We start from the raw sequence: 57671 nt of genomic DNA on the forward strand, positions 1-57671 counted from the left end.
GGCGGCGTCGAGATGGCGCCGGGCGATGCCCTGGTGGTCGCCGCCGACGTCGCGGAAGCTGACGTAGCCGGAGCCGATGGAGATCAGCAGGGTCACGCTGTCGGCGCCGCGGACCTGCAGCGTGCCGCCCGAGCTGGTGACGCTGCCGCCCTCGGCGACGGCCCTGGCCAGGGCGCGGAACTTGACCGAGCCCGGCACGCCCTCCATGTCGCCGGAGACGCCGTCGAGCGCCACGGTGGTCCCGTCCGGGCTGGTGCGCGTCGTCCGCTGCGGGCTGTCGAAGGTCGCGGAGAACGTGATCGAGCCCGGCCGGTCGGCGGTCAGGCGGAGGACGATCACCTGGTCGGGGGCGCTGGCGAACGCCTCGCGCGCGTACCGTACGCCGTTGCGCACGTAAGAGACGGCGGTGGTGGCCGTGGTGAGGTCGAGGTGGCGCTGGTACTCCGAGACGCCGCCGCTGCCGACGCTGAGGCGCAGGTCGCCCACGGTCTGGTACGCGAGCTGGCCGGCCGGGGAGCCGAGCATGGTCTGGTCGATCAGGGCCTGGGCCTGGCCCCACTGGTTCTGGAAGACCAGCTGCCTGATCTGCCCCAGCGCCGCCGCCCCTCGGGGGTTGCTCTGGTCGTAGGGACCGCCGGCCCAGACGGTGTCCTCGTTGAGCTGCAGCCGCTCGGTGTCGGTGTTGCCGAACACCATGGCGCCCAGGCGGCCGTTGCCGATCGGCAGGGCGCGCAGCCAGTCGGTGCCGGCGCTCTCGTCGTACCACAGGGCCAGGTCGTTCGCGGCGCGCACCTCCGGAGGGGGCGCCGAGGCGGCTCGGGCGGTGGCCGTCCAGGACAGCGGCAGCATCGCGGCTCCGGCACCGGCCGCGCCGAATCTCAAGACTTGCCTTCGCGATAGGTCGGACATCTCGCTTCTCGTTCCCTTGCGGGTCGCGGGCGTGCGGGAGCGTGGACCGGCCATCCGGGCGCTGCCTGCGGGCATGCTCGCGCCGGCGTCCGGCGCGGGGAGCGCTGCCGCCCTGGTACGGCTCAGGTCCGGTCGTCTGGGACGGGGAAGTAATGGTGATCGGTGGTTCTGGAGGAACGTAAAGGCCCCTGACACGGCTCGTCAACCGTCGGCGGAGAGAAACTTGATCCGGCGGCACCGCCCCCATGGCCTGCTGCGCCCGCTCACCTGCCGCGCTGACGGAGCGATTTCGCGCGGCAACTTAACATCGGATCTCTGTCACGTTACTGCTTGCCAAGCGGGTGCATCTGTGAAACTTTCACAGGCACGGGCACCGCGCCGTGATCTCGCCCAGAGGCGAAACTCCAGGCGAGATGGCGTTCCCGCGGCGGCGCCCGGGTCGGCAGGGGGCTCCCCCTCGTTGACGCCAGGTCCGACCGTCGGATGTACTCCGCGACAACGCCCCCACCGAAGGAGACCCGCACCCTCCCCTAATTGTTAGCGCTAACAGCCAGTCGAGCTGTTAACGCTAACATCCGAAGCCGAGGAGTCCCGTATGTCCTTGAGCCGTCGCCAGCTCCTCCAGGCCGCGGGCGCGACCGCCGCGCTCTCGGTCGCCGGCCAGGTGGCCGGCGCCTCCCCCGCCCAGGCGGCAGTCCCCTGGGCCAGGCCCGACATCGGCGTGTCGGCCTACGCCTTCGACCTAGGCGAGGTCCGGCTGACCTCGGGCCGCTGGCTGGACAACCAGAACCGCACGCTCAGCTACCTGCGCTTCGTCGACGTCGACCGGCTGCTGTACGTCTTCCGTGCCAACCACCGGCTGTCCACCGGCGGCGCGGCGGCCAACGGCGGCTGGGACGCGCCCAGCTTCCCGTTCCGCTCCCACATGCAGGGCCACTTCCTGACCTCGTGGGCGCACGCCTACGCCGTGCTCGGCGACACCGTCTGCCGGGACAAGGCCGCGTACATGGTGGCCGAGCTGGCCCGCTGCCAGGCCAACAACGCCGCGGCCGGCTTCACCTCCGGCTACCTGTCCGGTTTCCCCGAGTCCGACATCACGGCCGTGGAGAATCGCACACTCAGCAACGGCAACGTCCCGTACTACTGCATCCACAAGACCATGGCCGGGCTGCTCGACGTCTGGCGGCTGACCGGGAACACCCAGGCCAGGACCGTGCTGCTGGCCCTGGCCGGGTGGGTGGACGCGCGGACGTCGCGGCTGTCGTACGCCCAGATGCAGGCCATGCTCGGCACCGAGTTCGGCGGCATGAACGCCGTGCTGACGGACCTGTACCAGCTCACCGGCGAGGCCCGCTGGCTGGCCACGGCCCAGCGCTTCGACCACGCGGCCGTCTTCGACCCGCTGGCCGCCGGCCAGGACCGGCTCAACGGGCTGCACGCCAACACCCAGGTGCCCAAGTGGGTCGGGGCGGCCCGCGCGTACAAGGCGACGGGCACGACCCGCTACCGCGACATCGCCGCCAACGCCTGGGCCTTCACGGTCGGCGCGCACACGTACGTGAACGGCTCCAACAGCCAGGCCGAGCACTTCCGCGCGCCCAACGCGATCGCCGCCCACCTGACCAGGGACACCGGCGAGGCGTGCAACACCTACAACATGCTCAAGCTCACGCGGGAGCTGTGGCTGCTGTCGCCGTCCCGGGCCGACTACTTCGACTACTACGAGAACGCCCTGCTCAACCACCTGATCGGGCAGCAGAACCCGGCCGACGCGCACGGGCACGTCACCTACTTCACCCCGCTCAACCCCGGCGGGCGGCGCGGGGTCGGCCCGGCCTGGGGCGGCGGCACCTGGAGCACGGACTACGCCTCGTTCTGGTGCTGCCAGGGCACCGGGATCGAGACCAACACCAAGCTGATGGACTCGATCTACTTCCACGACGGCAGCACCCTGTACGTGAACCTGTTCGTCCCCTCCACGCTCGACTGGACCCGGCGCGGCATCACGGTCACCCAGACGACCTCGTACCCGGCGGGCGACACCACGTCGTTACGGGTCACCGGCGAGGTGGCGGGAACGTGGACGATGCGCATCCGCATCCCGGGCTGGACGCAGGGCGCGACGATCAGCGTCAACGGAGCTTCGCAGGACGTCACCACCACCCCGGGCACCTACGCCGACCTCACCCGGTCGTGGGCGTCCGGCGACACCGTGACCGTGCGGCTGCCCATGCGGGTGGTCATGAAGGCCGCCAACGACGACCCCGGCCTGCAGGCCGTCACCTACGGCCCGGTCGTGCTGTCGGGCGACTACGGCAGCACGAGCCTGTCGGCCGCGCCGGTCCTTGACCCCTCCTCGATCACCCGGACCAGCACCTCCGCCCTGGCGTTCACCGCCTCGGCCGGCGGGGCGGCGGTGCGGCTGGGGCCGTTCCACGACGCCCACGGCCACAACTACGTCGTGTACTGGAACACCGGCGGCGGCGCAGGCGGCGGCGGCGCGAGTTTCCGGCTGGTCAACGCGGCCAGCGGGCTGGTGCTCGGCATCCAGGACATGTCCACCGCCGACGGCGGCCTGGCGCTGCAGTGGACCGACAGCGGCACCGCCGACCACGACTGGGTCCCGATCGTCGACGGCGCCGCCCTGCGCTTCCGCAACGTGCACAGCGGCAAGGTGCTCGGCGTCGAGAACATGTCCACCGCCGACGACGCCCGGGTGCTGCAGTGGAGCGACAACAGCACCGCCGACCACCGCTGGACGATCACCGACGCCGGCGACGGGTCCGTCACGGTCCGCAACGTGCACAGCGGCAAGCTGCTCGGGATCAGGAACGGCTCGACGGCCAACGGCGCGCAAGCCGTCCAGGACTCCGACAACGGCAGCCGGGACAACCAGTGGCGGTTCGTGCCGAACGGGGCGCGGCGCATCCAGAACGTGAGCACCGGGATGGTGCTCGGCGTCACCGGCATGTCCACCGCCGACGGCGCGCTCGTCCTGCAGTGGGGCGACACGGGCACCGCCGACCACCTGTGGACGGCGATCACCGACAGCGGCGGCTGGCTGCGGCTGCGCAACTCCCACAGCCAGAAGGTGCTGGGCGTGGAGAACATGGGCACCGCCGCCGGGTCGCGGGTCGTGCAGTGGGCCGACAACGGCACCGCCGACCACCGCTGGCGGTTGCGTCACGGGTCGGGCGCCACCTTCCGCATCCAGTGCGCCAACGGCGGACGCGTCCTGGGCCTCGCCGGCACCGCGCAGGGCGCGCAGGTCGTGCTCGCCGACGACGGCGCGTCCGGCACCCTCTGGAGATTCCTGTGAACCGCGTTCCCCGAAGGAGACCTCTGGTGAGATCCGTCCTGCGTACCGTCTTATGCGTCGTGAGCCTGCTGCTCGCGGCCGTGGTGGTCCCGTCGGCGGCCCGCGCCGACAACCCGATCGTCCAGACCGTCTACACGGCCGACCCGGCGCCGCTCGTCCACAACGGCCGCCTCTACCTCTACACCGGCCACGACGAGGACGGCTCCACGTACTTCACCATGCGCGACTGGCGCGTCTACTCCACCACGGACATGGCCAACTGGACCGACCACGGCTCCCCCATGAGCCTGGCCACGTTCGCCTGGGCCGACGCCAACGCCTGGGCCGGGCACGTCGCGTACCGCAACGGCCGCTTCTACTGGTACGTCCCGGTCCGCCACCGCGCCACCGGCTCGATGGCCATCGGCGTCGCGGTCGCCGACAGCCCGACCGGGCCCTTCCGTGACGCGCTCGGCCGCCCGCTGGTCAACAACAACGAGATCGACCCGAACGTGTTCATCGACGACGACGGCCAGGCCTACCTGTACTGGGGCAACCCCCGTCTCTGGTACGTCCGGCTGAACCAGGACATGATCTCCTACTCCGGCAGCCCGACCCAGATCCCGCTCACCACCGCGGGCTTCGGCACCCGGACGGGCAATGCCAGCCGCCCGACCCTGTACGAGGAAGGCCCGTGGGTCTTCAAGCGCAACGGCCTGTACTACAACGTCTTCGCCGCGGAGTGCTGCTCGGAGTTCATCGGCTATTCGACGGCTCCCGGCCCCACCGGGCCGTGGACGTACCGGGGGACGATCATGCCGCGCCAGGGCGGCAGCTTCACCAACCACGCCGGGGTCATCGACTACAAGGGCGGCTCGTACTTCTTCTACCACAACGGCGCTCTGCCGGGCGGGGGCGGTTTCACCAGGTCGGTGGCCGTGGAGAAGTTCACCTACAACGGCGACGGCACGATCCCCACGATCAACATGACCGCCGCGGGGCCGCCCCAGGTCGGCACGCTCGACCCGTACGTCCGCCAGGAGGCCGAGACGGTCGCCTGGGCCTCCGGCGTCGAGACCGAGCCGTCCAGTGCGGGCGGCATGAACGTCGGCTACATCGAGAACGGCGACCACCTCAAGGTCAAGGGCGTCGCCTTCGGCGGCGGCGCCTCCTCCTTCACCGCCCGGGTGGCATCGGCGACCAGCGGCGGCCGCATCGAGCTGCGGCTCGGCAGCGCCACCGGCACCCTCGTCGGCACCTGCACCGTCGGCGGCACCGGCGGCTGGCAGACCTGGACCTCGGTCACCTGCCCGGTCTCCGGCGCGACCGGCACCCGCGACCTCTATCTCCGCTTCGCCGGCGGCGGCGGCTACCTGCTCAACGTCGACTGGTGGCGGTTCACGTGACCCGTTTCGTGAGGAGTGACATGCGAAGAACGTCCTTATCCCTCGTCCTGACCCTGCTGCTGGCCCTGACGGCGGGGGCCGTCGCGTCCGCGCCCGCGCAGGCGCTGGACAACGGCGTCGGCCGCACGCCGCCGATGGGCTGGAACACCTGGAACACCTTCGGCTGCAACATCAACGAGACGCTGATCAAGCAGACGGCCGACGCGATGGTCAGCAACGGCATGCGCGACCTCGGCTACGAGTACGTCGTGGTCGACGACTGCTGGTTCGACCCCAACCGCGACTCCGCGGGCAACCTGCAGGCGAACCTGTCCCGCTTCCCCAGCGGCATGAAGGCGCTCGGCGACTACCTGCACGCCAGGAACCTGAAGTTCGGGCTCTACCAGGCGCCGCTGGACAAGACCTGCGCCCAGTACTTCAACAGCTACCCGGGCGCGACCGGCAGCCTCGGCCATGAGGAGCAGGACGCCCGGCAGTTCGCCGCCTGGGGCGTCGACTACCTCAAGTACGACTGGTGCTCCCCCACCGGCAGCATCGACGACCAGGTGCGCACGTTCGCGAAGATGCGCGACGCGCTGGCCGCCACCGGCCGGCCGATCCTCTACAGCATCAACCCCAACAGCATCCACGAGAAGACCGGCCCGCAGCGCAACTGGGGCGATGTCGCCAACATCTGGCGCACCACCGAGGACATCACCAACGCCTGGAACACGGGGCAGACCAACGGCTACCCGATGGGCATCCAGAACATCGTCAACGTGAACGTGCCGCTCGCCGGCTACGCCCGGCCGGGCCAGTTCAACGACCCGGACATGATGGTCGTCGGCCGGGGCGGCATGAACGACACCGAGATGCGCAGCCACTTCGCCCTGTGGGCGATCATGGCCGCCCCGCTGATCGCCGGGAACGACGTCAGGAACATGAACGCGGCGACCTCCACGATCCTCAAGAACGCGAACCTCATCGCCATCAACCAGGACCCGCTCGGCCTCCAGGCCACCCAGGTGAGCAACGACGGCACGCGCCGCGTCCTGGCCAAGCGGCTGAGCAACGGCGACGTCGCGGTCGCGCTGTTCAACCAGGGCGGCGGCACCACCACGGTCAGCACCACCGCCGCCGCCATCGGCCTGACCGGCGGCCCGTTCACCCTGCGCGACGCCTGGACGAACGCCGTCACCACGACGACCGGCACCATCTCGGCGAGCGTCCCCGCCCACGGCACCGCCGTCTTCCGCGTCAGCGGCGGCACGGCCCTGCCCGCCAACCGCCTCCAGGGCGTGGGCTCCGGCCGCTGCCTGGACGTGAACGGCGCCTCCCAGACGAGCGGCACCGCAGTGATCATCTGGGACTGCCACCAGCAGCCCAACCAGCAGTGGACCGCCACGCCCAGCGGTGAGCTGCGCGTCTACGGCAGCAAGTGCCTGGACGTCGACAACGCCGGCACCGCCGACGGCACCGGCGTCATCATCTGGGACTGCAACGGCCAGAGCAACCAGCAGTGGCGCTTCAACGCCGACGGCAGCATCACCGCCGTCGGCGCGAACAAGTGCCTGGACGTCGCCGGCAACGCCACGGCGAACGGCAGCCGGCTGCAGATCTGGTCCTGCACGGGCGGCGCCAACCAGCGCTGGTCCCGCATCTAGGGGCGGCATCCAGGGCGGCGCGCGGGCCGGTCATCCGGTGGCGACCGGACGGCCGGCCCGCGCGCCGGTGCGTGACAGCATCCTGGCCGGGATGGTCAGCCACCGCGACACCCGGTAGATCGTGGCCGGGCTCGACGTCACCGCCTCCTTGTACGCCACCGCCGCCCGTCCCGTGAGGTACCACCGGCCCGGCGTGTCGTCGGGCCTGGTGAACTGGATGACCGCGTCGCGGCGGCCCAGGCTGACAGGCTGATGCAGGTACCCGAACCGGAACGGCCTGGGCTTCCTGCCGCGCAGCCGGCGGGCGATGGCGTCGGCGGCGTGCACGCCGGTCGGGATGCCGCTCTGGCACGTGCCGTGGATCTCGCCCCAGGGCTGCCGGACGGCCGCGGCGTCGCCCACGGCGTACACCGCCGGGTGCGAGACCGACGCGAGGCTCGCGTCCACCACGACCCGGCCGGCGCCGTCCACCTCCAGGCCCGCCTCCCGCGCCAGCGGGTTGCCCACCACCCCGGCGGTCCACAGCAGCACGTCCACCGGCATCGGCTCGTCTCCGTCCAGCTCCACCGCGTCCGCCAGCACCTTGGTCACCCGGAGCCCGGCGCGCACGTGCACGCCGAGCCGGTCCAGCGCGCGGCGCAGATGGCGGCGCGCCTCAGGCCCCATCATGGAGCCGGGCTCGTCGCGGCCGAGCAGCACCACCCGCAGGTCAGGGTGGCTTTCTGCGATCTCGGCCGCCGCCTCGACACCGGTGAGCCCGGACCCGGCCACCGCGACCGTGCCGCCGCCCTGGCGGCTCAGCTCGGCCAGCCGCGCGGCGAGCCGGGTCGCGGTGGCCGCGCTGTCCAGCGTGCAGGCGTGCGCCTCCACTCCCGGGACGGTGGTGGCGGTGACGCCGCCGAGGGCGTACACCAGATAGTCGTAGCGCAGCTGCCGCTCACCACCCGTGCCCGCGACACGGACCGTACGCCGTTCCAGATCGAGTCGGACGGCCCGTCCGCGAACGAACTCGACGCCGCTGCCCTTCACCAGCTCCGGAATCTGAAAATCCACCGGCTCCTGCCCGGCCGCCTGCTGATGCAGCCGCAGCCGCTCGGTGAAGCGTTCGGTCGGATTGACGAGTATCACCTTGGCGACGGTCCTGCGTGCCAGCCGGACCGCGCTCATGACGCCGGTGTAGCCGCCACCGACCACGACAATGGTCGGGATTTCGCGTGTCACTCTCATGCACCTCCGCCACACGGACGTGCCGAGCAGCTCTCCGCGTGACACCGTCCCGCTGTGAGACCGGTCACCCTCCTCCGGGGACGTGGACGGCGAGCGCGGCGGCTGCTGGGGTGGTTCGGCCGCTATGCGCAGCTACTGGCTCCGCCGCGCCCGAAGAACCATGAAAGTGGCCGCTACGCCGATGACCACGCCACTTGCCACTCCTGCCAGAACGGGCAGCCACTCCACCAACCGCTCTGCGAAGGTGAGCTCGTTGAAATGGTCAACAGACGGCGGCAGGGGGAAGAGCTCTTCCGGGACGGCCGCTCCGAATGAGTCGCCGTCCTGTAACGCGCCGGGGGTCGGAGTCACGGCCCCATGATGGCGTAACCTCGGGCGGCCGGCCAGCGTCCCCTAGCCCGGAAGCAGTGTGGTCTTCAGGTCAGGAAGCTTGTGCCACCAGCGTTCGTAGCGGCGGTAGGGGTGTGGGTCGCGGCCGGCCAGCCAGGTGACCAGGGTCTTCGCCTCGGCGGCTAGTGCGTCCCATGTCTCGTCCGGCAGCGGGTGGAAGGGCGCCGCCTCGATTCCGCCGTCCGCCGGCCGCCACACACCGGCGACGTGGCCGTCCACGAGCAGTGTGGGGAGGACGTCGCCGTTGGCGCGGATGACGAGCTTGCGGTAGGCGGGTGGGAGGAGGCGGTCGCGGGCGGCGTGGGCGAGCAGGGTGTTGTCCCACATGGCCATCAGGCGCGGCGGCGCCGGGGTGTCCTCGGGCGGGCGGGACGCGTCCCTCAGGTCCCACAGCGGCTGGCCGTCCGGGCCCTCGAACTGCTCGACCTCGCCGTCCATGGCGCGCAGCACCTCCTTGACGCGCGCCTGCTGCACCAGCGCGAACTGCGCGACGTCCGCCACCGTGGCCGGGCCGAACGCCTGCAGACAGCGTCGCGTCAGCACCCCCAGAGCCTCGGCCGAGGCGTCCAGGTCGAGCGTGGGCCTGGGTGAGGAGGCGACGCAGGACACGCGACTGGTGAACGACCACGGCCCGCCCGTCGGCACCCGCACCATCGGCGTGTACGAGCGGAGGACCGCCCACACCCCCGCCGCAGGCAGCCCGCCGAGGCGTGGCTCCAGCCAGTCCTTCATCTCCTGCACCGTCCGCGGCTCACCCGTGAACGCCAGCAGCCCCTCGACCAGCGCCCGCCCCGCCTCGACGGTGAGGCCCGGCGGGGTGAAGCGGCCGTTCAGCTGCGTGGCGTACATGGTCGGCTCGATGGCGTCGCGGAAGGCCGGGTAGTCGTCGGCGTGCACGGCGTGCAGCGTCATCCGCATCGTCGTCCCCCGTACGACCCGACGGTCGGCGAAAGCGGTGTCGAGGTCGGCGGCGTCCAGGTCCGCGACGCGGTTCCAGAGCGCGATGTACGGCGAGGCCGCCTCCTGGGCCTGTAACGCCATCACCCGCCGCACCGCCTCCGCCACGTCCAGCGGCTCCCTGCGCAGCAGCAGCTGCCGATCCAGCGTGGCCCGGTTGAGCGCCCGCGCGGTGAGCTTCATGCCGGGAGTCTCGCAGCCGGGTCCGACAGATCCGGGCGGCGGACGGCGAGGACGCTCAGCCAGGTGCGGTGGGTGGAGGTCACGGCGTGTTCGCGTACCTCGAAGCCGATCTCCGTGAGGGTGGCGAGCAGGGGCTGCGGGTCGCGGTGGACGAACCAGCGGACGAGCCCCTCATGGTGCGGCACCGGCTCCCAGTCCGCGCCGTCGCCGGCCGAGGTGCTCAGCCCGAGCACGCCTCCTGGGCGCAGCGCCGCGTGCCAGGCGCGCAGCGTGGGGACGGTCTCGTCGGCCGGTACATGGAGGAGTGCCGCCGCCGACCACAGCCCGGTCAGCGAGCCGGCTGCCAGCGGCGGGTGACGCAGGTCGCCCAGGGCCACCGGGACACCCCGGGCGGCGACCAGCGCGGCCATGGCGGCCGACCGGTCCACGCCGATCGGGCGGAACCCCTGCTCGCGGAACCAGGCGGCGTCTCTGCCCGGGCCGCAGCCGAGGTCGGCGACGCGGCCACCGGCGGGCAGGGCGGCGGCGAAGCGGGCGCGGAAGGTGAGGAACGTGGCGTCGGGGTTCTCGGAGCGGACGGCGAAATCGGAGGCTATGCGGTCGTACGTGGCGGTGGTCCGGGCGGTGGGATCGTCCATGACGCGGATCATGCCATGTCCTGGATGTCAGGTCGGGTCGTCGATGGCGAGGGCGGCGGCCAGGTCGCGCAGGCACTCCTCGTAGAGGGGCGCGGCGTCGGTGAAGGCGAAGTCGAGCTGGTGCAGGACCTCCATGCAGAGCAGCCCGTACAGCCTGATCCAGCAGGACAGGAAGACGTGGGCGGCCTCCGGCGGCAGGCGTCCTTCGATGGCGGCCGCGTACGCGGAGAGCTGCTCGCGCAGGGAGGCGGGCAGGCTGCCGGGGTCGGGCACCGGGAACGGGCGGGTCTGCCACAGCTCGACGACCAGGTCAAGGAAGACCTGCTCGAAGCGTACGGCGGCCTCGTACCGCACTGAGTCGGGCCGCCGGTTCGGCGGGGCTATGGGGCTGGCGAAGATCCAGCCGAACTCGGCGGGATGGGCGATGGCCCAGGCGCGCATGGCGCGGCAGGCGGCCAGCAGGCGCTCACCGACAGGCGCATCAGGGTGGGCGTCGCGGGCCTGCTCCATGATGGCGGCCAGCTCGCGGTAGAAGTCGGCGGTCACCGCGCCTACCAGCTCGTCGTGCCCGGCGTAGTAGTGGTACAGCGCCGGACCGCTCATGCCGACCTGCCGGGCGACGGCGTTGACGGTCACCGCGGCCGATCCCTGCTCGACCAGCAGCTTGCGCGCCGCCGCGTGAATCTCCTCCAGCGTGGCCCGGCGCAACCGTTCGCGCCTGCCGGTCTGTGCGGACATCAGCACCTCTCCCGTCGTCTGCCGTTGACATCTTAGGCCATCTATGTTTCCTTAATGCCTCTAAACAAACTTAGAACCACTAAGGATTAGCTCATGGGGTGGATTCTTCTCGCGGTACTGGGACTGGTCACGGCCGTGTGGTGGCGGATATCGAGGTCCGCGCACCTGCGGCGGCGGAAGGAGTCCTGACGTGGCTCGCACGGTGCGTGACCGGCTGTTCGGCAAGTACGCCATGGACGCGACGATCACCGTCGCCGAGCAGGTCAACCCGGCCATGCGGCGCATCAGGCTGGAGACCGACCAGCCCGTCGCCTTCTCCTACACCCCCGGCCAGCACATCAGGGTCCAGCTCAAGGACCCCCTGTCGGTGTCGGGCATCCTGCGCCCCGGCGAGACGCTGCGCACGTACACGATCTGGGAGCTCGCCCCCGGCAGGAGGGCGATCGAGCTGCGCGTCCACCTGTACGAAGGCGACGGCATCGGCCTCGCGTGGGCCAGGGAGACCAGGCCGGGCGACCGGGTGACGTTCTGGTGGCCGCAGGGCGACTTCTTCACCCGCGAGGCCGACTTCCACGTGTTCATCGGCGAGGAGACCGCCGGTGCCGCCTTCGGACCGATGATCAGGGCGCTGGGAGACGCGGCCGAGGTGCACGGCGTCGTGGAGAGCGAGGCCCCCGAGCACGACCTGCCCCTGCCGGGGAGACCCCTGCGGCGCGTCCACCGCCACGGCTCCCCGGCCGTGGCCTCGCGGGTGCTGCTCGACGCCGTCGCCGGGCTGGACCTGCCGGGCAACGCCGGCGCCGCCTACGTGGCCGGCGAGGCGCGGACGTGCCAGCTCGTCCGCGACTTCCTCGTCCGCGAACGCAACTGGCCACGGACGTCCATCAAGGTCAAACCCTTCTGGGCCCCGGGCAAGCGCGGCCTGCACTGACCGACCCTGGAGATGGAATGCGACTCCCCCGGATTCTGATCATCGCTGTCGCGGTGATCACCATGGCCGGCGCCATGCTGGCCGACCTGGTCATCCCCGAGCTGGCGGCGCAGCACGCCTTCAACCCGGCCTGGCCGCCGCACGCCAAGTTCCACGACGCCCAGTACATGGTGATGACCGTGCTCCTCGGTCTCATCGGGCTGGTCCTCGCGCTGCGGCCAGGCGGTTCTGAGGTCTGCCGCGTGACGGTGCAGGCGGCGCTGAGCCCTCGGCGCGAGGGCTCAGCGGTGCGCGTGTCCGCCGGTGGTCAGGCGCAGGCGTAGGCGGAGGGCAGGGCGGTGTCGCCGTTCGGCCGGCTCGCCTGGAAGCCGAAGCTCCCGGTGCTCGCTCCCGGCGCGAGCGTGCCGTTGTGTCCGACGTTCCGTACGGTGACGGTCCTGCCGCTGGTGGAGACGGTGCCGTTCCACGAGCCGGTCAGGGTGTGGCCGGCCGGCAGGGTGAACGTGACGGTCCAGCCGGCCATCGTGGAGGTGCCGGTGTTCGTGACGGTCAGGGGCTGGATGACGTACCCGTTGCCCCACTGGGACTGCACGGACGGGACGGCCGTGCACCCGCCGCTCGTGCCGCCTTCGGAGGTGGTGATCTCGACGGTGTTCGAGACCTCGGAGACGTTGCCGGCCGCGTCGTACGCGCGGACCTGGTAGCGGTACGTGGTGCTCGCGGTCAGGCCCGTGTCGGTGAACGAGGTGGTGGCCGAGGTGCCGACCTGGGTGAACGTGCCGCCGGTCGCGCGCAGGATCCGGTAGCCGGTCACGCCGGTGTCGTCGGTGGCGGCCGTCCAGGTCAGGGTGGTGCCGGTCGCGGTCGTGCCCGACGCGGCCAGGCCGGACGGGGCGGTCGGCGGCGTGGTGTCGCCTCCCGTGGAGGTCGTGGTGAAGGTGACCGTCGCCGAGTTGCCCGACAGGTTGCCCGCGCCGTCACGCGCCCGTACGTACACCTGATACTGGGTGCCGGCGCTCAGCCCGGTGAGGGTGATCGAGTTCGTGGTGGACTGGCCGAGCTGCTGGTCGGTGGCGCCCTGCTCGCGGTAGACGGTGTAACCGGCCAGGCCGGAGCCGCCCTGGTCGGTGGAGGCGGTCCAGGTCAGCGTGGCGCCGGTGGCGGTCACGCCGGACGCGACGGGGGTGCCCGGCGTGGTCGGCGGCGTGGTGTCGGCCGTGCTGGTCAGGCCGAAGAACTCGACGGCGTAGCGGGCCATGCCGCTCTGGGGCAGCGCGTGGCCGACGCCCTGGATGCTGTACGCCTCCACCTGCACGGTGCCGGAGGAGTCGGCGTAGCGGCTGCGGTTCCAGCCGGCCTGCGGGGTGTCGGTGCTGGTCGGGGTCTGGCTCAGCCCGAACACGTTCGTCCACTGCTCGACCGACTCGCGCAGCAGCGAGTACGGCACGAGGGTGTCGGCGGTGCCGTGCCAGAGCTGCATGCGCGGCCGGACGCCGGAGAAGCCGGGATACGCCTGGCGTACCGCGTCGCCCCACTGCTGCGGCGTGCGGTCCATGCTGCCGCCGGTGCACCTGCTGCTGCCCGGCGGGTAGTCGGCGGCGCCGGCGAAGCAGTTGAACGGCACGCCCATGAAGGAGGCGCCGGCCTTGAACACGTCCGGGTGGACGGCGAGCATGTGCTGGGTCATCATGCCGCCGGACGAGCTGCCGGTGGCGTAGACGCGGTTGCGGTCTCCGCCGTAGGTCCGCTCGACGTAGCCGATCATCGACAGGATCGAGTCGGGGTCGCTGCCGCCGCCGCGCCGTTTGGCCGCGTCGGACCAGGTGTCGAAGCAGTTGCCGAACCCCGCCGACTGGGTGGCGGTCGGGTAGATGACGACGAAGCCGTAACGGTCGGCCAGCGAGGCGAACTCGCTGCTCTGGTGGAAGCCGGGGCCTGAGCCGCCGCAGCCGTGCATGGCGACCACGATGGCCGGCGCGGCGGGGCGTGCGTCCGGTACGTAGACGTGCATGCGCATGTTGCCCGGGTTACTGCCGAAGCCGGTCACCTCGACCAGGCTGGCGGCGGCGGCCGGCGAGCCGAGCACCACGGACATGGCGGCGAAGAGCGCCGCCGCGCAGGCACCGGCCAGCATCTTCGTTAATCGTGTCATGCGCGATCCCTCCTGCCGATGGTGTCGTTCGCAGGACCGTAAAAGGGCCGTGGTGCAGCGTCAATGCGGGCCCGATCAACATCATCTGGCTGCGGGCCGTTTCCGCTGGTTATCAAGTGGCTTGTTATCAAGGACCTTGATAATGGCGTGAAACTTACATGCCGGACAGAGCGCGATATCGTCGCCTGGTGACCGATCCGGGTACCCCCTCGGCCGCCGTGCCGGACCCGCCGCCGCCCCACGTGAGCTATCTGGTGTTCCGCTTGGAGCGCCTCGTCCGCGCCTGCCTGGACGAGGCGCTGGCCCGGCACGGCGTGACGACGACCGCGTACATGGCGCTCAGCGAACTGCGCCTGCGCGACGCCCCGTCCTCGGCCGACCTGGCCCGCATCGCCTTCGTCACGCCGCAGGCGATGAACCTGGTCATCCGCGACCTCGAGCAACGCGGGCTGATCCGCCGCGACCCGCACCCTGGTGGGGGCCGCGCGTTGCGCACCCGCCTCACCCCCGAGGGCCTGCGCGTGCTGCGCCGCTGCGACCGTTCGCTGGACGCCATCGAGGCGGTCATGCTGGCCGACATCGACGACAAGGACCGGGCGACGCTCGCGGAGACCCTCACGTCGTGCGCCCGCGCCCTCCGGGTCAGGGACGGAGCACGGTGAGCCGGAAGGGGGCGGCCCTGTCGGCGGCGTGGGCCACCGCCTCCACGGCGTCGTCGAGCGGGAACTCGGTGACCTCCCACTGACGCAGGTCGAGCAGGCCGGAGCGGGCCAGCGCGACCAGCCGCAGCGGGGCGTCGCGCCGGTACATCCACTGCCCGCGCACGGTCACGTTGTTGCGCATCAGCCACCGGTACGGCAGTGCCAGCTCCGCGCCGTCCAGCATGCCGACGCCGCCCATGAGCACGATCCTGCCGCCCTCGCGCACGGCCATGGCGGCGGCCCGTACGGGAGCCGGCCCCGCCGCGGGCGGCAGGATGTCGAGCACCAGGTCCATGGGGCCGCCCGCCGCCGTCATCATGCGCTCGGTGTCGTCCTCCCCGGTGAGCCGTACGGGGGTGACGCGGTCGCCGAAGCGGCGCACCAGCTCGGCCAGCGCGCCCTCGTCGCGTCCCGGCGCGACGACGCGGGCGGCCCCCATGGCCAGCGCGACGGCGACCGCGGCGCCGCCGAAGTTGCCGGTCGCCCCGCTGACGAGCACCGTCTCCCCCGGCTCCAGCCCGCCCGCGAGGAACCCGCCGTACGGGACGAGAGCCAGCGTCAGCGCGCTCCACACCCCGGCGTCGGCGGGCTCGACGGGGCCGAGCGGCACCGCGTTCTCCGTGGGGATCAGCACGCGCTCGGCGAACGAGCCCTGACCGAAGTGCCGCTGCAGGAACAACCCGCCCTCGCCGCGCGCACTCAGCCCCTGCAACGTGATGTCGGGGGTCAGCACGTCGTCGCGGGAGCGGATGGCCGGATCGCACAGCACCCAGTCGCCCGGGGCGAGCCGGGTGGCGTCGGGGCCGCACGCGCGTACCCGGCCGATCGCTCCCGCGCCGGGCGTCACCGGCAGCGTCAGCGCGTACTGCCGCTCGCCGCTGAACACCTCCGTCGCGTACGGCAGCACCGGCGCCGCCACGACGTCCACCACCACCTCGCCGGTGCCCAGCACCGGGTCCGGCACCTGCTCCACCGCCAGCGGTGAGCCGAACTCCTTCAGCACGGCAGCCTTCATGATCGTGCTCCTTTCCGCAGAACCGACCACATCCTGGCCGCCCGGCCAGGGTCGTAACCAGGACCGGTATCGTCCTGGGATGGCGCGATACCACCCTGCGGAAAGGCGGCGATCATGCCCGAGCCCACCGGCCGCGCGCTCGGCGACTTCCTGCGTTCGCGGCGGGAGCGCCTGACCCCTGAGGCGGTCGGGCTGCCGCCGCGCCGCCGCCGTCGCGCACCCGGCCTGCGCCGCGAGGACGTCGCCGAGCGCGCGGGCATCGGCATCGACTGGTACGTACGCCTCGAACAGGGCCGTGCCGTCAGCCCCTCCCCCGCCACCGTTGACGCCCTGGCCGGCGCGCTCTGCCTCGACGAGACCGAGCACGCCCACCTGCGCACGCTGGCCCACCGGCCCGCGCTGCCGGCGTTCACCAGGGAGCGTGCCCCTGAGGGCTCGGTCCGCCTGCTGCACAGCCTCGACCGGCCCGCCTACCTGACCGGCCGCCGCTGGGACGTCCTGGCCGCCAACGACGCCGCCGAGGAGCTGTTCACCGGCCTCGACCGGCTGCCGCCCGGCGACCGCAACGTGCTGGTCTACCTGCTGCTCACGCCGATGGCCCGCGACGTGTTCGGCGCCGGCTGGGCCGCGCAAGCGCGGCACGCCACGGCCCAGTTCCGGGCCGCCTACGATCTGTGGGCGCCCGACGCCGCCTTCACCGCCCTGGCCGATCGCCTGCGGCGCGGCTGCCCGGAGTTCGGCCGCTGGTGGACGCGGCACGACGTCGCGCGGGGCGGCGCGGGCGGCAAGGTGCTGCACGGCCGCGCCTTCGACTACGCGACCTTCCAGGCCAATGAGGACCCCGGCCTCCGCCTGACCGTCTACACACCCCGCTGACGCAGGGGTCAGGCGCGGAGGGCGCCGATCAGGGCGTCGGCGGCGGCGAGTGCGGCGGCCTGGTCGATCCCCGCGCGGGAGACCAGGGAGAGGCCCTGCACGGTGAAGAGCAGGAGCTGCGCCTGGGCTTCCGGGGTGGCGGCCGTGGTGACCTCGCCCTCGGCCTGCGCGCGCCGCAGGGCGCCGGCGACGATCTCGATGAACCGCGCGTGCGCGCGGGCCACGACCTCGCGGGCCTCGTCGTCCTGCGGGACGAGCTCGGCGGTGGTGTTGCCGATCATGCATCCATGCGGGGCGTCGGGGGTGTCCTCCGGCGCGCGGGCCGGGGTCACGAGCACCTCGCGCAGCGCCGGCAGGACCGGGCCCTCCTGCAGCGCCGCGGTCAGCCTTCGCTCGTAGGTGTCCCAGTAGAGCCGGACCGCGGCCAGGTAGAAGCTCCGCTTGTCGCCGAAGGCGCCGTACAGGCTGCCCCGTTCGAGGGAGAGGGCCTCGACGAGGTCCTGTACGGAGGTCGCGCCGTAGCCGCGGGACCAGAAGAGCATGAGCGCGCGCTCCAGGGCCTGGCTCTCGTCGAATGCGCGGGGGCGCCCGGTACGTGCCATGAACTCAGGTTATGACTTTTTGACCGCTTGCACAAAATGCCGTACGGTGGCGCCTGCCCGAATTTTTGAACGAATGCACAGAAGTGTTGAGGAGAGTGATCTTCATGGGTCGCCTTGCCGGGAAGTACGCACTGATCACGGGAGGGACGAGCGGCATCGGGCTGGAGACGGCCCGCCAGTTCCTCGCCGAAGGAGCGGCCGTCGCGATCACCGGCCGATCACGGGAACGCCTGGACGAGGCCGCCCGGCACCTGGACGGCCCGCTGCTGACCGCCGTCAGCGACGCCGGCGACGTGCCCGCCCAGGCGGCGCTCGCGGCGCGGCTGCGCGAGGAGTGGCCGCGGCTCGACATCGTGATGAGCAACGCCGCCGACGTCACCCATCTGCCGATCGAGGAATGGACGGAAGACGCCTTCGACAGGCTCGTCGCCACCGACCTCAAGGGGCCGTTCTTCCTGATCAAGGCCCTGCTGCCGCTCCTGTCGCGGCAGGCGTCGATCATCCTGGTCGGCTCGGTCTCCGCCTTCGTCGGCCACGAGAACGCGGCCGTCTACGGCGCCGCGAAGGCGGGCCTGCTGTCCTTCGCGCGCGGGCTGACGTACGAGCTGAAGGAACGCGGCGTCCGGGTCAACGGCCTGAGCCCCGGCCCCACCCTCACGGACACCTTCGCCTCGCTCGGGCCGGAACGGCAGGCCGCCATCTACGACGAGTTCCGCCGCACCGTTCCCCTCCACCGCATCGGCACCACCACCGAGCTGGCCAAGGCCGCCGTCTACCTCGCCTCCGACGAGTCCGCCTACACCGCCGGCACCGTCCTCCGCGTCGACGGCGGCATCGGCGAGCTCGCCTACTGACCTCGCGGCGGTCAGGGCTGGGAGATGAGCTGGATGCGGACGCCGCCGTCGTACGGGAGCACGATCGTCTGGTCGCGGCCCAGCTTCCACCGCGAGTTGACCAGGAACAGCCGTCCGCCGGAGGCGAGGAGGAGGCGGAAGCCGCGGTAGCGGTGCTCGTAGCCGGGGTCCTTATCGGTGGTGCGGAGCCGGGTGTGGGTGATGCCTGGAGGCACGTCGTGCAGCTCCTGCTTCACGTCGATGACCACCTCGGCGCGCTGGGGCAGCTCGGCGGCGTCCTGCTCGCCGAGGCCGATGCCGTACGCCCAGGCGACCGTGGTGGAGGCCCAGAACAGGCCGGCGACGGCCAGGCCCGCCACGCTCAGCACCCCGTTCCTGGCCAGCCGTGGTGACAGGAGCGGGCGGCCGCGGTTCTTGCCATGGACGTGGATCCCGTACGCCACCGCGGCCGGGCCGGACGCGAGGGCCAGCGGTGTCGTGCCGATGACCACGCTGGTCTGGGCGTCCTGGAGGAACATGCCGATCAGCGCGCGGGCGACCAGCAGCACCCCGATCAGCGCGATGACGGCGGCCATGAACGTATTGAGCGGGTCGCCCGGGCGGCGTGCCAGTTGTCTGGACACGGCGGCGTGGACGGCGATGACCAGGAGCGCGCCGAGGCACATCAGGGCCGCCGGGACGTACACGACCTCGAGGCCGTAGAGGAGCAGGCTCTGGTTGGACAGGTCCGCCATCTCCAGGGAGACGCCGAAGTAGTCGAAGCGGGCGCGGGTCGCCACATAGCCGAAGTAGATGAGCACCGCGGTGGCCAGCGTCGTGGGGCCCACGGCCTCGGCGAACTGCCGCATCCGCGCCGAAATCGGCTCCTGCCCACCGTCCGCCGGATGTTCGGACGCGGTCTGCGCGGCCGGCCGCTGAGGCGTGGTCTCCTCGACCGGCTGCTCGGGCGCGGGCTCCGTCGCCCGCGCGGTTCGGCGGGAGGCAGGCTCTTCGCCTGTCGGCTGCGGCTTCGGCGCGTCCGCCTGTTCGACGTCGCTCGTCATTCTCCCTCCGGCGTCGTGGCCGTGCCATCGCCGGGTGTGGTCTCACTCGCCGCGCCGGGGCCGTCCTCCGAGGTGGGCGGGGCGTCGGTGACCTCCGGGGACGGTTCGGGGGAGGCGGTGGTGTCGTCCTCTTCGTCGCCGGAGGTGTCCGTGCCGCCGATGTAGTACTCGAACTGCGGGACGTTGTTGGCGGTCGCGCCCCTGATCTCCACCGGCCGCTGCTCGGTCGGCGCCGGGCCGGCCCAGTTCTGGACCTCGTCGCAGGGCGCGTCCTCGACGTTGACGCACCTGTACCGGAAGTGGACCACAGCCTGGATGACGTACGGGCTGTCGGACGGCTCGCCCGTGATGAGCGCGCCGGCCAGGCACTGGGAGCCTGCCCGCAGCGTGACGCCCTGGCACAGCGGGTCGCCGGTGGGTTCACAGTGGCCGGGAGCCGAGCGGGCGGTGGCGCGGCCGGGGCCCGACCGCACCTCGAAGGAGACCGACTCGATCGTCGCGACGGTCGAGGTCTTGTTGATGATGGTGACGCAGCCGTCGTCACCGGTGGAGCCGTCCAGGCGTACGCCGTTCCAGCGGACGCTCCTGCGGTGGTTGCCCTGTGACGTCTCCTGGGACTTCGGCTCGCCGGCGGGTGACCGCACCTCGTCAGGTGCGCCCTCGTCAGGTACGCCCTCATCAGGTACGTCCCCGTCAGGTACCTCCTCGTCAGGCACCTCCTCGTCGTCCACCGGCATGCTCACCCCGGCGCCGGCCGACGACCCTCCCGGGCCGCCGGTGGCGACGCCGACCAGCCACACGACCCCGCCCACCGCCACGAGGCCGAGCACGCCGACCATGATGAGCACACGCACTCGCGATGACGCCATGGCTCCCCCTGTGAACGCCGCTCACTTCTCCTGATCACTCAGGATCGGCCGCCCGCGCCGGGGAACGCATGAGTACCCTCTACTCAATTGGCGGCAAGAGCGCGCGGGCGGCCTGCTCGGCGAGCCAGTCCGCCGCCTCCTTCCAGCTCCAGCCGAAGTCGCGTACGGTCCGCCACGCCTCGAAGCCGAAGTAGAACCACAATGTCTGCTCGATCTGCGTGCCGGTGAGCCCCTCTCGCAGGCCGCCGATGGCGATCAGGCGGGCGGTCACGGCCTTGAACCTGTCGCGCACGGCCCGGGTCGCCACGTCGGCGGCCGCGGCGACGTCGGGATCGGCGTACTTGTTGTTCAGCAGGATCGCCAGCACGTCGTGGCGGCGCCTGCGCACCTGCCCGGTGCCGTCGGCCAGGATGCGCAGGATCTCGCGCGGGTCGGAGCACTCCTCGATCCTCCGCAGGGTCTCGACCGCCGCATCGTCGCCCGCGCCGTCCTCGGACAGCGCCATGATCAGGGCGGGCTTGTTGCCGACGCTGGTGTAGACGGTGTTGACGGCGACGCCGGCCGCTGCGGCGACGGCGGCGACACTCGTCCTGGGGTAACCCCGCTCGGCGAACAGGGTGGCCGCCGCCTCGATGATGGACCGCCGCGTGTCCTCGGCGTGCCTGGCCCGCACCGGTGACCGATAGCCGCGCTCAACCATGCCCTTGATTATAGCCACTCAACTCAATGTAGAGTCACTACTATGAATAGCAGCGCCATCCAATCAATCGAGGACGTCGTCGTGGTCGGCGCGGGTCCCGTCGGGCTGTGGGTCGCGGCGGAGCTGGCGCTGGCCGGGGTGCCAGTCGTGGTCCTGGAACGGGCGGCGGAGCGCAGCCCGCACTCGAAGGCGCTGGGTGTCCATCCGCGCACGATCGAGGTGCTGGCCATGCGCGGCCTGGCCGGGCTGTTCCTCGACGAGGGGACACCGGTGCCGCGGTGGCACTTCGGGATGCTGGAGAGCCGGCTCGACTTCAGCGTGCTCGACACGCCGTACCCGTTCATGCTGGCCATTCCCCAGGTCCGCACCGAGGAGTTGATCGAGGAGCACGCGCGCGCGAAGGGCGCGGTGATCCTGCGCGGTCACACCGTCACCGGCCTCGACCAGGACGGCGAGCGGGTGACCCTGCACGTGGACGGCCCTGACGGCGCGTACACCCGCACGGCCGGTTACGTCGTGGGCGCCGACGGCGCGGGCAGCACCGTGCGCAAGGCGGCGGGCATCGCGTTCCCCGGGACCGACACGACGTCCTACGGCTACGTCGCCGAGGTGCGGCTCAGCGAACCTGCCGTCGTCAGCGCACACAACGAGCACGGGGCCCTCATCAGCGTCCCCGTGCGCGACGGAAGGCACCGGATCGCCGGCGTGGACGCGCACCACAACGGCGCGGCGGACCCGTTCACGCTGGAGGCACTGCGGGAGACCACGATCCGGGTGGCGGGCAGCGACTTCGGGATGCACGACCCGGGCTGGTTGTCCCGGTTCGGCAACGCGACGAGGGTCGCCCAGACGTACCGCAAGGGGCGGGTCCTGCTCGCGGGCGACGCGGCGCACATGCACCTGCCGGCGGGCGGAGTCGGCCTGAACGTCGGCGTGCAGGACGCGATGAACCTCGGCTGGCGGCTCGCCGCCGTGGCGCGCGGCGAGGCGGACCCCGCACTGCTGGACGGCTACCACGACGAACGCCACCCGATCGGCGAGCAGCTCGCGGAGCACACGCTGGCCCAGTCGTCGCTGATCACCGCGACCTCACCGGACGGCGCCGCGTTGCGGTCGCTGCTGAACGGCCTGCTCGCGACGGTGCCCGAGCTCTCTCTGACGCTGGCCCGCAAGCTGTCGGCGCTGGACGTGGCGTACCCGTCGGACGGGCATCCCCTCACCGGCGCCCGGGTGCCCGGCCGCTTCGAGCTGCTGGAGTCCGGCCGGCCCGTCCTGCTGCACCGGCCCGGCGCGCTGGGCACTGAAGCGGCCGCGCTCGCGATGGCGATGGGGATCGACGTGGTCGCCGGAGAGCCGGCGTGGACCACCGCCGCGGGAGTGGTCGTGCGTCCTGACGGGCACGTGTGGTGGGCCTCCGACACCGCGGACGACGCGGAGGTCATGACGGCGCTGAGGGGACTCGGCGCGACCTTCAGCCGGGCCATTCGTGAAGGGACCAGCAGGTCCTAGACCTCGGCTCAATGCGATTTGGCTGATCTGAAACGGGACTATATAGTCCAAATCCTATGCCGAGACGGCGCCCACGGCACTCCAGTCCTGGGCCGCCGTCGGCGAAGGAGCGACATCGTCATGAGCCATGCCACCGTTGGAGCCGTCCCCGGGCGGTCGGCGAAGAGTCCCCGGCGGCTGCTCACCCGCCCGGAGGGTGTGCCGTGCCGACCCGTGTGCTCCGTCCGCGCCTGGTGCACCGTCATCGCGGCGCTGCTCACGACCAGCGCCTTCGTGGTGCTCGGCGTGACCCTGGATCTGGCGATCCGCTCCCACGTCGAGTCCACCTCCTTCCGCCTGTCCGAACGGGTGGCGAGCAAGTGGAGCCCGGTCGCCCGGCGCGGCGCGCTGCCCAATCCGATACCCGCCGACCCGCACCTCGGCCTCATCCAGCTCGTGGACACCCAGGGCCGGGTGATGAACGCCAGCAGGGCGGCCTCGTCGAGCGTGCCGCTGAGCCGGCACCGGCCGCCGCCGGACGCGCGCTTCCAGCCGTACCGTGAGTGCCGGCCGGACGGCGGGTGCGTCCTGCTGGAGGCCATCCGCCTGACGCCGGCGCGGGACGCGAAGGTCCTGTACGCCGGTATCCCCGAGCCCGACCTGCTGGCCACCCACAAGCTCGAGTACGCCATCGCGGCCGGGATCGTCGCGGTCACCGGCGCCGCGGCCTGGACCGCATGGGTGCTGGTGGGGCGCGCGCTGCGTCCCGTCGAAGCGATCAGGGCGCGGATCGCCCAGATCACGGTCAGCGACCTCAGCCTGCGCGTCCCCGAGCCGCGGGGCAAGGACGAGATCCACCGGCTCGCCACCACCGCCAACCAGACCCTCGACCGGCTGGAGGACGCGGTGGAGCAGCTGCGCCGCTTCGCCTCCACGACGAGCCACGAGCTGCGCACCCCGATCTCCGGGCTGCGCACACAGCTGGAGGAGGCGCTGCTCTACCCGGACGACGTCAGCGCCAAGGACGCGCTGCGCAGCGCGTTGACCACGGTCGACCGGCTGGAGGCGATCGTCGACGACCTGCTGCTGCTCGCCCGGCTCAGGTCGGCCGACCCGCTGCCTCCCGCGACCCTCGATCTCGGCCGGCTCGTGGCCGAGGAGGTGAGCGCGCATTCCTCGTCCGTGCCGATCAGCGTCGACGCGCCGGCCGGGCTGGAGGTCTCCGGCTCCCGGATGCAGCTGATCCGCGTACTGGACAACCTCCTGGCCAACGCGCTGCGGCACACCGCGTCCCGGGTGGAGGTCGGCGTCGCGCGGGCCGGCGACGGGGTCGCGCTCACCGTGGCCGACGACGGGCCCGGCATTCCGCCTCACCAGCGCGAACGCGTCTTCGACCGGTTCGTCCGCCTGGACGACGGCCGGCGGCGCGACCCCGGCGGCAGCGGTCTGGGCCTGGCCATCTCGCGCGACATCGCGCACGCCCACCACGGCACGCTCACGGTCGAGGACTCACGGCGCGGGGCCAGGTTCGTCATGTGGCTGCCGCTCGCGGGCAGCGGGAATAGAACCGGCGTGCCCGCTCGCTGCATGGGGACGACCGGGCCGGCCGATCAGGGACCCTGTTCTCCGGCGACACCGACGACACATAGGGAGACGACATGACCACCGAAAAGGCGATTCTCGCCGGCGGCTGCTTCTGGGGCATGGAGGAGTTGTTCCGCCACCAGCCCGGCGTCGTGTCGACGCGCGTCGGCTACAGCGGCGGCGACGTCCCCAACGCCACCTACCGCAACCACGGCACCCACGCGGAGTCCATCGAGGTCGTCTACGACACCGACAAGACCGACTTCCGCACGGTGCTCGAGTTCTTCTTCCAGATCCACGACCCGACGACGAAGAACCGCCAGGGCAACGACATCGGCCTCAGCTACCGTTCTGCGATCTTCTACACCAACGACGAGCAGAAGCGGATCGCCGAGGACACGATCGCCGACGTCGACGCCTCGGGCCTGTGGCCGGGCAAGGTCGTCACCGAGGTCACCCCTGCGGGCGACTTCTGGGAGGCCGAGCCGGAGCACCAGGACTACCTGCAGAAATACCCCAACGGCTACACCTGCCACTTCCCCCGTCCCGGGTGGAAGCTGCCGAAGCGGGCGTCGGCCTGACCTCATCGGTGCGCGGACCTCGCTCCGCGCACCGGAGCCCTGCCCTCGCCGTCACCCGGCGAGGAACGACTTCACGTGGTCGAGCGCCATGTCGAGGGCGACCTCCATGGGCTTGATGTCGTGCGCGGTCTCGGCCAGCAGGTAGCCGCCCTGGAGGGCGGCCAGCAGACCCGTGGCGAGCCTTTCCGGGTCGGCCTCCGGCCTGAGCACGCCGTTCTCGCGCATCCGCCGCAGGCCGGCGGCCAGCAGCCCTTCCCACTCCGCGAACGAGGCGGCGAGCGTGGTGCGGGCCTGGTCGTCCTGGTCTGCCAGCTCGCTCGCCAGCGAGCCGAGCGCGCAGCCGTAGGCGCCGTTCTGCAGCGCGTTGCGCTGCACCAGCGCGTTACGCCAGCGGACCAGGCCGTTGAACGACTTCAGCCGCTCCAGATTCCCGCGCTCCCGCTCCAGGACCTGCGCGGCGCGCGCCTCGACGACGGCGCGGACCAGCGCCTCCTTGTCAGGGAAGTGGTTGTAGAGCTGCGACTTGCTGGTGTTGCTCGCGGCCCGGACGTCGTCGAGCGTGGTCGCGTTGACGCCCTTCATGTACATCAGCTCGAGAGCGGCCGCCACGATGCGCGCGCGGGTCGTGGCGCCACGGGAGGTCAGCCTGCGTCCCGTCGGTGCGTTCTCCGGCTTGCCCACCCGTCCAGCCTACCCCGGCTGATCACTTCTCCATGGACCGGAGAGTCTGCCCCAGCACACCCCCATCTCTGCGGAACGACCCCGCAAAGGACCGCCGTACGCCCTGGCAGCCATCGCTCGGGTGGTATCGTTGTGGACGAAATAGTCCATATATGCGGCTCGCGGCCACAGCGGCGAGCACCCGGACGCAGGGAGGCGTCGCATGAAGGCGATCGTGGCGACGGACGAGGCCGCAGGAACGGCCGGAATGACTCTGACCGAGCGGCCCAAGCCCGAGCCGGGGCTGAACGACGTGCTGGTGGAGGTGCGCGCGGCGGGGTTCACCTCGGGAGAGTTGACGTGGCCATCGACGTGGGTCGACCGGTCCGGCCATGACAGGACGCCGTTGATCCCCGGCCACGATCTGGCCGGCGTGGTCGTCGCGCTCGGCTACGGCACGACGGGGCTGTCGGTGGGCCAGCGGGTGTTCGGCATCACCGACTGGTACCGCGACGGCGCGCTCGCCGAGTACGCGGCCGTCGAAGCGCGCAACCTCGCCCCGCTGCCGGGCGACATCGACTTCACGCTGGGCGCGAGCCTGCCGATCTCGGGCCTGACCGCGTGGCAGGGGCTGTTCGATCACGGGCGCGTCCGGGCGGGGCAGAGCGTCCTCGTCCACGGCGCGGCGGGCGCGGTCGGCTCCATGGCGGCGCAGCTCGCCCGCGAGGCCGGCGCCCACGTCATCGGCACCGGGCGCGCCGGCTCCCGGCAGACGGCGCTCGGCTTCGGCGCGCACGAGTTCGTCGACCTGGAGAACGACACCCTGGAGGACGTCGGACAGGTCGACCTGGTCTTCGACGTCCTCGGCGGCGACATCGGACGCCGCTCCGCCGCCCTGGTGCGCCCCGGCGGCACCCTGGTGTCCGTCACCGGCCCCGTGGAGGCACGCCCCGCCGACGGCCTGGCGATCGACTTCGTCGTCCTGTCCGACCCTGCCCAGCTGCGCGAACTCGCCCAGCGCGTGCGCGACGGACGGTTGCGCATGGCCATCGGCAACGTCGCCACCCTGGACGACGCCGTCGCCGCCCTCAACCCGACCGAGCACGTCAAGGGCAAGACCATCATCAGCGTCCACCCGTGAAAGCCCGGCACCGCGATCACCTCGCCCGCGGCCGGGCCACGGGAGGGCCGGTCTTCATGGACTTCTTCGGGCGCGGGGGATGAGGGGCAGGGTCGCTGCCATGAGGACGGCGGTGAGCAGCAGCGCCGGCGGGTAGCCGGTGAGCGGCGCCAGGAGGCCGACGGCGAACGCGCCCGCGGCCATGCCGCTGTCGTAGGCGGCGTTCCACAGGGCGCTGACGGTGCTGAACATCTCGGGGCGCACGCGGGCGTACATGACGGTCATGGTGGCGTTCTGCAGGACGCCGAATCCGGCGCCGAACACCGCCGCTCCGGCCACGACGCTCACGCTCGACGAGGTCAGCGACACGGCGGCCAGCCCGGAGGCGGACATCAGCAGTCCTGGCAGCAGCAGCCGTTCGTGCCCGCGGCGGTCGCCGGCGCGGCCCGCCACCCAGCGGGCGAGCGCGGCGGTGGCCGACTGGGCCAGCAGCGCGGCGGGCGCGAGCCAGACGGGCCCGCCGCGCACCGCGAGCGGCACGAACGTGGCCAGGACGCCGGTCCCCGCCGCCGACGCGGCGAAGATCGCCGCCGGCCACATCAGGGCCGGCGTGCGCAGCCCGGCCACCACGCGCGCGGCCCGCCCAGCCGCCGCGGGACGTCCGGGCAGGAACGGGACGGCCAGCACCGACACGGTCGGGACGACGGCGGTGGCGGCGAAGACGGCCTCATAGCCGGCGACCTGCGCGAGCCAGCTCCCCGCGGGCAGCGCCACGAGCGCGCTGACCCCGCTGACCAGGCCCACCAGCGCCAGCCCTTCGCCGCGCCGCTCGGCGGGGACCAGTTCCGCGGTGAGCGCGCCGCCCGCCACGACGGTGATCGCGAAGCCCACGCCGCGCAGGGCGCTGACGGCGATGACGACCGCGGCGTCGGAGGAGGCGAGGAGGACGAGGGTGGGCGCGCCCAGGGCGAGCAGGCCGAGGCCGAGCGCCCAGCGGTAGCCGATCCTGGCGACCAGCGCGGGTGCGGCGAGTTCGACGGCGACGGTGGTGACCAGCAGGGCGGCGTTCGCGGCGCCGGCCACGGCAGGGCCGGCGGAGCGCTCGGCGTACTCGGGGACGACGGAGAACGGCAGGAAGAACCCGATCGACGAGGCCACCACGGTGACCATCCGCACCAGCAAGGCCCCGGTGACGATCGGCGGGCGGGCGACGACGCTCATCGGTGCCCCGCCTTCAGGGGCGTCGACTCGCCGCGTTCGATCATGGGGACCCTCCAGTGCCGGGGGGGAAGGGTGACCGGGACATCCGTAGAGACCGTCCGGCCGCCGCGAACTCACCGCGGATCCGCCACCGGCTTTCCGGCCGGCCACGCTGCTCACAGCAGATCTGCCGCAGGCAGATCCAGGCGACTCCGCTCCGAAGGGCCGCACATGATGGACGCATGAGCGAAGAAGAGAAAGTTCCGCTGTTCGACCGGCGAATGCGACGTGAGCTTTACGAGCGGCGCATTCTCGTTCTCGACGGCCCGCTCGACGACGACAACGGCACTTTGCTGGCGACGCAGCTGATGGCACTCGCCACTCAGGAGCCGTCGGCCGACATCGCCTTGTGGATTCATTCGCCGGGCGGCTCGGTGCCCGCGATGCTGGCCATTCGCGACGTCATGCGTCTCATTCCCTGTGACGTTTCGACGCTCGTGCTGGGCATCGCCTACAGCGCCGGTCAGTTCCTGCTGTCGTCGGGGACCAAGGGCAAGCGCCGCGCCCTGCCGCATTCCCGCGTCCTGATGCACCAGGGCTCGGCGGGCATCGGCGGCACCGCCGTCGACATCGAACTGCAGGCCAACGACCTGCGGCACACCCGCGACACGGTGCTCGGCCTCATCGCCGAGGACACCGGCCAGCCCGTCGAGCGCATCTTCGAGGATTCGCTGCACGACCGTTGGTACACCGCGCAGGAGGCGCGCGAATACGGGTTCATCGACGCGATCGTGCAGTCCTTTGACGAAATAGCCCCGCACGCTCGTCCGCGACCCGGGTTCGGCGTGGCAGAAGGAGACGCCAAGTGAGTTCCTACACGATTCCGAACGTCATCGCGCAGAATCCCCGTGGCGAGCGGATCATGGATGTCTATTCGCATCTGCTCACCGAGCGCATTGTCTATCTCGGCACCGCGATCGACGCGGGCGTCGCCAATGCCCTCATCGCGCAGCTGATTTTCCTGGAGTCGGACAACCCCGACGGGGAGATCCAGTTCTACATCAACTGCGAGGGCGGGGATCCGAGCGCGATGCTCGCGATCTACGACACCATGCGCCACATCCGGCCGCGGGTCTCGACGACCTGCGTCGGGCAGGCCGTCGCGGTCGGCGCCGTCCTCCTCGCCGCGGGGGCCGAGGGGAAGCGAGCCGCTCTCCCCCACGCCCGCGTGATCCTGCACCAGCCGGCCGCTCAGGGCCGCGGCACGATCCCCGACCTCATCCTGCAGGCCGACGAGGTCGTACGGGTGCGGGCCGACATCGAGCGCATCCTGTCACGGCACACCGGCCAGAGCATCGAGACCCTGCGCGCCGACACCGACCACGACCGCGTGTTCACCGCGGCCGCGGCCATGGAATATGGGCTCATCGACCAGATCATCGAGGAGCACCGCTAGGCCCGCGCTACGCGGCCAGGCAGACGGCGCCCTGCGACGTGCTCGGCTGAGCGGACCGCACGCGGTCGGCGACGGCGAGCGTCAGATCGACCAGGGTCACATCGAGCGCGCCGGCGACCGCCGCGATCATCTCACTCGACGGCTCCTTGACGCCTCGTTCCATCTCGGAGAGATATTGCGGCGAGACCCCGGCGCGCCCCGCCGTGTCGCTCAGCTTCTCGCCCCGCTCCTGCCGCATGCTCCGCAGGCACTCGCCGAGCGCCTCCCGCCACAGCGGCTCGCGAGCAGCCGGGGCGGGCTTGAGCGCGGTGCGCTCGGCGGCGGGACGCAGCGGCGTGACGGAGGCTGACTGCCGGAAAGAGGAGGCCATACCCCCCACGATAGGGAGACGACGGGCCGGCGTCCCGCCTGCTTCGCGCACAGCGGAACCAGCGGGTCACCGTGGAGCACGTGGCGCGGCTTCAAGCGTTCGAGGAGTTCGTGCGCCGGCTCGACGGCTCCGGCTCGACGGCTCCGGCTCGCGCGCGGTCGCCGGCGAGGTGCTCATCGTGTACGCGGCAGGGGCGCGGTTCCTTCGTAAGGGTCCATGAGTTTCCGCTCGGCGTGGTCGAGCGCCGTGCGTACGGCGCCGTACGCGATGCTCTCCTCGCCGAACGTGGACGGCGCGACCTCGGGCGCGTTGAGGCACATCTCCCCCAGGTGCGCCCGCATCCGTTCCAGCAGGACCTCGCCGCCGCGGGCGAGTGCGCCGCCCACCACGACCAGCTCGGGGTCCACCGCGACCACGAGCACGGACGCGCCCCGCGCGAGCCCGCGGGCGAGCCTGTCCACCAGCGCGAGCGCCTGCGTCTCGCCCGCCCGCGCCGCCTGGAAGAGCTCGTCCGCGTCCCGTCCCGACTCGGCGAGCACGGCGGACGCGTCCTCCCAGCCGGTGAGCGGCAGCCTGCCCAGCTCGCCGGCGCTGCCGGTGCGGCCCGTGCGCAGGCGGCCGTCGAGCAGCAGCCCGTGGCCGGACCGGTAGCCGGTGAGCACGTAGACGACGTCGTCGACGTGGCGGGCGCTGCCCCGCCAGTGCTCGGCGACGGCGGCGAGGTTGGCGTCGTTCGCCGCGAAGCCGGGGCAGCCGAACCATCGGCCGACCTGCCCGGCGAGGTCGAGCCCCGTCCAGCCGGGGATGAGGGTCGAGACCGACACCCGGCCGGAGCGGTCCACGACGCCTGAGGTGCCCGCCGTGGCCGCCCACACGTCCCCGCGCGCCGGCCCGGCGGCCTCGACGCAGGCGGTGGCGGCGCGCTCGGCCAGCGCGAGGCGTTCGGCGGCGGGCAAGTGCTCGTCGGTGTCGAGCCGGTGTTCGCCGATCACGTCGCCGTTGAGGTCGGCCAGCATGGCGAGGATGCGGCGCGGCCCCACGTCGAGGCCGACGACGTGACCCGCCTCCGCCCTGAACGCGAAGCGCCGGGCCGGACGTCCCGTGCCGCCCTCGGCCGGCGCGACCTCCCGCGCGAGCCCGCGCGCGGCCAGGTCGGCGAGCGCCACCTCGACGGTCTGCCGCGACAGCCCGGCGGCGCGCGCGAGCCGGCTCAGTGTCTGCGGCCCGCCCCTGCGCAGGGCGTGCAGGGTGGCGCGGGTGTTGAGGCGGCGCAGCAGCGCGGTGTCATGAGTCGTCATAAAGCCCCTTGACCATAGGACTGGGGCAACTCTAGCTTTATGTCGCGTCTTGACATAACTGGAGCTGAGAGCATGCCGCACATCGAGCTGGCCCTGGTCGGGGCGGGCGACCGGGGGACGAAGTACACGAGGTACGCGACGATGGACGGTCGTGCCAGGCTCACCGCCGTGGCGGAGCCCGATCCGCGGCGCAGGGACGCGCTGCTCACCGAGCACCCGGACGCCCTGTCGTTCGGCGACTGGCGGGAGCTCGCCGGGCGGCCCAGGCTCGCCGACGCCGTGGTGATCGCGACGCTGGACGCCGACCACGTGGAGCCGGCGGTGCGCTTCGCCGAGCTGGGCTACCACGTGCTGCTGGAGAAGCCGATGGCCATCGACCTGGAGGACTGCCGGCGGATCGTCGCGGCGGCCGAGCGTTCCGGCGTGGTGTTCGCGGTCTGTCACGTGCTGCGCTACACCACCTACACGCGGCGGGTGAAGGACGTGCTCGGCAGCGGACGGCTCGGGGAGATCGTCACCATCGAGCATCTGGAACCCGTCGGCTGGTGGCATCACGCCCACTCCTACGTGCGGGGCAACTGGCGCCGTACGGACGAGGCCACGTTCATGCTGCTCGCCAAGTCGTGCCACGACCTCGACTGGCTGACGTACGTGATGGGCCGCCGGGTCACGCGGGTGTCGTCGTTCGGCGGCCTGAAGCACTTCACGGCCGAGAACCGGCCCGCGGGCGCCGCCGACCGCTGCCTCGACTGCGCCGTCGCGGCCGGCTGCCCCTACGACGCCAGGCGCATCTACCAGCCCTACGTGGGCGAGGAGAAGCGCTGGCCCCTGGCCGTCCTGACCGACGACCCGTCGGAGGCGGGCCTGCTGCGGGCGCTGCGCGAGGGCCCGTACGGCAGGTGCGTGTACGCGTGCGACAACGACGTGGTGGACCACCAGGTGGTGAATCTCGACTTCGACGGCGGCGCGACGGCCTCGTTCACCATGACCGCCTTCTCACCGGCGGCCCTGCGCAAGACCCGCATCTTCGGCACGCACGGCTACCTGGAGGGCGACGGCGCCCGGCTCACCGTGACCGACTTCGTGACCGGCGAGACCGAGGTCATCGACACGAACCCGCCCGCGGACGGCCACGGCGGCGGCGACCAGGGCCTGGTCACCGCCTTCCTGGACGCCCTCGACCGCAACGACCCGGCCGCGATCCTCTCGGCCCCCCGGGAGAGCCTGCACAGTCACGAGATCGCCTGGGCGGCGGAGGAGTCCCGCCTGACCGGCACCGTCGTCACCCTGTAGGCGGTCGCCGTCAGGCGGTCCACGATCACGACTCCGGGGTGAGGCGGAGGCTGTGGGGGGAGAGGTCGGCCTGGAGGCGGATGCCGCCGATGATCGTGCCGCGGTCGCCGGCGGCGTTCTTCGTGGCCCAGGCCATCGCTCGCTTGCGCAACTCCGGCTGCGGGACCAGCGCGGCGTCGGCCATGGTGGCGAACAGTGTCGTGCAGGCTTCCGCGCGGACTCCCAGGCGGCAGGTGGCTTTCAGGACTCTGATCTTGCGGGCGGCGTCGTATTCGATGTCGACGTACCTGTTCTCCTGGCCGTCCGGTGGGAGGCAGCGCATCCGCTGCTTGGCCTTGCTCCACGTGTCTGGGTCGCCGGGCTGGTTGGTGCAGGTGTACGAGTTGGCCTTCTTCATCCACTCATCGACGATCAAGGTGAGGGTGACGCCGGGCAGGTACTGGTCGTCCACGTCCGGGAAGTCGTCGCCGAAGGTGAGTGCGGCGGCGCCCGCCCTGGGCTCGGTGGTCAGCCAGCCGGCGCCGCCGCCCAGGACGATGCCCAGCACCAGGGCCCCGGCCGTCATGGCAGCCAGTGGGAGGGCGAGGCTTTTCCTCGCCGAAGGCGGGGGCGGCGGGGCGGTCTGGACGGGCCGCCAGGCGGAGCCGTCCCACCAGAAGCGGCCGTCGGGAGAGCGCTGGCCCACGGTCATGTCGGAATCCTGATGTCGAGCTGCACGGCGTCGCCCTTGGACGTCACCAGCACGTACGTGTAGTCGAGGATCGTGGCCTGGGTGTCCTTGTCGACCTCGATCATCTTGGTCAGCCAGTCGCGGATCTGGGCGGTGGCCGCCGGGTCGTCGCGGTACGGCAGAACGGCGAACCAGGTCAGGTACGCCAGCCCCGCCTCGGTCAGCGGGTCGCCGTCGGCGTGGAAGACGGTGCCGGTCAGCCGGTGCACGCCGCCGTCGGAGACGTTCACCCGCGCCTGGAGGCCGATCGAGCCGACCACCATCTCGCACAGCCAGGCGCCGCCCGAGGCGTCCTCGCACTCGTGGCCGCGGCCCTTGAGCGCGTCGAGCAGCGCGGACGCCTTGAGCCCGGGGATGCAGGCGCGTGCGCCGCACGACTGCGTCACCTGGCCGGCGCGCAGGTCGTGGGCGTACAGGTACGAGCCCGTGCCCGCCGCGAGGAAGGCGGCCAGGCCGGCCGCGAGGATCACGAGCCAGCGGGAGCGTCCGGTCACCTCATGCACCGTTCCGTACGTACTGGTTCCACCGGCTGCGGAACGCGGCGGCGGACAGGCCGAGCACGTCCCGCGCCATCCTGTCGAAGATCGGCAGCTCGAAGAAGGAGGCGCCGGCGCTGACGCGCTCGATCACCCGCGCGTACAGCTCGACCGCCGCGTCCCGGCCCTTGAGCCGCTCGGCCAGGCTGAACACGGTCGAGCCGAGGGCGTAGTTGAAGTGGATGCCGTCGTCGCCGTAGAAGTCCTCGTTGGACGGCGGCGTGCCGCGGAACAGGTCACCCCTGACCCCGGCGGCCACCTGTGACCGGATCGCGGCGGCCCGCGCCGCGTCGCCCACCGTCTCGGTGTAGCGGGCGAAGCCCTCGATCGCCCAGGTGGGCGGGCCCAGCTCGCCCACGTTGGCCATGGTGGCCCGCGCGGTGACCGCGTGCGTCAGCTCGTGGCGGATCGTGCTCGCCGGGTCGGCGTCGCCGTGGCCGCTCAGGTTGACCACGATGCGCGAGGCGGCGTACTCGCCCTGGTGGAGCTTGCCGTTCTTGCCCACACCGAGCTCCCGGTACTGCACGCCCAGGGCGTCGGCGATGCTCGGGCTGCCGAACCACTGGCGGAAGTTGCCCGCGTCGCGGGTGAAGAACAGGACGTGACCCGGGTACGTGAGCCGGTCGCCCCACAGCCGCTCGACGATGCCCAGCTCCCGCTCTGTGACGGCGGCGTAGCGGTCGAGGTCGGTGACGCTGCGGTCGCCCGCCAGCCACACCTTCTCCCCCACCTGCACCACCTTGAGCTGGTCGGTGTGCCAGGGCGCCTCGGCCGCCGGCGCGCTGCCGCTCTGCGCCGGCCGGTTCTTGAGCGTGACCCGGGTGATGCCGGTGATCACGTCGTCCTTCATCCGGTAGACGAACGACTCGGCGGGCGCGATGTCACCGGGACCGGCGTCCGCGGTCAGCTTCACCACGCGGATGATCGGCCCGAGGCTGATCTCGCCGCCGGACCCGGGCCGCTCGGTGGTGTACGAGGTGCTGTGCCTGACCTCGGCCAGCTCGAACTGCCGCAGGTTCGCGAAGACCAGCTTCTCGTACCGCATGAGCTCGTCGTCGGAGTCGTCCAGATCGGCCAGGTACGCGCTCTCGTCGCCGCTCATCAGGGCCGCGGCCCGGCGCTCCAGGATCTTGCGGAGGCGCTGCTTGCCCGAGGCGCCGGTGTCGTAGTCCTCGCTCTGGATGAACGGCCGCGGCGGCCCCCCACATCCGGCGACCAGCAGCCCTCCGGCCACCAGCACCGACCGCCTCGACCACATCCCCTTCGCCTCCGGCATTTCCGCATCCCCCTTGTGCGGGATGAGAATCTAACGAGGCTGCGGACGGCGGTCATTGGCGGTGAGTGCACAGTGGTTGTCACTGGGCGCGATCCAGGTGCCGGCGGTACTCGCCGGGCGGCATGCCGTACGCCCGCCTGAAGGCGCGGCTGAAGGCGGCGGCGTCGGGCATGCCCCAGCGCCGCGCGATCTCGGCGACGCCGCGCCGGTCGAGGCGGGGGTCGGCCAGGTCGGCGCGGCAGCGTTCCAGGCGTTGCGTCCTGACGTACTCGCTGACGGTCTGCTGCTCGTCCTCGAAGACGTTGTGCAGGTAGCGCACGGAGATGTGGTGCGCGGCGGCGATCCGCGCGGGGCTCAGCGTGACGTCGCCGAGGTGCTCGCGGACGTACGCCTTGATCTGCCGCGCGAGCGTCTGCCTGCGGGTCTCCTCGGGCAGCAGGCGGGTCACGTCCGCCTGCTCGGCGAGGAACGCGGCGGTCAGCTCGATCGCCGCCCTGCCCAGCGCGTCGCTCCCGGCGTCGCCCAGCGCGCGTCCCTCCCGCACCAGGCCGCGCAGGAACTGCGCCAGCAGCGCCCCCGAGCCCCGGGCTGACGGCAGCGGCCTGGCGACGTGCCGGCGCAGCTTCTGCTCGGGGACGGGCAGCGCGGCGCGCGGCACCTGCAGCGAGATGATCCCGGCCAGGCCGCCGTCGCGGCAGTGCACCCGGCTGTCGTACGGCTGCGAGGTGTCCATCAGCATCAGGTCGCCCGCCGCGAGGTCGGCGCGCCGGCCGCCCTGCTCGATGGACATCGACCCGGAGCAGGTCAGCGTCATCCACCACTGGTCGGGGTCCCCCTGGCGGATCAGCCGGGCGGTGCGCAGCGTGTGCAGGTCGGGGTAGCGGGGCGCCGACACGGTGGCCTGCCCCAGGTCCAGCACCTTCAGCGAGGCCCGATAGTCGTCCTCGTGCTCGCTGCTGATCCGCAGCGGCATCATGTGCCGCCCGATGAGCCCGCACCACCAGTCGAAACGTTCGGCGGGCGGCACGTCCGCGCTACGCCACTCGATCACGTCACTCCTCAGCTTCGCTAAGTACGTGATCGTAGAGCAATGTCCGGTTCGGCCGGGGGGACGAGGTCCTTGACGGCGGCGATCGGGACGTCCTCGGTGCAGGTGCGGACCAGCAGGGTCTCGACGGCACGCAGCATGGCCGTCGCCGTCTGCCTGGTCAGGTACGCGGTGTCGATGATGAGGCTGAGCCGGCCGGTGTCGGGGGCGGTGCCCAGGGTGAAGAACGCCTTGAACCGGACGCCCGGCCAGGCGTTCGTGACGTACGTCCGGGTCTTCGCCGTGAGCGGGGTCAGGTCCTCGCCGAGGCGGGGCAGGTTCGGCCAGGTTCCGTCGCCGCGCCGGTCGTTGAAGAAGGCGTCGAGGTCGGGCTCGCTGCCCCTGATGCGGCCGATCTCCTCGCGCATGGCCCGCATCTCGAACGGGTCGTAGTGGGCGTTGCGATAGGCCATGAGGGCGCTGTGGTGGGCGGCCAGGCAGGTGTCGGTGAAGCCGGTCTCGGGCAGGTCGAGCACGAGCAGGGCGTCCTGGCCCACGGTGGCGACCAGCGGACGGGTGCGCGGGTCGCGCCGGTTGCTGTGGACGAGCTGCATGACCGCCCGCGGCCGGTCGCTCGCGACGGCGAGGACGGTGGCGCAGGCGGCGATGAGCACGCTCGTCGTACTGATCGTCAGCCGCTCGGCCAGCCGCACGGCCGCCGCGGCGAGCGCCACCGACTCCATGCCGACCTCGATGAACCGGGGCTCCTCCGGCTCCCCAGGCGGATGGTCGAACACCTCGAGCGGGACGGTTTCGAGCACCTTGCGCCAGTAGCGGATCGACCGTCGCGAGCGGGCCAGGAACGGCTCCTCGCGTTCCAGCGCCGCCTGCTCCATCGGCTGCCACGGCGGCGCCGGCAGGTCGTCGCCGCGCAGCAGCGCCCGCCACTCGGCCGACAGCAGGCTCAGCGCCTGGTAGTCCACCGCCAGGTGCGAGAAGGCGAACGCCAGGGCGCGCGGCCGGCCGTCGGCGAGCACGATGGCGCAGCGCAGCGGCAGGCCGGCGCCGTGGTCGAAGACCGTGGTGCCGAGCTCGGCGGCGATCCGTCCCGCGGTGGCCAGCGGCCCCTCCGGGCCCGTCCGCACCAGCTCGACGGTCAGCTCGCCGCTGCGCGCCACCCGCTGCACCGGGCCGTCCGGCGTGTCGACGAAGATGGTGCGCAGGCTCTCGTGGCGTTCGAGCATCCGGCGCAGCGCGCCCAGCACGGTCGCGAGGTCGCGCCTGCCGTGCACCGGCAGCACCCAGGGGCAGTTGAGGAACGACTGGCTGGGACCCATCAGGTGCACGGCCCGCCACATCAGCCGCTGCCCCCAGGTCAGCGGCGCCTCGCCGTCCCTGGTCCCGCTGAACCGGACCGAGGCGGTCGCCATGGGCGGGGTGGTCATCGGGCGTCCAGCAGGCCCGACACGTGGGCGGCGAGCGCGTCCACGCGGTCGAAGGCGGACAGGTCGCCGCCGAGGTCGACGTCCACGCCGAAGACGTCCTCGATCGCGTCGATGAGCCTGATCCACGCCAGCGAGGTCAGGCCCAGCGCCGACAGCGAGTGGTCGCCGGCGAGCGCCTGCTCGGCGCTGATCTCGCCGTCGGACACGGCGGCCACCAGGTCCGCGAGCCTGCGTTCCACGCCGCCGCTCACCGCGCGCTCCCTTCCGCCTCCTGGCGCAGCCGTACGCTGCGGGGGCGCATGTCCGTCCAGATCTCGTCGATGTGGTCCAGGCACTGCTGCCGGTCGCCGGTGAAGCCCGTGGACCGCCAGCCGTCCGGGAGCGGCCGGTCGAGGGGCAGCAGCGAGTACTGGTCCTCGTCGTTGACGACCACCTGGTGTCGTCCCGTCACGTCATTCCTCCTTCTGTCGCAGGGCTTGTACGCCGACCAGGTCGTCGGCGACGGCGTCGGGAACCTCGTGGTCGAAGCGGGCCAGCGCCGGGACCCTCATGGCGGCCAGCGTGATCGCCAGGATGGCGAGGCCGAAGAGCACGTACATGAGGCCGATGCCGCGGCCTGGGCCGACGCCGATGACCGCGCCGACCGTCGAGGCGAGCGCGCCGCCGTCCAGCAGCAGCGGGTCGAGCAGCGCGGCGGCGTACGGCGCGACGAGCCCGTAGCCGATGGGCAGCGTGGACCAGGCGATGAGCGTGTTCATCGCGAACACCCGGCCGTGGAACCGCTGCGGCACCTTGACCTGCACGATCGTGGTGTAGATGCCGTTCAGCAGGGTGATCCAGAGCGTGATGCCGCACACGCCGACGGCGATCACGGCCAGGTCGGCGCGCAGGCCGGTGAGCAGGCAGAAGCAGCCGAGCACGAGGCTGCACAGCAGCACGCCGCGCAGGCGCAGCCGGCGCGGGCCGCCCCAGACGACCATGACGAGCGCGCCCGCGAACGTCCCGACGCCGGCCAGGAAGGAGATCCTCCCGACGTCGGCCAGCTCGGCGAAGGCCAGCACCAGCGGCGAGAACATCAGCAGCAGCGGCGCGAGGAACACGTTCAGCACGACGAAGAACAGCAGCATGGCGACGAACCCGCGGTGGCCGAGCGAGTAGCGCAGGCCGCCGAGGATCTCGTTCTTGATCGACTCGCGGCGCCGCCAGGGCATGCTGTCGGGGAAGCGCACCGCCAGCAGGACGGCGATGGCGACCGCGTAGCCGGCGATGTCGAGCAGGAGGATGCCGCCGAGCCCGATCGCCGACATCAGGCCGACGGCGAAGATGGGCACCAGGAGCTGGGCGGTGCCGGTGCCGAGCTGCGTGATGCCGACCGCGTGCCCGAGGTAGTGCTTGGGGACGAGCTGCGGGACGGCCGAGAAGTACGCCAGGCGCTGGAAGGTGAGCGCGACGGACAGACAGCCGAGCAGCGGGTAGATCATCTCGACGGACAGGTTCCCCGTCCAGAGCAGCACGCCGAACGCGAGCTGGATCGTGAACGCGGCGGCGTCTCCGGCCAGCATCACCCGGCGGCGGCTCGTCCTGTCGATGATCGCGCCGGCGACCGGCGCGACCAGCATGCCCGGCACCAGGCCGACGACCGCCATCAGCGCGAACTTCGCCACCGACCCGGTCGTCGTGTAGATCCAGAGGGGGACGGCGAACTCCGTCAGCGCCGAGCCCGTCATGGAGACGAGCTGGCTGAGCGCGACGGCGAGAAAGCGCGGGATGCCGGGCCTGACGCCGGTCGGTGCGGGCATCGTGTCGGCGTGCGACACGTCGTGCAACCACCAGGTACGGCCACCGCTTCGCGCCGGTTCCGGTTCCGGTTCCTCCAGGTTCCGGTGGACGACGGTGACGATCTCGGCGAGTTCTTGTGCCCGATATTTCAGGAAAAAGTGGCCTGCCTCGGCGAGCACGACCACCGCCGACGCCGAGGTGAGGAAGTGCCATTCGCGGAAGCGTTCCTGGTAGTAGTCCGTCGCCGGATCCTCGGTCCCCACGACGCTGATCACGGGAGCGCGCAGCCGCTGCGTGCCGGACTCGAACAGCCGGGTGTAGTAGTCCTCGGCCTCCCGCGAGTCGCGGCGCATGTTGCGTACGATGCGGCGGGCCTGCGCGGGGTCGAGGTCGCTCATGTCCACGCCCTGTGAGATCAGCCAGTTGACGTAGCGCTGGTCGCTGCGCAGCCGCTCGGCCTCCGCGATCTTGGCGATGCGCGACATGACCCGGCCGCGCGGGCGGGCGAAGGGAAAGATGCCGCCGATGTAGACGCCGTCGAGTTCGCGTCCGGCGGCCTCGAGCCGGCGGGCGATCTCCACGGTCAGCGCCGAGCCCACGCCGCAGTGCCCGTACAGGACGATCGGGCCCTCGACCTTCTCCAGGATCTCGCGCACGCACCCGGCCGCCAGCTCGTCGAACGGCAGCCTGTCCTCGTCCATGCCCACGTCGTGACCGGGGATCGCGACCGACCAGAGCGCGTGCCCGTCCGGCAGGGCGTCGGCGAGCGGCTGGTAGACGACGGCGCTGCCGCCTCCGTACGGGACGCTCACGTAGCTGAGGACCGGGCTGGTGCTGCCCGCGGCGGTCAGCCGGTGCAGCAGCGCGCGGGGGCCGCGCCGGTCCTGCGGGGTGTCGGCGAGCGCGGCCAGCTCGCGGACGGTGCGGTGCTTGAAGACGTCCATGACGCTGACGACGGCGCCCGCCTCCTGGCGCAACCTGGCCACCACCTGGGTCGCGAGCAGGGAGTGGCCGCCGAGGTCGAAGAAGTCGTCGTCCACGCCGACCGCCTCGACGCCCAGCAGCTCGCCCCAGATGGCGGCGAGCGTGCGTTCCGTGGGGGTGCCGGGCGCGATGAACTCGACCGTGGCGTCCCTGGTCGCCACCGGTGCGGGCAGGCGGCGGCGGTCCAGCTTGCCGTTGGGGCTCAGCGGCAGGGCGGCGAGCGTGACGTAGCTCGCGGGGACCATGTAGTCGGGCAGCGTCCGCTTCAGCTCCGCGCGGAGTGCGCCGTGGTCGAGGGCCTGGTCGAGGGCCTGGTCGAGCGCCTGGTCGAGCGCCTGGTCCGGAGCGTCGCCTGTGCCGGGGGTGACGTACGCGACCAGGCGGTCGTCGCGGACAATCACGGCGGCGTCCCCGACGGCGGGCAACGCGCGCAGCGCGGCCTCGATCTCGCCCGGCTCGATGCGCAGGCCGCGTAGCTTGACCTGGGAGTCCAGCCGGCCGAGGAACTCCAGCACCCCGTCGGGGCGGCGCCTGACCAGGTCGCCGGTGCGGTAGAGGCGCGAGCCAGGCGGCCCGTACGGGTCGGGCACGAACCGCTCGGCGGTGAGCGCGGGACGGTTGAGGTAGCCCCTGGCCAGGCCGGCGCCGCCGATGAACAGCTCGCCGGACACCCCGGTCGGCACCGGCGACATGGCGGCGTCCAGGACGTACAGGGTGGTGTTGGCGATGGGGGTGCCGATCGGGACGCGGGCCGCCGAGGCGAGCGTTCCGGGCCTGCAGTGCCAGGCGGAGACGTCCACGGCCGCCTCGGTGGGGCCGTACAGGTTGTGCAGCTCGGCGGCGGGGAGCGTGGCGACGCAGCGGCGGGCCAGGTCGGCGGGCAGCTCCTCGCCCGAGCAGATCACCCGCCGCAGCGAGCCGCAGCCCGCGCCGCCGTTCTCGGCGAGGAAGACGGCCAGCATCGACGGGACGAAATGCGCGGTGGTCACGCCTTCCGTGGTGATCAGCTTGCGCAGGTACGCGGCGTCCTTGTGGCCGCCCGGCGTCGCGAGCACCAGCCTGGCGCCGCAGCGCAGCGGCCAGAACAGCTCCCACACCGACACGTCGAAGCTGAGCGGCGTCTTCTGCGCCACGACGTCCGCGTCTCCGAGCCGGAAGCGGTCCTGCATCCAGTCGAGCCGGTTGGCGATGGCGCCGTGGGTGTTCGGCACGCCCTTGGGGCGGCCGGTGGAGCCGGAGGTGTAGATGACGTAGGCGACGTCATCGGGCCGCACGTCGGGCAGCACGTCGGGCAGCGGGCCTTCCGCGCCGGTCCAGACGTCGGGGTCGTCCAGGTCGAGGACGGTCGCGCCGGTGTCCGGCAGGTCGGGGCGGATGCTCCGCTGGGTGAGCAGCACGGCCGGTGCGGCGTCCGCCAGCATGAACGCCACCCGGTCCGGCGGATATTCGGGGTCGATCGGCAGGTACGCGGCGCCCGCCTTGAGCACGCCGAGCAGGCCGGGCAGCAGCTCCAGCGAGCGTTCCGCGCACACGGCGACCACCGTCCCGGGGCCCGCGCCGAGGTCGCGCAGCGTGCGGGCGATCCGGTCCGCCGCGGCGTCCAGCTCGCCGTACGTCAGTGACCGCCCTTCGAAGCGCACCGCGACCGCGTCGGGGGTGCGGGCCGCACGGGCCTCGATGGGGCCGTGCAGGGTGGCGGGGCCAGGGAAGTCCGTGGCGGTGTCGTTCCAGGTGTGCAGGACCTGGCGGCGTTCGTCCTCGGTGAGCAGGTCGATGTGGGAGAGCGGGGTGCCGGGGTCGGCCGCGACCCGCTCCAGCAGCGTGCACAGGTGGCCGGCGAGGCGTTCGATGGTGCCCGGCTCGAACAGGTCGGTGTTGTAGACGAACATGCCGCCCGAGTCGTCGCCGGCGTACAGCTCCAGGTCGTACCGGGTGGCCCAGGCGTCCACGGGAAAGTCGGCGACGGTCAGCCCGGCGGGCGGGTCGATGGCCTCGTGGCGGTAGTTCTGCATCGCGAACATGACGCCGAACAGCGGTGACCTGGACACGTCACGCGGCACGTCCAGCTCGGAGACGAGCTGCTCGAACGGCAGGTCCTGGTGGGCGAAGGCGTCCAGGACGAGGTCGCGCACCCGGCCGATCAGCTGGGCGAACGTCGGGTCGCCGGTCAGGTCCACCCGCATGGTGAGCATGTTCACGAAGCAGCCGATCACGCCGTCCAGCTCGGGGACCTGGCGGCCGGCCACGGGCGATCCCACGGCGACGTCCTCGGCGCCCGCGTACCGGCCGAGCAGCGCGGCGAGCGCGGCCAGCATGACCATGTACGGCGTGGCCCGGTGCGCGCGCCCGAGCCCGGCCAGCCCGGCGGCCGCCTCGGGGTTCAAGGTGAACGGGTGCGCGGCGCCGGTGTAGGTGCGCTCGGGCGGGCGTGGCCGGTCCGCCGGCAGGTCCAGCAGTTCCAGGCCGGCCAGCCTGTCGCGCCAGAAGTCCAGGTCGCGCTCGGACGGGGGCAGGCCGCGCTGCCAGGCGGCGTAGTCGGCGTACCCGACCTGCGGGGCGGGCGGTGTGCGGCCGTCGTAGCGGGCGAAGACCTCGCGCAGCAGCACGTCGGCCGACCAGCCGTCGGCGGCGATGTGGTGCACCGCGATCACCAGCACGTGGTCGTCGTCGCCCAGCCTGATCAGCAGCGCCCGTGCGATGGGCCCCGCCGCCAGGTCGAACGGCACCGCCAGGAACCGTTCTGCCTGCTCCTTGGCGGCGGCCTCGTCCGGCGCGTCGCGGACGGTCAGGGGGAGCGTGGCGTCCGCGGCGAGCAGCACGCGCGGGCGGCCGTCCTCGGTGGCGGGGAAGCGCATGCGCAGCGCGTCGTGCCCGGCCACGACGGCGTCCAGCGCGGCGGCCAGGGCTCCGGCGTCGAGCGGGCCGCGCAGCCGCAGCCTGATCGGGATGGTGAGCTGGGCGGTGCCCGGCGCGAACTGCTCCAGGAACCACAGCCGCTCCTGCGCGTGCGACAGCGGCGGCGGCTCGCCGCCGGGGCGCGCGGGGATGGTACGGCGTGGCGCCGCCCCGCGTCGCAGCCGCTGCGCCAGCAACGCCTGTTTGGCCGCCGACAGCTCGTTCGAGCCCGTCACTCCCCCACCTCCAGCAGTTCCGCGGCCTCGGCGTCGGTGAGCGCCGAGAGCTGCTCGATCACCAGCCGCTCGACGGCGGTCGCGAGCCCGGCGACGGTCGGGTGGTCGAACACCGTGCGGATCGGCACCTCCGTCTCGACCGCGTTGCGCAAAAGCGCCGCGACCCGGGTGGCGAGCAGGGAGTGCCCGCCCAGGGCGAAGAAGTCGTCGTGGACCCCGACCGTCTCGAGGCCGAGCAGCTCACTCCAGACCTCGGCCACGAGCACTTCGGCGTCCGTGCACGGGGCCACGAACTCGGCGGCGGGTCCTGGCTCGGGCGCGGGCAGGGCCGCCACGTCCACCTTGCCGGTGATCGTGAGCGGCAGCGCCGGCAGGCTCACCCAGGCCGTGGGCACGAGATGCGCCGGCAGGGCCGCGGCCAGGCGCCCCCGCAGCTCGTCCGGTTCAGCCGGGCCGACCACGTACGCGGCCAGCCGCTCCCCGTCCGCCGTCACCACCGCCTGCCGGACACCCGGCTGAGCCAGCAGGGCGGCCTCCACCTCGCCCGGCTCCACCCGGAAGCCGCGCACCTTCACCTGGGTGTCGAACCGGCCCAGGAACTCCAGCGTCCCGTCCCGCCGCCACCGCACCCGGTCGCCGGTCCGGTACAGCCGGGAGCCCGGCGGGCCATAAGGATCCGGGACGAACCGGTCGGCCGTCAGCGCCGGGCGTCCCAGGTAGCCCCGCGCCAGCCCCGCCCCGCCCAGGCACAGCTCGCCGGGGAAGCCGGGCGGCACCGGTTCGCCGTACGGGCCGAGGACGTGCGCGGTCGTGCCGCCGATCGGCCGGCCGATGGGCGGGCGGCCCACGGTGTCGGCCGAGCCGAGGTCGGCGGCCGTGGCGATGACGGTGGCCTCGGTCGGCCCGTAGGTGTTGACCAGGCGTACCCGGTCGCCGAACCGCTCCCGCCACCTGGCCACCGCCGCCGCGTGCACCTGCTCGCCACCGAGGATCACCAGCCGCAGCGGCTCCGGCCAGGTGACGTCGTCGAGCGCCTCGGTGAGCCGGTGCCAGTAGGCGGTCGGCAGGTCCAGCACGGTCACCTGCCGGCCGGCCGGTGTGCGCAGCACGTCGGGCAGCGACGCGGCGCCGTCGGGCAGGAGCAGCACGGCCGCGCCCGCCGTCAGCGCCGGGTACAGCTCCTCGGCGTGGGCGTCGAAGCTGAGTGAGGCGAACTGCGGGACCCGGTCGTCCGGCCCGATCCCGTACGACTCGCGCATCCACCGCACCCGCCCCGCCAGGCTGCCGTGCTCGACCAGCACCCCCTTCGGCCGGCCCGTCGATCCCGAGGTGTAGATCACGTACGCGGGATCGTCCGGCTCGACCGGGTCCCAGTCGCCGTACCAGCGGGGATCTCCGGGCCCTGCCTCGTCATCGGCGACGAGCACGACCGTCTCCCCCGGCAACCGCGACGCGAGCCCGGCGTCGGTCACCACCAGCCGGGCGGCGCTGTCCTCGATCAGGAACGCGAGCCGCTCGTCGGGGTAGGCGGGGTCGAGCGGCAGGTACGCGCCCCCGGCCCGCCACACGGCCAGCAGCGCCACGACGGCCTCGGCCGACCGCTCCAGGCAGACGCCGACCACGCACCCGCCCGCGACGCCGCGCCGCCGCAGGGCCGCCGCGAGCCGCGCCACCTTGGCGTCGAGCTGCGCGTAGCTCATCGCCTCTCCGCCCCACAGCAGCGCCGTGGCGTCGGGGTGCGCGGCGACGGCCCGCCGGACGAGCGCGGGCACGCTCTCTCCCTCGCTCGGGGCGGCCGATCCTGACGCCGCGAGCACGGCCGTGTCGGCGTCCGTCAGCAGGGGCAACCGGGAGATCGGGGTCTCGGGGGCGTCCGCGATGCCCTGGAGCAGCGTCTCGAACCGGGCGGCCAGCCCTTCCACGGTGTCCGCCCGGTACCGGGTGACGTCGTACCCGAACACCGCGAGCAGCCCTCGCTCGTTGCGCCACGTCTCCAGCGACAGCTCGAACTTGGCCTGCCGATACCCGCCGTCGAACAGCTCCACCCCGAGGTCGCCGACCCGCTCGGGCGGAGTCCCCTCCCCCGCCTGGCTGTGCAGGATGATCATGGTGCTGAGCAGCGGGTTGCGGTGCAGGTCGCGAGGCACGCCCAGCTCGCCGATGAGCCGTTCGAAGGGGACGGTCCTGTGGGCGTGCGCGTCCAGCACCGTACGCCGGGTCGCGTCGAGCAGGTCGGCGAAGAGCGGATCCCCTGACAGGTCGCCGCGCAGGACCAGCGTGTCGGTGAGGTAGCCGATGACCGGCTCCAGCTCCATCCGGTCCCTGGTCGCCCATGGGGTGCCGACCAGGATGTCGTCCTGCCCGGTGTGCCGGGCCAGCAGCACCTGGTAGGCGGCGGCCAGCACCATGAACAGCGACGCGTTGTGCTCCTGCGCGACCCGTTCCAGCCGGGACACCAGCTCTGCTGGCACCGTGAAGGTGTGGAACGCGCCCTCGGGCCGCTCGCCTCCTGCCTGGCCGGCGGGCAGGTCGGCGGGCAGGTCCAGCACGGGCGGGTCGGCGAGCTGGTCGCGCCAGTAGGCCAGCGACTCCTCGGAGTCCTGGTCCCGCTGCCACAGGGCGACGTCGCCGTACTGGATCCTCAGCGGCGTGAGCTCCGCGTCCCTGTCCTGGTAGAGGGCGAACAGGTCGTCGAACAGGATCCCGAGCGACGTCCCGTCCGCGATGAGGTGGTGCAGCACGAAGCAGAGCACGTGATCATCGGGCCCGAGCCTGAGCAGGCTGATCCGCAGGGGCGGCGCCCCTGCCAGGTCGAACGGCGCGTTGGTGCGCTCGGCGACGAGCCGCAGCGCCTCGGATTCCGCGCCGGGCGCGCCCGCCAGGTCGATGCGCTCGACGGTGACGGGGCCGGGCGGGTGGATGACCGTGGTCGGCGCGCCGTCCACGTCGGCGAACGACGTGCGCAGGCTCTCGTGCCTGGCCACCACCGCGTCCAGCGCCTCCTGCAGCGCGCCGGTGTCCAGCTCGCCCCGCAGCCGCAGCACCAGATACATGTTGTACGAGGCGTCGTCCGGGTCGAACTTCTGCAGGAACCACAGCCGTTCCTGGACGAACGACAGCGGCGGGACCACCCCCTCGGGACGCGGCTCGATCTCCGCCGACGGGCCGTCCCCCTGCAGCCGGACGATCTCCTCGACGACCCCCTGGATGGTCGGATCGTCGAAGAAGGCATCCAGCGACACGTCCACGCCCAGGCTCTCCCTGATCCTGGCCGAGATCTGGGTGATGGTGAGCGAGTGGCCGCCGAGGTCGAACAGGTCGTCGTCGGTGCCGACGTCGTCCAGCTCCAGCACCTCGCACCAGATCCGCCGCACCTCCTCGGCCAGCGCCCCGCCCTCGGAGCGCGGAGCCGCGGCCTTCTGCGGCGGCTCGGGGAGCGCGGCGCGGTCCAGCTTGCCGATCGGGTTGAGCGGGAGGGCGTCCAGCACGACGTACGCGCTCGGCAGCGTGGCGGCGGGCAGCGTCCTGGCCAGGTGGGCGGCCAGATCGCCGGCGTCGGGTTCGCCTTGGGCGGGGACGACGTAGGCGATCAGGCGGTGGTCGTCCGTTCCCTCGCCACGGACGACCACCGCCGCCTCGCCCACCTGGGGATGCTCCAGCAGCTGGGCCTCGATCTCGCCCAGCTCGACCCGGTGGCCGAGCAGCTTGACCTGCCCGTCCCTGCGGCCGAGGAATTCGATCTCGCCGTCGTCCCGGTAGCGGGCCAGGTCACCGGTGCGGTAGAGCCGTGCCCCTGGAGGGCCGAAGGGGTCGGGGACGAAACGATCCGCCGTGAGCGCCGGCCTGTCCCGGTAGCCGCGCGCCACCCCGGCCCCGGCGATGCACAACTCGCCCGCGACGCCCTGGGGAACCGGCCGCAGCTGCTCGTCGAGCAGGTAGATCCGGGTGTTGGCGAGGGGCCGGCCGATGGTGACCGGTTCGCCGTCGCCCGGCTCGCCGTACGTGCTCCAGATGGTGGTCTCGGTGGGGCCGTAGACGTTGACGACGCGGTCGCAGCGCTCGCGTAACTCCTGCGCGAGCCGGGGCGGCAGCGCCTCTCCCCCGGCCAGCGCGGTCACCCCGGCCAGGCCGCCGGGCAGCAGCAGCCGCCACACCGACGGCGTGGCCTGGACGTGCGTGACGCCTTGTTCGGCGACCAGCCGGGCCAGCGCCTCCGGCTGCCGTACCGCGCCGTGCGGCGCGACGACGACCCGGCCGCCGGTGATCAGCGGCAGGTACAGCTCCAGTGCGCTGATGTCGAAGGCGGGCGAGGTGAGCGCGAGCCAGGCGTCGCCGGGTCCCGACCCGAGCCGGTCGCGCATGGCGAGCAGCAGGTTGGCCAGGTTGCCGTGGTCGACCTCGACGCCCTTGGGCCGGCCCGTCGAGCCCGAGGTGTAGATCACGTAGGCCGGGTCGCCGGGGCGTACCGGCTCCGCGAGCTGCTCCCCTGCCTCCAGGGACGCGCGATCCACCAGGAGCACCGGCCAGGACGGCGCGTCCGTCTCGGACAGCACCAGCCGGGGGCGGGCGTCGTCCACGATCATGGCGAGCCGTTCCGCCGGGTGGTCGGGGTCGAGCGGCAGGTACGCGGCCCCCGCCTTGTGCACGGCGAGCAGGCTCACCAGGAGCAGGCCGGAGCGCCGCAGGTGCACGGCGACCAGCTCGCCACGCCCGACCCCGGCCTGCCTGATCCGGGCGGCCAGCCGCCCGGCCGCCCCGTCCAGCTCCGCATACGTCAGCGTCCTGTCCCCGAACGTGACGGCGGACGCGCCGGGACGCGTCCGCACCTGCTCGGCGAGCAGGCTCGGCAACGTCGCCTCGGCGGGGTAGGCGACCGCGGTGTCGTTCCACTCGACGAGCATCCGCCGTGCCTGCGCCGCCGGCATGACGTCCAGGTCGCTCAGGCACGTGCCGGGATCGTCGGCGGCGTGTCCCAGCAGGGTACGCAGGCCGTCGGCGAAGCGGGCCGCGACGTCGCGGTCCACGGCCGCCGGGTCGTAGCGCACGCACAGGGCCAGCCCGCCGGGGCCGTCCACGATCTGCAGGTGCAGCGGGTTCCGCGCGCCGCCCGCGAACATCATGCGATCCACGGTGACCTTCAGGCCGGGGAAGACCGGGTCGGGCTCCTGCCTGCGGTAACTGATCGACACGGGAAGTGCCGCTCGCCTCGGCGGCGCCGCGCGGAACCGGTACACCGCGCGCAGCTCGTCCCGCAGCCCGCTGACGAACGCGCGGAAGGTCCGCCCCGGCTCCGGCCGGGTCAGCACGGGCAGCTCGTTGACGAACGCGCCGATGTGGTCGCGGGTCTCAGGGCCGCGGGTGGTGACGTCGACGGCGACCGCCACGTTCTCCGTGCCGTACCTGAACAGCAGCGCGTGCACGCCGGCCAGCAGCACCTCGAAGGTCGATGCGCCGGTCGCCGCCGCGGCCTTCCTCGCGGAGCGGGTCAGCTCGTGGTCGAGCCCGGCGTCGATCTGCTCGCCGGGGCCGTGTCTTCTCTCGGTACGCCGCTGCCCCGGCAGCACGATCTCGGCCGGCTCGCGTCCCGCCCAGAACTCCCGTGCCGCCGCCAGCACGTCCTCACCGGGCTCCTGCCAGGTGAACGGCAACGGCCTCAGGGATTCGGATCTGTAGGCCGCGGCGAGGTCGCGTACCAGGATGTCCTTGGAAATACCGTCGAAGACCAGGTGGTGGGCGACGAACAGCAGCAGATGCCGCCCCTCGCCCGCCGGCGCGAGCGTGAACCTGGCGAGCGGCCCCTTCTCCAGGTCGAACGGCCGCGCGCTCTCCTCCCTGATCAGCCGGTCGGGATCATCGAGGTCGGCGACCGTCACGGACGGCTCCGCGGCCGGAACCAGCCGCAGCCCGTCGCCGCTCTCCGCGACGGCGGTGGCGAGCACCGGGTGCCGGGCGGCCATCGCTTCGCACGCGCCGAGCAGCGCGGGCACGTCGAGGTCGCCGTCGAACCACAGGGCGAGCGGCATGTGGTACGCCGCTCCCGCCCCCATGCGCTCGCCGACCCACATGTCCTGCTGGACGTACGAGGCCGGCACGCTCTCCTGGCAGTGCGTCATGTGCGTTCTTCCTGTGATCGTGGTCAGGTGGCGTCTGGCCGGAGCATGTCGAGCAGCCGCGACTTCACCACCTTGCCGAGGTGGTTCTTCGGCAGTTCGGAGACGAACAGCAGCCGGCTCGGCAGCTCGTGCCTGGCCAGCCGGTCCATCAGGAACGTCCGCAGGTCGGCGAGGCTGACCGGCGACCTGGTCACGACGGCGGCCGCGGTGACCCGGCCGAGCACCGGATGCGGCACCCCGACCACGGCGGCCTCGGCGACCGACGGATGCTCGTACAGCGCGGCCTCCACCTGCAGCGTGGACACCTTGTGCGCGCCGGACTTGATGACGTCGCTCTCGCGGTCGACGAGGTAGAGGTAGCCGTCCGCGTCGAGGTAGCCGACGTCGCCCATGCGCACCCAGCCGTCGCGGAAGACGGTCTCGCTCAGCCCGCGGTCGCGGTAGTAGGAGCGGGTGCCGACGGGTGAACGCAGCCAGACCTCGCCCTGCTCCCCGGTCTCCGCGGGCCGCCCGTCCGGGCCGACGATCTTGAGGTCACCGCCCGAGTGGGGCCGTCCCACCGAGGCCGGCCGCGTGGGGTCCACGATCATCACGGTCTGCGCCGGAGCCGCCTCGGTCGAGGTGTAGTAGTTGACGATCGTCGCCTTCGGGAACGCCTTCGCCATCCCGGCCGCGACGGCGGGCGGCAGGCTCGCCGCGGTGGATCCCAGCAGCCGCACGCTCGACAGGTCATGCCGCTCATGGACGCCGGCGTTGAGCAGCTCGATGGCCATGGCGGGCACCACGAAGACCGTCCCCACCCGGTACGACTCGATCAGCCGGGCGAAGCGGGCGGGCGTGAAGCGCGGCATGGTCAGCGCGGCCGGGCGGGCGCCCAGGGAGTTGACGAGCATGGTCTGGCCGGCGTTGCTGCCGATGGGGAAGGCGTGCAGGAAATGCCGGGAGTGCAGGAGGCTGCGGCGCTTGGGGTCGGCGGACAGGCCGTGGGCGAGGTTGGCGTGCGTGGCACCGACCCCCTTGGCCTTGCCGGTGGTGCCGGAGGTGTAGATGATCTGCGCCAGCGCCTTCGGAGCCAGTGCGGCGTCCCGCCCGCTTGCCGGACCTTCGGGTTCCAGATCCGCCAACGTCGCCCGCCACGCCCCTCCGTCCGGCGGATCGATCCCTGGCCCGTGCAGGACGGCGCTCACGGAGCAGTCGGTCAGCGCGTGGCGCACCTCGGCGGGAGCCAGCCGCGCGGACAGCGGGACGGCGACGCAGCCCGCCCGCATCACCCCGCACCAGGCGACGGCGAGGTCGATCCAGTCCCGCTCGTCGAACACCAGCCCGACCCGCTGCCCGTCCGCCAGGCCGCGTCCGAGCAACGCGTGGGCGACCGCGTTGGAGCGCCGGTCCCACGCGCCGAACGTGAGCGTCCCTACCTCGGCCACCACGAGCGCCGGGCTCTCGGGCTGCTCCTGGGCGCGACGCGCGAGCAGATCCGGCACCAGCAGCCCAGTGTCACCCTTCACCACGGTAAGTGACCGAAATATTTCGTTACCATGGCCTACTTCCTTGACTCGTATCCCACGCAGATCACGCCATATACGGCCGCCCCGAAACCCGTATGGTCGGAAGAATAGGCAATCCGAGCGATCGGCAACAGAGGGAAACTTTAATAACTTGTCCGAAACTTTCAGCCGTACGCCGCGAGGGCCGCGAAGTAGAGCCCCAGGCCGGTGGCCGCGGCGCCCGCGCCGGTGAGGACCGCCTGCGCGCTGCTCAGGCCGGCCGCGCGAGCGACCAGGTACGCGGTGACGGCGACGTTGATCGAGACGGACAGCGCCAGCAGCAGGGACAGAAGCTGCGCCAGGTTCATCGGAAGGCTCCCCTCGGTGACTGCCACCGAGGCTGGCCGTCCAACCGGCCGTCCAGCACCTGTCACGTCGCAGATTGGTCACGCCCGGCCGGGACGCGCTGCTCACCGGCCTACAGTTGAGGCAAGGGATCGGCCGTTCCGGCCGGGTGTCCAAAGGGCTGTTGGACACGTGGTCGCCGATGGCGAGGACGGGACACATGACGGGTGCGGCCGGCGACTTCGGCGAGCTGATCGCCGAGCTGGCCGACTATCGCGTCAACCGGCTGGGCCGTCTGCCGTCGGATCGTGCGCTGGCCAGGGCCGCGGGCGTGCAGCCGACCACGATCGGCAACTGGCTGCGCGGCGAGCAGTTCCCCCAGCAGCTCGATCCGCTGTTGCGCCTGATCCACGCCGTACGGGCCCAATCCGGTCCGGTCGGCGACCCGGCTGCCGCCGCCCTGCTGGACGAGCAGCGGTGGCGGCGCGCCTACCAGGAGGAGGCCCGCCGCCGCGCGGAGGGAATCAGTGAGGCGGTGCGCGCGGGGCAGGGCCGGGCGGTGCTGGAGGCGATGCGGCCCGGCTGGCCGCTCGGTGAGGTGAGCGACCCGTTCAGGTTCGGGCTCGAGGTGCACCACGCGATCGACTCGCCGGTGCCCGGCGCGCCGCCGCTGCCGGCGTACGTGCCGCGCGACCACGACCGGCGGCTGCGCGAGGTCGTCGCGCGGGCCGCCGGCGGGGAGAGTTGCGTCGCGGTGCTGGTGGGCGGGTCGTCGACCGGCAAGACCCGGGCCTGCTGGGAAGCCCTCCCCCTGCTCAGGGACGGTGACCGGCCATGGCGGCTGTGGCATCCCATCGACCCGACCCGCCCCGACGCCGCCCTGGCCGAGCTGCACGACCTGGCTCCGTACACGGTGGTGTGGCTCAACGAGGCCCAGTTCTACCTCTCACCCACGGGCGCCGGCGAGGAGGTCGCCGCCGGGCTGCGCGAGCTGCTGCGCGACCCGGTACGGGCCCCGCTGCTGGTGCTCGCCACCTTGTGGCCGGAGCACTGGAACGCCCTGACCACCCGCCCGGCCGCCGGGCAGGACCCGCACGCCCAGGCCAGAGAACTGCTGAAGGGCCGCAACATCCACGTGCCCGACGCGTTCACCGACGCGGACCTTCAGGCCCTGGCCGGCCAGGCCGGTGACGATCCCCGCCTGGGCGAGGCCGCCGAGCGGGCCAGAGACGGCCAGATCACCCAATACCTGGCGGGAGTGCCGGTCCTGCTGGACCGCTACGAGCAGGCCCCACCTGCCACGAAGGCGCTGATCTGGGCCGCTATGGACGCCGCCCGTCTCGGCGCCGGCTCGCACCTGCCGCTGCCCTGGCTCGCCGACGCCGCCCCCGGCTACCTCACCGACACCCAGTGGGATCAGACCGGCGACGACTGGCTGCACCGGGCCCTCGAGTACGCCGCCACCCCGTGCAACGGCATCCCCGGCATCCTCACCCCCGTCAAAACCGGCCCCCCGCGCAACCAGCGCACCCCCGCCGCCCCCGCATCCGGGCCGCCGCTCTACCGGCTCGCCGACTACCTGGACCAGCACGGCCGGCAACACCGCGCCACGGAGATCCCGCCCATCGACTTCTGGTCAGCCGCCGCCCACCACGCCCGCCCCGAGGATCTGACCAGACTCGGCTATGCCGCCCGAGCCCGGGGCCTCTACCGCGACGCCGCCCAGCTGTTCAAGCACGCCACCGCCCACGGCGCCCCCGACGCCGCCGCCCGATTGATCACCCACCTGCACGCACTGCACCCCGGCGACCACCGTCCGGCGAGCTGGGCCGTCGCTCACGCCGCCCTCGACGACCCGAAGGCGGTGACCGCACTGCTGGGCGATCTGCGCGGGGTGGGGGCCGACGACGAAGGTGTCGTCCTGGTCCGCCGCGCCGCCGCTCACGTCTCCGTCCATGATCCGAACGCGGTGGCCGAGTTGCTGGACGCCATGCAGCAGGCGGGGGCCGACACCCAGACCGCCGTCCTGGCCGGACGCGCCGCCGCCCACGCTCCCCTCCACAACCCGAACGCGGTGGCCCGCCTTCTGAGCACCCTGCGCCGGTTGAAGGCCAAGGACTCGGTCACCGCGCTACTGGCCCGGGACCCCGCCACCCACGCCGTGCTCGACAACCCGAACGCGGCGGCTTATCTGCTGGACATGTTGCTGGGGGTGCGGGCGGGCGCTCAGGTCGGCGTCCTGGCCGCGCGCGCCGCGGCCCACGTCTCGCTGGAGAGCCCGAAGGCGGTGGCCCGCCTGCTGAGCCGCCTGCAGCGAGCGGGCCACGAGGCCGAGACGACCGTTCTGGCAGAACGCGCCGCCGGCCACGTGTCCCTGGACGACCAGAAAGCGGTGACCGGCCTGCTGCACTGCCTCCGCCGGATCGGGCGTGACATGCAAGCGACCGTCCTGGCCGCACGCACCGCCCACCTCCCTCCCGACGCCCCGGACGTGCCGGTGGAGCCGAAGATCATGCCGCGATCGGCAGGGACTCACGATCACATTGCCGCGCTACTGACCCTAGATCCTGCCGCCCGCGACGACCCGGACGCGGTGATCGTCCTGCTGCACGTACTCCAGCAGGTGCGGATGGAGGCGCACGTAGATCTCGGCAACCCGGCGAGTCTCCTGGACAGCCTGCGGCGGCTGAGCAGCGCTGAACAGGTGACCGCGCTGGCTGAGCGCGTCGCCGTACGAACGTCCCTCCGCTCGTCAACGGTGCTCACCCTGCTCGACGGCCTGCGGCAACCAGGGGCCGAAGCCCGGGTCGCCGCTATGGCCGACCACATCGCCGCAACCGCTCCCCTGGACAACCTCATCAGGGTGGCCGACCTCCTCGACGGTCTGCGGGAGGCCCATCTCGACTCCCAGGCCATCACCCTGGCGGAACGCGCCGCCACGCACGCCCTCCTCGACTATCAGGATTACCGGCTATTGATCTTCGTCACCCAGCTCCTGGGCGCGCTGCGGCGGCTGGGAGCCGACGCCCAGATCGCTGTCCTGGCCGACCGCGTCGCCGCGTCCGCACCTCTCGACGACCCCACCACGGTGGCCAACCTCCTGAGCCACCTGTGGACAAGGGACCTCGCCACCCAGGCCATGACCCTGGCCGCACGCGCCACCGCGTACATGCCCCTGCACGACCCGAGCGCAGTCAGCTTCTTGCTGGACCAATTACGGCAAGCCGGGGCGCACGACCAGATCACCACGCTGGCGGCACGGCTCCCCGCCGGCGGGCGATTCGACGCGTTCCTCACCATCGGTGATCACGAGCGGCGGTTCGCCTTCGGGCGGGAACCCGACGGCAGCCCTGCCGCCGTCTGGAGCTGGGCGGATCTGGAGTGATCGAGCGCTTCTGCAGCGTTCCAAGAACATCCTGAGGCCCGAACTTTACGATGAGGGCATGCCCGCTCGGAAGAGGCTTCTCGTCATCGCGGCCGGGGCGACGGCGAGCGCGGCTCTCAGCATCGTGGTCAACCTCGTCACAGGTGACCCGCTGCCGGGCGCGCTGGAGCCGCTGACGCCGTGGCTGTGGCCGATCCTGGTGCTCTGCGTCCTGCTCTCGGCCGGCTGCACGGCCCTCACGTACGACTGGGGCGGGCGCTCTTACCGCGACCTCGTCGACATCATGGACGCAGACGAACTCCGCGCCAACCCCTACACCGCCGACCGCGCCGCCCTGATCGCCCAGGTCGAGGAGGCGCTGCGCGAGGAGCACGTACGGCGGCTCAGCGGCCTGCCCGCGTTGCCGTTCACCTTGCACGACTCGCCCGAGTCGGTCGGCGACGCAGCGGAAGCGTCAGGCCCGCGCACGGCGTTGCGGGCCTACGACGACGGCAGGCAGTCGCTGCTGGTGCTGGGCGCCCCGGGCGCGGGCAAGTCGACCCTGCTCGCCGAACTCGCAGAAGACCTCCTGCATCGCGCCAGAACCGGTGGAGAGGACAAACCCATCCCGGTCCTGGTGCCTCTGGCGGAGTGGGGCCGCCGGCGGCGCTGGCGGGACGCGCTCCGCAGACGCCGCTCCAAGCGTGAGGACGAACCCGTCCACCTCGGCTCCTGGCTCGTGTGGTACCTGAACAAGCAGTACGGCCTGCCCCCGTCCCGGCTGCGCGCCTGGATCGCTCTGGGCCGGCTCGCCCTGCTGTTCGACGGGCTGGACGAGGTGCGTCCCGACATCAGGGCCAAGTGCGCCAAACACCTGGATGCCGTGGCGCGGCACGGCGAACGCTTACCGATGGTCGTCACCTGTCGCCAGGAGCACTACGGCGACCTCCCCGAGCCGGTACGCCTGCGCGCCGCCGTGACCATCGCCCCGCTGACCCGGGAACAGGTCCACGAGGGCCTCGGCACGCAGGCGCCGGGCCTGCGCGCGGCGCTGAAGAAGGACCCGGGGTTGTGGGAGCTCCTCGACTCACCACTGTGGCTGCAGATCGCGTACCGCGTGTATCGGGACGCGCCGGGAGCCGGGCCGGCGCTGGTCGGCAGCCCGGCACGGAGAAGAGGGCTGCTGCTGGACGCCTACGTCTGCGACGTGCTGGAGAGGCGGCGGTCCAGCGCCCGCCGCGACCCGACGACCACCTTGCGGGCGATCATCCACCTCGCCCGTCTCTCCAAAGGTGCCGACGGCACGTTCGTCGGTGACCTCGGCCGCATGCACCGGACGGCGGCGAACGAACCCGCGGTGGTCTTCCCCTTGATGTCCCTGGTGATGGGACCGCTGATGGCGGCCGTGCTCGTCACCGGCCTCGTGCTGCCGCTGGCGCGCCCGCTCGGCCTGCTGCCCACCGGGGTGCTCGCGGTGCTGTTCGGCGCCACGGCGCTCCTCGCCGTGATGCCCGGCATGCTCGCCGGACCTTCGATCGGCCTGCCGCCGCAGGTGCTCGGCGCCAGGCCGGCACGCAGGGTGCTCTCCCTGACGGCCGCCGTCGCGGTCGGCGTGCTGCTCGGCGTGATGCTCACGCGCGCGGGCGCGGCACTGGCCGCGGAGCTGGCCGGCTGGAATCGGCTCTACATCGTCCTGTCCGTTCTCGTGGTGATCTGCCCCGTCGCGTACTACGCGGCCAGGACCCGGTCCATGCGCTGTGCGGCCTTGGGCCTGCTCGGCGCCGCCGGCGCGGGCGGCGTCCTGCTCTTCCCGGTGCCGCGCGCCGAGTTCGCCGCCGCCTCCGCCCACACCGGACTGGTCGTCGCCGTGCTGGTGGTGCTCTATTGCCTGGCCCCTCCCCTTTCGGAGAGGGCGAGTGGCACGAACAACGCGGCCGACAACCTCGCCGTCAAGTCCTCGGTCTGGATCTACGTGGGCGGTTGCCTCGCCGTCCTGATCGCGGCCGCGCTTTCGGGCGCGCCCGTGCTGCGGACGTTGCCGTCCTTCCTGCTGGGGGCGTTCGGGGTGGCGGTCCTCGTGAGCGTCCCCGCCGCTCTCGCCGGCCTCGGCCTGCGCTACCTCCTGCGTCCGTCACTGAACCGGCTTCTCCTGGCCTGGCTCGGCATCCTCCCCGTACGCCTGCGCCCCTTCCTGCGCGAACTGGAGCACCACGGGCTGGTCAACCGGGTCCAAGGACGCCGGCAGTTCATGCACGTGCTGATGCTCGACCACCTCGCCGGGCTCGACCCGTACGACAGCGTCCACACGCCCGCCCCGCTCGAGGAGCCGCCGATGGAGGCGTTGCGTGCGGCGCCGCCCCGGCCGGCCGGGCACAGGGTGCCCCACGCCTTCCTTCGCCTGCGCGCGGACCTGCTGGAACACCCGCTCAAAGACGGCGAGCGCACTCTGCGGAACGCCCGTGACCTGGCCGAGCTCTCCCACTCGGCGCACGGCCGGCTGGTGATCGTCGACGGCGCGGGGACGAACCAGGCGGCCGACGTCCTCGGCGAACTGGCCGCCGCCGAATGGGACGACGAGCGTCTGCCCGTCATCCTCGACGCCTCGACCTGGCAGCCCGGATACGAGATCCGCCTCGGCCTCGACGCCGCCCGCCCCCACCGGTCCATCACCCGGTGGATTCTGCGCAGCCTCCGCGACGCCCACGGCGACGACCCGATCGCGACGCTGCGCCGGCTCGCCTCCGGACGGCTGTCCCTCCTGCTGCGGGGGTTCGACGACCTGCCGGCCAGACGCCGGCGCCGCTTCAAGGCGTCCCTGAACGAGTTCCGCAGCGCCTACCCAGCCCTGCCCGTGACGCTGGCCTGCAGCGAGAAGGCGTACCGGCTGGCGGGCGACAAACTGTACGACGGCCTGGCCGTCGAGATCACCTCGGCGCTCGACCGCGGGAGCGCCCTGCTGGAGTCCGGCGACTTCCCCGCCGCCATCGCCTCCTACCGAGACCGCCTGGCAGCCGATGAACCGTCCTTGGCCGACCGCCAGAACTACGCGCACGCCCTGCACATGAACGGCGACCTCGAAGAGGCCGTACGCCAGTACCGTGCGGCCCTCGCCGCCGCCCCCGACTACACGGCGGCTTTGGAGATCCGCATCAGCCTCGCCGAAAGCCTCCAGATGCTCGGCCTGCTGGAGGAGGCCGAGGCCGAGCACCGCGAGGCGTTCGACGGTTACGAGCTGTTCTACGGCCCCGGCCACCCCGAGACCCGTGCGCAGC

Annotated in this window: 43 protein-coding genes (2 of these 43 running past the window's edge); 17 read left to right on the top strand and 26 right to left on the bottom strand. The window is 72.4% G+C overall.

The window, feature by feature from the left end:
* Positions 1-882, bottom strand: the 5' end (the start) of a protein-coding gene (locus AB0K12_RS39140; protein WP_364572643.1) for a glycoside hydrolase N-terminal domain-containing protein. The gene continues 1932 nt to the left of window position 1, outside the view; the window shows 882 of its 2814 coding nt (coding positions 1-882); it begins with the start codon at positions 880-882; its stop codon lies beyond the left edge, outside the window.
* 622 nt (positions 883-1504) lie between these two features.
* Here AB0K12_RS39140 and AB0K12_RS39145 point away from each other — a divergent pair.
* The 3 genes from AB0K12_RS39145 to AB0K12_RS39155 are packed head-to-tail and all read left to right on the top strand — an operon-like array spanning position 1505 to position 7256.
* The gene (locus AB0K12_RS39145; protein WP_364572645.1) at positions 1505-4228 is read left to right on the top strand and encodes a beta-L-arabinofuranosidase domain-containing protein; all 2724 of its coding nucleotides are present in this window, start codon (positions 1505-1507) and stop codon (positions 4226-4228) included.
* Between the two features lie 26 nt (positions 4229-4254).
* The gene (locus AB0K12_RS39150; RefSeq protein ID WP_364572647.1) at positions 4255-5613 is read left to right on the top strand and encodes a glycoside hydrolase family 43 protein; all 1359 of its coding nucleotides are present in this window, start codon (positions 4255-4257) and stop codon (positions 5611-5613) included.
* A 20-nt stretch (positions 5614-5633) separates the two neighbouring features.
* Positions 5634-7256 carry a ricin-type beta-trefoil lectin domain protein gene (locus tag AB0K12_RS39155; RefSeq protein WP_364572649.1) on the top strand — a complete coding sequence of 541 codons (1623 nt, stop codon included), beginning with the start codon at positions 5634-5636 and terminating at the stop codon, positions 7254-7256.
* Positions 7257-7286: 30 nt separating this feature from the next.
* Here the strand turns inward: AB0K12_RS39155 and AB0K12_RS39160 are convergent, their stop codons facing one another.
* The 4 genes from AB0K12_RS39160 to AB0K12_RS39175 all read right to left on the bottom strand — a co-directional run bounded on the left by AB0K12_RS39160 (position 7287) and on the right by AB0K12_RS39175 (position 11389).
* Positions 7287-8477, bottom strand: coding sequence for an FAD-dependent oxidoreductase (locus AB0K12_RS39160; RefSeq protein ID WP_364572651.1), 1191 nt, complete (start codon positions 8475-8477; stop codon positions 7287-7289).
* 399 nt (positions 8478-8876) lie between these two features.
* Positions 8877-10013 carry a winged helix DNA-binding domain-containing protein gene (locus AB0K12_RS39165; RefSeq protein ID WP_364572653.1) on the bottom strand — a complete coding sequence of 379 codons (1137 nt, stop codon included), beginning with the start codon at positions 10011-10013 and terminating at the stop codon, positions 8877-8879.
* Positions 10010-10651, bottom strand: coding sequence for a class I SAM-dependent methyltransferase (locus tag AB0K12_RS39170; RefSeq protein WP_364572655.1), 642 nt, complete (start codon positions 10649-10651; stop codon positions 10010-10012). Before AB0K12_RS39170 ends, AB0K12_RS39165 begins: the two co-directional genes overlap by 4 nt.
* Before the next feature lie 27 nt (positions 10652-10678).
* Complete coding sequence (locus tag AB0K12_RS39175; protein ID WP_364572657.1) at positions 10679-11389, bottom strand: TetR/AcrR family transcriptional regulator; 711 nt, start codon at positions 11387-11389, stop codon at positions 10679-10681.
* 190 nt (positions 11390-11579) lie between these two features.
* Here AB0K12_RS39175 and AB0K12_RS39180 point away from each other — a divergent pair, with 190 nt between their 5' ends.
* Both AB0K12_RS39180 and AB0K12_RS39185 read left to right on the top strand, forming a co-directional pair.
* A complete protein-coding gene (locus tag AB0K12_RS39180) occupies positions 11580-12320 on the top strand; it encodes a siderophore-interacting protein (protein WP_364572659.1) in 741 nt (246 codons plus the stop codon).
* 17 nt (positions 12321-12337) lie between these two features.
* Complete coding sequence (locus AB0K12_RS39185; protein ID WP_364572661.1) at positions 12338-12643, top strand: DUF6640 family protein; 306 nt, start codon at positions 12338-12340, stop codon at positions 12641-12643.
* Here the strand turns inward: AB0K12_RS39185 and AB0K12_RS39190 are convergent.
* Positions 12628-14472, bottom strand: a complete 1845-nt coding sequence (locus AB0K12_RS39190; RefSeq protein WP_364572663.1) for a PHB depolymerase family esterase — start codon at positions 14470-14472, stop codon at positions 12628-12630. The two genes, AB0K12_RS39185 and AB0K12_RS39190, sit on opposite strands and share 16 nt — an antisense overlap.
* A gap of 188 nt (positions 14473-14660) precedes the next feature.
* Here AB0K12_RS39190 and AB0K12_RS39195 point away from each other — a divergent pair, with 188 nt between their 5' ends.
* Positions 14661-15134, top strand: coding sequence for a MarR family transcriptional regulator (locus AB0K12_RS39195; RefSeq protein ID WP_364572665.1), 474 nt, complete (start codon positions 14661-14663; stop codon positions 15132-15134).
* On the opposite strand, the gene AB0K12_RS39200 is transcribed toward AB0K12_RS39195, so the two are convergent.
* On the bottom strand, positions 15115-16188 hold the full coding sequence (locus AB0K12_RS39200) for a zinc-binding alcohol dehydrogenase family protein (protein ID WP_364572667.1): 1074 nt from the start codon (positions 16186-16188) through the stop codon (positions 15115-15117). The genes AB0K12_RS39195 and AB0K12_RS39200 overlap by 20 nt on opposite strands.
* Positions 16189-16302: 114 nt before the next feature.
* Between AB0K12_RS39200 and AB0K12_RS39205 the strand changes: the two genes are divergently transcribed.
* Positions 16303-17064, top strand: a complete 762-nt coding sequence (locus tag AB0K12_RS39205; RefSeq protein ID WP_364572669.1) for a helix-turn-helix transcriptional regulator — start codon at positions 16303-16305, stop codon at positions 17062-17064.
* An 8-nt stretch (positions 17065-17072) separates the two neighbouring features.
* On the opposite strand, the gene AB0K12_RS39210 is transcribed toward AB0K12_RS39205, so the two are convergent.
* The gene (locus tag AB0K12_RS39210; protein WP_364572671.1) at positions 17073-17666 is read right to left on the bottom strand and encodes a TetR/AcrR family transcriptional regulator; all 594 of its coding nucleotides are present in this window, start codon (positions 17664-17666) and stop codon (positions 17073-17075) included.
* Positions 17667-17770: 104 nt separating this feature from the next.
* Here AB0K12_RS39210 and AB0K12_RS39215 point away from each other — a divergent pair, with 104 nt between their 5' ends.
* Positions 17771-18520 (top strand): SDR family oxidoreductase, encoded by a 750-nt coding sequence (locus tag AB0K12_RS39215; protein WP_364572673.1) that lies wholly within the window; start codon positions 17771-17773, stop codon positions 18518-18520.
* A gap of 11 nt (positions 18521-18531) precedes the next feature.
* Here AB0K12_RS39215 and AB0K12_RS39220 read toward each other — a convergent pair whose 3' ends face one another.
* From AB0K12_RS39220 to AB0K12_RS39230, 3 genes are all read right to left on the bottom strand, one after another.
* A complete protein-coding gene (locus tag AB0K12_RS39220) occupies positions 18532-19563 on the bottom strand; it encodes a hypothetical protein (protein WP_364572675.1) in 1032 nt (343 codons plus the stop codon).
* Positions 19560-20432 (bottom strand): hypothetical protein, encoded by an 873-nt coding sequence (locus AB0K12_RS39225; protein ID WP_364572677.1) that lies wholly within the window; start codon positions 20430-20432, stop codon positions 19560-19562. Before AB0K12_RS39225 ends, AB0K12_RS39220 begins: the two co-directional genes overlap by 4 nt.
* Before the next feature lie 79 nt (positions 20433-20511).
* Positions 20512-21132, bottom strand: coding sequence for a TetR/AcrR family transcriptional regulator (locus tag AB0K12_RS39230; RefSeq protein WP_364572679.1), 621 nt, complete (start codon positions 21130-21132; stop codon positions 20512-20514).
* A 42-nt stretch (positions 21133-21174) separates the two neighbouring features.
* Here AB0K12_RS39230 and AB0K12_RS39235 point away from each other — a divergent pair, with 42 nt between their 5' ends.
* From AB0K12_RS39235 to msrA, 3 genes are all read left to right on the top strand, one after another.
* Positions 21175-22641 (top strand): FAD-dependent monooxygenase, encoded by a 1467-nt coding sequence (locus AB0K12_RS39235; RefSeq protein ID WP_364572681.1) that lies wholly within the window; start codon positions 21175-21177, stop codon positions 22639-22641.
* Between the two features lie 120 nt (positions 22642-22761).
* Positions 22762-24282: an ATP-binding protein gene (locus AB0K12_RS39240; RefSeq protein ID WP_364572683.1), complete on the top strand. Its 1521-nt coding sequence runs from the start codon at positions 22762-22764 to the stop codon at positions 24280-24282.
* Positions 24279-24785 carry a peptide-methionine (S)-S-oxide reductase MsrA gene (gene msrA, locus AB0K12_RS39245; protein ID WP_364572685.1) on the top strand — a complete coding sequence of 169 codons (507 nt, stop codon included), beginning with the start codon at positions 24279-24281 and terminating at the stop codon, positions 24783-24785. Before AB0K12_RS39240 ends, msrA begins: the two co-directional genes overlap by 4 nt.
* Before the next feature lie 51 nt (positions 24786-24836).
* On the opposite strand, the gene AB0K12_RS39250 is transcribed toward msrA, so the two are convergent.
* Positions 24837-25466: a TetR/AcrR family transcriptional regulator gene (locus AB0K12_RS39250; RefSeq protein WP_364572687.1), complete on the bottom strand. Its 630-nt coding sequence runs from the start codon at positions 25464-25466 to the stop codon at positions 24837-24839.
* Between the two features lie 202 nt (positions 25467-25668).
* On the opposite strand from AB0K12_RS39250, the gene AB0K12_RS39255 reads away from it, so the two are divergent.
* Positions 25669-26586 (top strand): NADP-dependent oxidoreductase, encoded by a 918-nt coding sequence (locus AB0K12_RS39255; RefSeq protein ID WP_364572689.1) that lies wholly within the window; start codon positions 25669-25671, stop codon positions 26584-26586.
* Between the two features lie 54 nt (positions 26587-26640).
* Here AB0K12_RS39255 and AB0K12_RS39260 read toward each other — a convergent pair whose 3' ends face one another.
* A complete protein-coding gene (locus AB0K12_RS39260; protein ID WP_364572691.1) occupies positions 26641-27786 on the bottom strand; it encodes an MFS transporter in 1146 nt (381 codons plus the stop codon).
* A gap of 221 nt (positions 27787-28007) precedes the next feature.
* On the opposite strand from AB0K12_RS39260, the gene AB0K12_RS39265 reads away from it, so the two are divergent.
* Entirely contained in the window at positions 28008-28634 is a 627-nt protein-coding gene (locus tag AB0K12_RS39265) for an ATP-dependent Clp protease proteolytic subunit (protein WP_345409011.1), read from the top strand.
* A complete protein-coding gene (locus tag AB0K12_RS39270; RefSeq protein WP_355425154.1) occupies positions 28631-29221 on the top strand; it encodes an ATP-dependent Clp protease proteolytic subunit in 591 nt (196 codons plus the stop codon). The genes AB0K12_RS39265 and AB0K12_RS39270 overlap by 4 nt, the downstream gene beginning before the upstream one ends.
* 7 nt (positions 29222-29228) lie before the next feature.
* Here AB0K12_RS39270 and AB0K12_RS39275 read toward each other — a convergent pair whose 3' ends face one another.
* Both AB0K12_RS39275 and AB0K12_RS39280 read right to left on the bottom strand, forming a co-directional pair.
* Positions 29229-29591 (bottom strand): helix-turn-helix transcriptional regulator, encoded by a 363-nt coding sequence (locus AB0K12_RS39275; protein ID WP_364572694.1) that lies wholly within the window; start codon positions 29589-29591, stop codon positions 29229-29231.
* A 173-nt stretch (positions 29592-29764) separates the two neighbouring features.
* Complete coding sequence (locus AB0K12_RS39280; protein WP_364572696.1) at positions 29765-30889, bottom strand: ROK family protein; 1125 nt, start codon at positions 30887-30889, stop codon at positions 29765-29767.
* 72 nt (positions 30890-30961) lie between these two features.
* Between AB0K12_RS39280 and AB0K12_RS39285 the strand changes: the two genes are divergently transcribed.
* Positions 30962-32182, top strand: coding sequence for a Gfo/Idh/MocA family oxidoreductase (locus AB0K12_RS39285; protein ID WP_364572698.1), 1221 nt, complete (start codon positions 30962-30964; stop codon positions 32180-32182).
* Between the two features lie 25 nt (positions 32183-32207).
* Here the strand turns inward: AB0K12_RS39285 and AB0K12_RS39290 are convergent, their stop codons facing one another.
* The 11 genes from AB0K12_RS39290 to AB0K12_RS39340 all read right to left on the bottom strand — a co-directional run bounded on the left by AB0K12_RS39290 (position 32208) and on the right by AB0K12_RS39340 (position 51058).
* A complete protein-coding gene (locus AB0K12_RS39290) occupies positions 32208-32873 on the bottom strand; it encodes a hypothetical protein (RefSeq protein WP_364572700.1) in 666 nt (221 codons plus the stop codon).
* Positions 32870-33406: a hypothetical protein gene (locus AB0K12_RS39295; RefSeq protein WP_364572702.1), complete on the bottom strand. Its 537-nt coding sequence runs from the start codon at positions 33404-33406 to the stop codon at positions 32870-32872. Before AB0K12_RS39295 ends, AB0K12_RS39290 begins: the two co-directional genes overlap by 4 nt.
* A 1-nt stretch (position 33407) precedes the next feature.
* Positions 33408-34724, bottom strand: coding sequence for a hypothetical protein (locus AB0K12_RS39300; protein ID WP_364572704.1), 1317 nt, complete (start codon positions 34722-34724; stop codon positions 33408-33410).
* Positions 34725-34803: 79 nt separating this feature from the next.
* The gene (locus tag AB0K12_RS39305) at positions 34804-35775 is read right to left on the bottom strand and encodes a helix-turn-helix domain-containing protein (RefSeq protein ID WP_364572706.1); all 972 of its coding nucleotides are present in this window, start codon (positions 35773-35775) and stop codon (positions 34804-34806) included.
* Between the two features lie 17 nt (positions 35776-35792).
* Positions 35793-37196, bottom strand: a complete 1404-nt coding sequence (locus AB0K12_RS39310) for a condensation domain-containing protein (RefSeq protein ID WP_364572708.1) — start codon at positions 37194-37196, stop codon at positions 35793-35795.
* Entirely contained in the window at positions 37193-37447 is a 255-nt protein-coding gene (locus AB0K12_RS39315; protein ID WP_364572710.1) for a phosphopantetheine-binding protein, read from the bottom strand. Before AB0K12_RS39315 ends, AB0K12_RS39310 begins: the two co-directional genes overlap by 4 nt.
* The gene (locus AB0K12_RS39320) at positions 37444-37647 is read right to left on the bottom strand and encodes an MbtH family NRPS accessory protein (protein ID WP_364572712.1); all 204 of its coding nucleotides are present in this window, start codon (positions 37645-37647) and stop codon (positions 37444-37446) included. The genes AB0K12_RS39315 and AB0K12_RS39320 overlap by 4 nt, the downstream gene beginning before the upstream one ends.
* A 1-nt stretch (position 37648) precedes the next feature.
* The gene (locus AB0K12_RS39325; RefSeq protein WP_364572714.1) at positions 37649-43090 is read right to left on the bottom strand and encodes an amino acid adenylation domain-containing protein; all 5442 of its coding nucleotides are present in this window, start codon (positions 43088-43090) and stop codon (positions 37649-37651) included.
* Positions 43087-49203 (bottom strand): amino acid adenylation domain-containing protein, encoded by a 6117-nt coding sequence (locus tag AB0K12_RS39330; RefSeq protein WP_364572716.1) that lies wholly within the window; start codon positions 49201-49203, stop codon positions 43087-43089. Before AB0K12_RS39330 ends, AB0K12_RS39325 begins: the two co-directional genes overlap by 4 nt.
* 23 nt (positions 49204-49226) lie before the next feature.
* Positions 49227-50711: an AMP-binding protein gene (locus tag AB0K12_RS39335; protein WP_364572718.1), complete on the bottom strand. Its 1485-nt coding sequence runs from the start codon at positions 50709-50711 to the stop codon at positions 49227-49229.
* 164 nt (positions 50712-50875) lie between these two features.
* Positions 50876-51058, bottom strand: a complete 183-nt coding sequence (locus AB0K12_RS39340; RefSeq protein WP_355425106.1) for a hypothetical protein — start codon at positions 51056-51058, stop codon at positions 50876-50878.
* Positions 51059-51255: 197 nt separating this feature from the next.
* On the opposite strand from AB0K12_RS39340, the gene AB0K12_RS39345 reads away from it, so the two are divergent.
* Both AB0K12_RS39345 and AB0K12_RS39350 read left to right on the top strand, forming a co-directional pair.
* Positions 51256-54420, top strand: a complete 3165-nt coding sequence (locus tag AB0K12_RS39345) for a hypothetical protein (RefSeq protein ID WP_364572721.1) — start codon at positions 51256-51258, stop codon at positions 54418-54420.
* 58 nt (positions 54421-54478) lie between these two features.
* Positions 54479-57671 carry the 5' portion of a tetratricopeptide repeat protein gene (locus AB0K12_RS39350; RefSeq protein WP_364572723.1) on the top strand. Its footprint extends 107 nt past the window's final position, so 3193 of the gene's 3300 nt are visible here — the first part of the coding sequence; it begins with the start codon at positions 54479-54481; its stop codon lies off the right edge, out of view.

It is taken from the genome of Nonomuraea sp. NPDC049419 (assembly GCF_040676995.1).
Taxonomy (GTDB): domain Bacteria; phylum Actinomycetota; class Actinomycetes; order Streptosporangiales; family Streptosporangiaceae; genus Nonomuraea; species Nonomuraea salmonea.

What these genes read in the sequence shown, in the direction of transcription:
- AB0K12_RS39340 (WP_355425106.1), bottom strand. Translation starts at nt 51,058, where the DNA reads ATGAACCTGGCGCAGCTTCTGTCCCTGCTGCTGGCGCTGTCCGTCTCG.
- AB0K12_RS39145 (WP_364572645.1), top strand. Translation starts at nt 1,505, where the DNA reads ATGTCCTTGAGCCGTCGCCAGCTCCTCCAGGCCGCGGGCGCGACCGCC.
- AB0K12_RS39265 (WP_345409011.1), top strand. Translation starts at nt 28,008, where the DNA reads ATGAGCGAAGAAGAGAAAGTTCCGCTGTTCGACCGGCGAATGCGACGT.
- AB0K12_RS39290 (WP_364572700.1), bottom strand. Translation starts at nt 32,873, where the DNA reads ATGACCGTGGGCCAGCGCTCTCCCGACGGCCGCTTCTGGTGGGACGGC.
- AB0K12_RS39225 (WP_364572677.1), bottom strand. Translation starts at nt 20,432, where the DNA reads ATGGCGTCATCGCGAGTGCGTGTGCTCATCATGGTCGGCGTGCTCGGC.
- AB0K12_RS39345 (WP_364572721.1), top strand. Translation starts at nt 51,256, where the DNA reads ATGACGGGTGCGGCCGGCGACTTCGGCGAGCTGATCGCCGAGCTGGCC.
- AB0K12_RS39155 (WP_364572649.1), top strand. Translation starts at nt 5,634, where the DNA reads ATGCGAAGAACGTCCTTATCCCTCGTCCTGACCCTGCTGCTGGCCCTG.
- AB0K12_RS39230 (WP_364572679.1), bottom strand. Translation starts at nt 21,132, where the DNA reads ATGGTTGAGCGCGGCTATCGGTCACCGGTGCGGGCCAGGCACGCCGAG.
- AB0K12_RS39240 (WP_364572683.1), top strand. Translation starts at nt 22,762, where the DNA reads ATGAGCCATGCCACCGTTGGAGCCGTCCCCGGGCGGTCGGCGAAGAGT.
- AB0K12_RS39275 (WP_364572694.1), bottom strand. Translation starts at nt 29,591, where the DNA reads ATGGCCTCCTCTTTCCGGCAGTCAGCCTCCGTCACGCCGCTGCGTCCC.
- AB0K12_RS39280 (WP_364572696.1), bottom strand. Translation starts at nt 30,889, where the DNA reads ATGACGACTCATGACACCGCGCTGCTGCGCCGCCTCAACACCCGCGCC.
- AB0K12_RS39175 (WP_364572657.1), bottom strand. Translation starts at nt 11,389, where the DNA reads ATGTCCGCACAGACCGGCAGGCGCGAACGGTTGCGCCGGGCCACGCTG.
- AB0K12_RS39185 (WP_364572661.1), top strand. Translation starts at nt 12,338, where the DNA reads ATGCGACTCCCCCGGATTCTGATCATCGCTGTCGCGGTGATCACCATG.
- AB0K12_RS39215 (WP_364572673.1), top strand. Translation starts at nt 17,771, where the DNA reads ATGGGTCGCCTTGCCGGGAAGTACGCACTGATCACGGGAGGGACGAGC.
- AB0K12_RS39330 (WP_364572716.1), bottom strand. Translation starts at nt 49,203, where the DNA reads ATGACGCACTGCCAGGAGAGCGTGCCGGCCTCGTACGTCCAGCAGGAC.
- AB0K12_RS39190 (WP_364572663.1), bottom strand. Translation starts at nt 14,472, where the DNA reads ATGACACGATTAACGAAGATGCTGGCCGGTGCCTGCGCGGCGGCGCTC.
- AB0K12_RS39235 (WP_364572681.1), top strand. Translation starts at nt 21,175, where the DNA reads ATGAATAGCAGCGCCATCCAATCAATCGAGGACGTCGTCGTGGTCGGC.
- AB0K12_RS39260 (WP_364572691.1), bottom strand. Translation starts at nt 27,786, where the DNA reads ATGAGCGTCGTCGCCCGCCCGCCGATCGTCACCGGGGCCTTGCTGGTG.
- AB0K12_RS39170 (WP_364572655.1), bottom strand. Translation starts at nt 10,651, where the DNA reads ATGGACGATCCCACCGCCCGGACCACCGCCACGTACGACCGCATAGCC.
- msrA (WP_364572685.1), top strand. Translation starts at nt 24,279, where the DNA reads ATGACCACCGAAAAGGCGATTCTCGCCGGCGGCTGCTTCTGGGGCATG.
- AB0K12_RS39310 (WP_364572708.1), bottom strand. Translation starts at nt 37,196, where the DNA reads ATGACCACCCCGCCCATGGCGACCGCCTCGGTCCGGTTCAGCGGGACC.
- AB0K12_RS39300 (WP_364572704.1), bottom strand. Translation starts at nt 34,724, where the DNA reads ATGCCGGAGGCGAAGGGGATGTGGTCGAGGCGGTCGGTGCTGGTGGCC.
- AB0K12_RS39220 (WP_364572675.1), bottom strand. Translation starts at nt 19,563, where the DNA reads ATGACGAGCGACGTCGAACAGGCGGACGCGCCGAAGCCGCAGCCGACA.
- AB0K12_RS39210 (WP_364572671.1), bottom strand. Translation starts at nt 17,666, where the DNA reads ATGGCACGTACCGGGCGCCCCCGCGCATTCGACGAGAGCCAGGCCCTG.
- AB0K12_RS39255 (WP_364572689.1), top strand. Translation starts at nt 25,669, where the DNA reads ATGAAGGCGATCGTGGCGACGGACGAGGCCGCAGGAACGGCCGGAATG.
- AB0K12_RS39205 (WP_364572669.1), top strand. Translation starts at nt 16,303, where the DNA reads ATGCCCGAGCCCACCGGCCGCGCGCTCGGCGACTTCCTGCGTTCGCGG.
- AB0K12_RS39285 (WP_364572698.1), top strand. Translation starts at nt 30,962, where the DNA reads ATGCCGCACATCGAGCTGGCCCTGGTCGGGGCGGGCGACCGGGGGACG.
- AB0K12_RS39200 (WP_364572667.1), bottom strand. Translation starts at nt 16,188, where the DNA reads ATGAAGGCTGCCGTGCTGAAGGAGTTCGGCTCACCGCTGGCGGTGGAG.
- AB0K12_RS39165 (WP_364572653.1), bottom strand. Translation starts at nt 10,013, where the DNA reads ATGAAGCTCACCGCGCGGGCGCTCAACCGGGCCACGCTGGATCGGCAG.